Below are 40,634 nucleotides of genomic sequence, written 5' to 3'. Positions count from 1 at the left end.
GACGCGGTGGGGGGCGCCGGGGCCCCGGCGCCACCGACGGGGAGACCACCGGCCAGCGGCCGCCTCTGCCGGGGCGGCGCCCAGCCACGCCCCGCGCGGCAGGCCGGCCCCCGGATCAGGTCACCGGTTCGGGTGCAGAACGACCTTGGTGTAGCCCTCGACACGCTTGTCGAACTTCTCGTACGCCGACGGCGCCTCGTCGATCGACAACTCGTGGGAGACGACGAACCCGGGCCGAGCGCGCCCCTCGATGATCATGTCGCGCAGCTGCCGGTTGTAGCGCTTGACGTTGCACTGGCCGGTTCCCAGGCGCAGTCCCTTCTCGAAGAGCCTGCCGATCGCCACGAGCAGCATGCCCTTCTTGGCCTGCTCGTCGGGCCCGCCGGGGTCGGCCGGAACGTACAGGCCCGGGATGCCCACTGCTCCCGTCGGCCTGACCGTCTCGACGAGCGAGTTCAGGACGGTCGCCGGCTCCTCGCGCTCCTCGCCGCTGGCCTGGGCCTGGGCCTGGTAGCCCACCGCGTCGATGCCCTTGTCGGTGCCTTCTCCCGCGGTCTGCTCCTTGATCTGTTCCACCGGGCTGCCCTTGGTGAAGTCGACCGGGATCGCGCCGATCTCTTCGGCCTTCTGCAGCCGCTCGGCCACCCGGTCGACGACGAACACCTTCTTGGCGCCGCGCAGCAGCGCGGAGTAGGCGGCCATCAGACCGACGGGCCCGCCGCCGTACACCGCCACACTCTCGCCCGGACGGACGTCGGCCAGCTCGTTGCCGTGGTAGCCGGTCGGGAAGATGTCGGCGAGCAGGACGAAGTCGCTCTCGTTGGCGTCGCCCTCCGGCAGCTTCAGGCAGTTGAAGTCGGCGTACGGCACCCGTACGTACTCGGCCTGGCCTCCGCTGTACGGCCCCATCGCGACGTAGCCGTAGGCACCGCCGGCGAATCCGGGGTTCACGGTCACGCAGAAGCCCGTGAAGCCGGCCGTGCAGTTCTTGCAGAATCCGCAGGCGACGTTGAAGGGCATGACCACCCGGTCACCCTGCTTGAGGGACGACACGCCGTCCCCGGTCTCCTCGATGATCCCGAGGTTCTCGTGGCCGAAGACGATGCCCGGCTCCGCGGCCGTGCGGCCCTCGTACATGTGCAGGTCGGAACCGCAGATGGCTGTCGATGTGACGCGGACGATCACGTCGTTCGGGTGTTGGATCCCCGGCTTCTCCACTTGCTCGACCGCTACTTCGAACGGTCCCTTGTAGACGACGGCCTTCATGCTCACGCACCTCCGCTCGGCACTGCTGCTTCCGTGCCTCTTGTGCATTCGTGCATTCGTGTTCCACCTCATGGTCCGCCCGGTGTTCGGGGAGGGACAAATTGGCTACTGTCGTCTCGTATGCATGTATGCGTCGGCCGCGCAAGCCGTGGACGAAGTAACGGGAAACCCGCGAACCCGTAGAAACCTCGCAGAACACCCGCAGAAGCCCCGAAGAAGCCCCGCAGAAAGAGAACGCGAACAGTGATACGACGCCTCGGAACCCTGCTCGTCCCCGTGTCCGGACTGTCCGGTACCACCTACCCGCCGGGAACCGCTGTGTCGATCAACGGCCGCGGGTCGGCCGTCGACGGTTTCGTCGACGGGGACTGGCTTCCCCTCGCCTGGTGGGAATTCGCCGAGAACCGCGGTGAGGACGCCGTCGAAGGCTGACCCGCCCTTCCGCCTCCCCGCCGCCTCCTCCCAGCTGCCGGTTCCCCGGTGAGCCGCTCCCGAAATGCCGACTGCGCCCGTGCGGGAGAGCATGGCCGGGACGCGGCCACAATCGGCCCGACCATCTGGGCGGGAGGCGCAGAACATGCCGGAACCGACGTCCAAATCACGTCTCATCGCCGAACTCTCAGCCGAGTTCGCAGGCACCATGATCCTCATTCTCATCGGATGCGGTGTCGTCGCACAGGTCGTCGCGGGCGGTGAGCTGACCGACGGGGCGCTGGGCGACCACGACAGCATCGCCTGGGCCTGGGGGCTCGGCGTCGTCCTCGGCGTCTACGTGGCGGCGCGGATCAGCGGCGCCCACATCAATCCCGCGGTCACCCTCGCACTGGCGGCCTTCAAAGGCTTCCCGTGGCGCAAGGTACTGCCGTACGCCCTGGCCCAGACGGCGGGAGCCTTCGTGGCTGCCCTGCTGGTGCGCTGGAACTACAGCGAGGTGCTGGCCAAGGCCGACCCGGGCCACACCGACAAGACGGAGATCGTCTTCTCCACCCTGCCGGGCAACGGCGGGCTCCCGATCAGCCAGTTCGGCGCCTTCCGTGACCAGATCATCGGTACCGCCCTGCTGATGCTGCTCATCTTCGCGGTCACCGACCTGCTCAACACGCCGCCGGGCGCGAATCTCGCGCCCTTCATCATCGGCCTGATCGTCGTCGCCATCGGCATGGCCTGGGGAACCAACGCCGGCTACGCGATCAACCCCGCCCGTGACCTCGGGCCCCGGCTGGCGGCGTTCCTGACCGGCTACGGAGGCGCTTGGCGAGATCAGTACGGCGATCTCTACTTCTGGGTGCCGATCGTCGGCCCCCTGATCGGTGGCCTGATCGGTGCGTTCCTCTACCGCCTGCTGATCAGCCGTTTCCTGCCCGTCGCCGAGCCGGAGCCCGGCCGGGTGCCCACGCCGGACAAGTAACCGGACGACTGAGAGGCCAGCCATGCCCGAGTTCGTCGGGGCGGTGGACCAAGGCACCACCAGCACCCGCTTCATGATCTTCGACCACGACGGCAACGAGGTCGCACGCCACCAGCTCGAACACGAGCAGATCCTCCCGCGCTCCGGCTGGGTCGAACACGACCCGGTGGAGATCTGGGAACGAACCAACTCCACGATGCAGAACGCCGTCCGGCAAGGCTCCCTGTCCGCCGCCGACCTGGCGGCCATCGGGATCACCAACCAGCGGGAGACCACGGTCATCTGGGATCCCACCACCGGCCAGCCGCACTACAACGCGATCGTCTGGCAGGACACCCGCACCGACTCCATAGCCGCGACGCTGGAGCGCGAACACGGCGACCTCATCCGGCGCAAGACGGGGCTGCCGCCGGCGACCTACTTCTCCGGCGGCAAGATCAAGTGGATCCTGGAGAACGTCGACGGTGTCCGGCAGGCCGCCGAGAACGGCCGGGCCGTCTTCGGCAACACCGACGCCTGGGTCCTGTGGAACCTCACCGGCGGTCCCAACGGCGGCATCCACGCCACGGACGTCACCAACGCCAGCCGAACCATGCTGATGAACCTCGAGACCCTCGACTGGGACGACGAACTGCTCGACGTCTTCGGCATCCCGCGAGCCATGCTCCCGGCCATCAACCCGTCCTCGCACCCCGAGGCGTTCGGGACCACCCGCACCACCCGCCCGCTGCGCACCGCCGTACCCATCACCGGCGTCCTGGGGGACCAGCAGGCGGCCACCGTCGGCCAGGTCTGCTTCCGCCCCGGCGAAGCCAAGAACACCTACGGCACCGGGAACTTCCTGGTCCTCAACACGGGCACGGAGATCGTCCGGTCCGGCAGCGGCCTGCTGACCACGCTGGCCTACCAGTTCGGGGACGCACCGGCGGTGTACGCGCTGGAAGGGTCCATCGCCGTCACCGGCTCGGCAGTCCAGTGGCTCCGCGACCAGATGCACATCATCGGCTCCTCGTCCGAGGTGGAGGCCCTGGCCCGGCAGGCGCAGGACAGCGGCGGGATCTACTTCGTACCTGCCTTCTCCGGCCTGTTCGCTCCGTACTGGCGCTCCGATGCCCGCGGCGCCATCGTCGGCCTCGCCCGCTTCCACACCAACGCGCACCTGGCCAGGGCGACCCTGGAAGCCATCTGCTACCAGAGCCGCGACGTCGCCGAGGCGATGGCGCAGGACTCCGGGGTCGCGCTCGACGTACTGCGGGTCGACGGCGGCGTCACGGCCAACGACCTGTGCATGCAGATGCAGGCCGATGTCCTCGGCGTACCGGTCAGCCGCCCCGTCGTGGCGGAGACCACCGCACTCGGCGCCGCCTACGCGGCGGGGCTCGCCACCGGCTTCTGGGAGAGCGAAGACGAACTCCGCTCCCACTGGCACGAGTCGAAGCGGTGGGAGCCGCAGTGGAGCGACGAGGAACGGGAGAAGGGCTACGCGGGCTGGAAGAAGGCCGTGGAACGCAGCCTCGACTGGGTCGAGGTCGAATAGCCGAAACGGCGAAGCGCCCTGGTACGACGTCCTGTCCGCGTCCGCCCGCGCTTCGATGAGCAGCCGGTCGTTCGACGTCAACGGCCGGGCACCGGATCATCGCGGTGCCCGGCCGGGTTCAACGGCCGACCCCCGCCCCGTAAAGACTGAGCGTGCCCATGTCGTTGCAGCTCACATCGCGCAGAGCGCACTCCTCACCCGGGTTCCGCACGCCGTCCGCGCGCAACTGGGCGACCACCAGGTGGGCGGCCCGTCCGGCGGACTCCTCGGTGACCTCGGGGAATCCGGCACTCCACTGCCGGCGTTCGCGGCGCTGCCAGCCGATCTCCCGCATCGCCGCGGCCTTCTCGGCGGAGTCCTCCTCGGCCCGGTCCGAACGGTAGGCCCGCAGTCCCTCCTTGGGATCGAACCCGAGCCGCACGCTGTCACGGCCGTTCTGGCTGATCACGAAGCCCGTCCAGTCCAGACCGACCTGCGGTGGCAGGTGTTCCACGAGCGAACCGAGCAACGCCGTGAGGGCATCATGGAGATGGTCCAGGCTCGGCGCCAGCCGGCCACCCGGGTACACGTCGGGCGCCCAACCCGGGCCGCCGCGGTCCAGTTGCCACAGGTAGGGCAGGTGACGGAAGTCCGACGGCTCGTCCGCGCTCCACGGCCCGCCCCACTTGAACGTGCGGTGCTCCTCCTCTTCCCACTCCTCGGTGTCGTGCACCTCCAGCAACACACCCGCTCGGTCCCCGGTGAGCATCAGCACCCGCCGCTCGTTCCGCCAGCGGACGCCGGGGCCCTCGGCCGATCCACCGTGCAGCGTCGGGAGGCCGATGCGGCCGACGACGGCGTCGTAGAACTCCCCGAACGCCGACCTGCGCTGCGCGAGCGTGTCGCCGGGCCCGTAGGACAGAACCCGCTCCCGCTCGCCGGGCTTTCCTCCGTCGTGCAGCTCCTCGGCGATGTCCGCCGCGGCGCCATGGAGCGGCGAGACCGGGTGCACCGCCAGCCGGCCGGCCCGCCGGTTGCTCTGGAAGATCACGGTGTGGCGCTCCCCGCGCCAGCGCAGCCCGGGGGCGCCACCGCAGTCCTCGTACCGCACCGGGTCGCCGACCGAGGCAAGTGCCTCCGCAAGATCGGCGGTTCGGGCGGCGGCCGCACCACCTGGCGACGGCCGGTAGCCGTGGTCGAGCAGATGTATCCGGCCGTAGGTGTAACGCGTGGACTCGAAACCGAGCTTGCCCGCCTCGAGCACCAGGCGGATGCCGGGCCGGCCGGGAGTGACCACCACCTGCCCGTCGTACACCTTGCCCTGCTCCCACCCCGGCCGGGAGGCCACCAGCTCCCTGACCGTGGCCAGCTCCCAGTCACCGAAGTCTGCCTCCAGCAGCTCGGTCACCGTGTGGACGGCGTCGTCGTGGTTGTCGTGATGGTCGCGCGACGTGCTGTCAGTCATGGGCAGATGGTGGCATGCGGCACCGACACCGGCGGCGGCGGACCCGACCCGGGCCGGTGCGGGCCCGGGGCGGGCCGGGACCCGCACCCGGACCCGCCTCCGGCCGGGTCACCGGCGTTCGCGCACCCGCACCACCTTCAGCTCCGGCGAGCGCATGATGTCCCGTTCGCAGAACCGCGACGTCACCCACCGCTCGCCGGAGAACAGTGCCGTCTGGTCCCGGTAGTGCGGCGAGGCCGGGTTGGACGACTGCGAGTACGTCAGGAGCGTTCGGGCCACCGGGCAGCGGCCGCCGTCCCAGCCGACGGCCTGGATGTGGCTCGACCCGTGGGCGACCTCGGTGTAGCCGCCGCCTGCGGCGTTCCACACCGCCTCGATCTTGTTCCACACGCCGAGCGACTCCGTCCCACCGTGGACCGGATGCCGCCTGCCGTCCCGCAGGACGGACTGGTGCTGCCCGAGCGGCGCGTCCAACGCGATGCCGGCCGCACGCAGCTCGTTCACCGCGGCGGTGAGCGCCTTGGCGAAGGCGGGTGATCCGGTGTCGAGGGAGCGGGGCGTGGCGACGGGGTCGGCCGCGGAGAACGGCACCTGCCACAGTTGCCCGGACGGCACCGACGACGTCAGGGCCCGCCAGAACCGGTCGAAGAGCAACGCACCCCGGCTGCCGGTGTCCATGGACCGGTCCCAACGCTCCAGCACACCGCACGCCTCCGCCAGGTCCGCGGACAGCTCCTCGCACGCGCGCACGGTGTCGGCGACGGCGAGGTCCGCGGCCGGTACCCGGTCGGCGAACTGCTGCCGCTGGAGGTCGGCGACGGTCAGCCCGCCCTTGTCCGCCATCGCGGCGACGTCCTCGATCGCACCCCGGGTACGCAGCGACCGCGGCGTCCCGACCGTGCCGAAGACCCGCTCGTACCCCGTCAGGGGCCGGTCGGCGTTGCTGAGCCACGCGCTGTCGTTGGAGTTCTCCGCGTACGCCGCGTCCTTCAGCGTGGGCATCCGGGACGGCCCGAAGACGCCCGGCTGGACGGCGTCCTGGTCCCGGCCGAGCCCGCAGTCGCCGCGCGAACCGTCCAGCACGGCGACGCCGGAGGCCGGGTACGTCACCCGGCCCAGCGGCGTCGAGCAGCGCTGCGTCAGTTCGTCGGTGATCCGCGGCAGGACCTGCGACTGGGTGAAGAGCGTGCGGCCGGCGGAGTCCGCCGCGATCGTGTTCACCCACGGCAGCCCCTGGGTGCGCCGCAGGCCCGCCAGCATGTCGTCCGTCGACCGTGCCTTGCCGAAGGCCAGCGCCGTGTCGGAGGCGCGCATGTTGGCCGCGTTGGGGTCGTTGAGCGCGTACGCCGTCGAAGCGGACCAGGGCAGCGGCAGCGACGCGCCGAGGGAGGTCACGACCGGTCCGTAGCGGGTCCAGTACTGCGTGCGGGTGACGGAAGTGCCGTCCTTCAGCGGGACGGTGACGGACCGTTCGGTCATCCGCTCGCGCTTGCCGTCGACGAGATACACGGTCGGATCCGCCGGGTCGAGCGTGAGCTGGTGCAGGTTCAGCGTGACACCGGTCGCGACGGTGTGGCTCCAGGCCACCTTGTCGTTGAAGCCGATGTTGACCAGCGTCGTGCCGAGGAGTGAGGCTCCGGAGACGTTCAGCTCGCCCGGGATCGTCTGCTGCGACTGCCAGAAGCGGCGGCCGCCGTGCCAGGGGTAGTGGGGATTGCCCAGCAGCAGTCCGCGCCCGTTCGCCGTCACGTCACCGCTGAACGCGACGGCGTTCGACCCCATGTCGGCGCTCTCGGCGGCGAACAGTTCGCGGGCCGCCCGCGCTGTCGCCCGGGCGTCCGGTGCCGGCACGTGCGCGGCGCCGGGCGGCTGCGCGGCGGTGATGCCGTCGATACCGCGGCCCTGGCCGCCGAGGACGGAGACGGCGAAGCCGCGGCGGGCCACGTCGAGGGCGGTCACGGGTCGCACCCAGTCGGCGCCCCGGCAGGCGGGGTCGGTGACGCGGTTCTGCTTCAGCCAGGCGTTGTAGCCGGCGGCCCACCCGCGCATCAGCTCCTTCACCTCCCGGCCGGGACCGGCCGGCGCGGGGACGGCGAGCAGCTTCTCGACGGTGCGGGCCTCGCGTATCCCGCGGAAGTACAGGTCGCTGGAGAGGTTCTTCGTCGCGGAGGAGAGGGAACCGTCGGGCGCGGCGTCCGCGCCGAAATGGCGCGAGCGCTCGCCGCGTACGGTGAGGAAACCGTCGGCCAGGACGCACACCTGGTCGGCGGCCTGCGCCCAGCCGGTGCCGAAGCCCAGACCGGCGTAGTCGCGCGCCACGATGTGCGGAATGCCGTGCTCGGTGTACCGGATCACGGCGGACAGAACGCCGCCCGAAGGATGCCGGCCGGGATCGTGCGCGGCCGCCTGCGGTGTCACGGCGGTCGCGACCGTCACCAGTGCGACACCGGTGAGAGCGAGCCTTGCAAAGCGCGTACGGAAGAGCAACGTGCCTCCCAACGGGGCTGCGGACCTTACTGGTTGGTACATGCAGTCAGCCAACGCCCCCGCTGTCAACATCCCGTTCGGTATCCGCCTGGTGCCGCGGTACTTGACCCCGCGTCGGCCGCCGCCGAGGATCACGCCATGACAGGCGCACACAGCAGCACCGTCGACTCCCTCGTCCGCCGCAGTGCCCGGCGCACCCCGGACCGCACCGCCGTCCGGTACGCCGACCGGTCATGGACCTACGCCCGGCTCGACGAGGCCGTCAGTACCGCGGCGGCCGTCCTCACCGGTCACGGGCTGCGCCACGGCGACCGGGTCGCGTCGTACGGCCACAACTCCGACGCCTACCTGATCGCCTTCCTGGCCTGCGCACGGGCCGGACTCGTCCACGTCCCGGTCAACCAGAGCCTGACGGGCGACGATCTCGCCTACATCCTCGGCCAGTCGGGCAGCACGCTCGTCCTCGCCGACCCGGCGCTCGCGCCACGCCTGCCCGCCGGGACGTCCGTACGGGCGCTGCGCGACACCGACGACTCGCTGCTCGCCGCCCTGTCCGAGCCGCGGCCGTTCACCCCCGCGCACGAACCGCGCGACGAGGACCTGGTCCAGCTTCTCTACACCTCGGGCACCACCGCCCTGCCCAAGGGCGCGATGATGACCCACCGCGCCCTCGTCCACGAGTACGTCAGCGCCGTCACCGCCCTCGATCTCGCGCCCGGTGACCGGCCCGTCCACTCACTGCCGCTGTACCACTCCGCCCAGATGCATGTCTTTCTGCTGCCGTACCTCGCGGTCGGCGCGGAGAACACCATCCTCGACGCGCCCGACGCCGGGCGGATCTTCGACCTCGTCGAAGCGGGCCGCGCCGACAGCCTGTTCGCGCCGCCCACCGTATGGATCGGCCTCACCAACCACCCCGAGTTCGCCACCCGTGACCTCGGGGGGCTGCGCAAGGCCTACTACGGTGCGTCGATCATGCCCGTGCCCGTGCTGGAGCGGCTGCGCGAACGTCTCCCCGGTCTCGGTTTCTACAACTGCTTCGGCCAGTCGGAGATCGGGCCGCTCGCCACCGTCCTCGGCCCCGACGAGCACGAGGGGCGGATGGAGTCGTGCGGCCGGCCCGTCCTCTTCGTGGAGGCGAAGGTCGTCGACGAGGACGGCAAGGAGGTGACCGACGGCACCGCGGGCGAGGTGGTCTACCGCTCACCGCAGCTGTGCGAGGGCTACTGAGACAAGCCGGAGGAGACACAAGAGGCGTTCCGCGGCGGCTGGTTCCACTCCGGTGACCTCGCCGTGCGCGACGGCGAGGGCTACTTCACGGTCGTCGACCGGGTCAAGGACGTCATCAACTCCGGTGGCGTGCTGGTGGCTTCCCGGCAGGTCGAGGACGCCCTCTACACCCACCCGGCCGTCGCGGAGGCGGCCGTGATCGGCCTGCCCGACGAGCGGTGGATCGAGGCGGTCACCGCCGTCGTCGTGGCACGCGACGATGTGACGGAGGCGGAACTGATCGCCCACGCACGGGACGAGCTCGCGCATTTCAAGGCGCCCAAGCGGGTCCTCTTCGTGGACGCGCTGCCCCGCAACGCCAGTGGCAAGATCCTCAAGCGCGAGCTCCGGGACCGGTTCGCTCCATCGGCACCGCGGACCTGAGGCCGGGTCCGCAGGGTCCGACAGCGGCCGGTTTCAGAACGGCGGCTGCCCGCTGCCTTCGATCATCAAGTGCGCGGTACCGATGTATCGGTGGGCCACGGTGAAGTCGCCGACGCGGCCGTCGGGCAGCCGCAGCCGCGGCGCGTCCGCGTCCATGATGCCCTCCACGACCTCGTCGTCCGCGACCTCGAGCGTTCCGTTCCAGTCGGCCGGCAGCGCCGCGGCGACGTCCTCGCTCGTGCCGGGCACGGCGTCCGGCGCGGCGTCCTCAGGCTGCCCCGTCCATGAACGGAGCACCGCTCTCGCCGCGTACTCGGCATCGCCCGCGACCACCGTCACGTCGCCTTCGAAGACGCCCATGCTTCCAGTGTGCGTCCACGCGGTCCGTCCCGCTCGCTGTGACCGCGCGCCCCGCCCGGTGCCGTCGGCGTGGCGCGTCCTCGGTTCATCAGCGCCTCCCGCCGAACTCCCAGTCGTGGACCTCGATGTCGGCATACCGGTCCGTGGTCAGCACGGCGCGTGCCGCTTCCGCATCGGGGGCCCTGAGCAGCACCGCCGTACCCAGCCAGGTGGCGCCGTCGTCGGAGAGAAGCGGCCCGTACGCGATCAGTTCATCCCGGTCGGGCGGCACGTCGACGTCGACGGCCGGCCCGGAGCCCAGGCCGAGCACGAGGTACCGGTTGCCACCGCTCGGGCCGCCGGCGAAATCCCACATGGTGCGCCCCAGCAGGTTGTGCCACCGACGCAGCAGCACATCCCGGTACGTGCCGGCCTGGTAGTTGGGCTCGTCGAAGGCGAACGCGCGGGCGGCGGCCGGATCCGGCAAGTCGATGATGTGCACGCTCCCGGTGGGCGTTTCGCCGTCACTGGCGAAGGTCGGGCCGCGAGCGATCAGTTCCTTCGCGTACCGGTCCATGTAGGACCAGTGCTCTTCCACCAGCTCGTTGCGCAACGTGAGGGATCCGGGCCGGTCGCGGTGGTAGCAGAAGTACTCCATGTCCCAGACCCTCACCCACATGCGGCAGCATCTCAACAGGCTTTCGCAATGATGACCACACGCGCCGAACGCGGCGGCGTTCCCTCGGGCGGCGCCCGTGGAAACGGACGCGACCCAGCAGCCTGCTCGGACACATCGAATCGCTCTCCTGGGCCAGGGCGGGATGATTGACTGTCATCGAAGGTCGATGATCACCAGGTTCGTGCCGGTGAAGTGAGTGGCACGGAGTGCGGGCGCGCCAGGGTCAGTGGGACTCCCAGGCGCGTACAAGAATCACGACCGTGGATCGGCCTGGGGCGGGAGCGGTGACAGTGGCGATGCGGGCGGTTCCGTTGGTGGGCGGGCCGGTGGAGTTACGGGGTGCGCTGGATCTGGAGATCACTCCGACGGGGGTGATGCCGCGCCGGCTGCCCGCATGGACCAAGGAGCAGTACCAGGACCCGTCGGTCCACGGCGCGACCGTGATGCCTTCGGGCGTGCGGCTGGTGTTCCGCACCGATGCGCGTGAGCTGGAATTCGACGTGCTCACCTCCACCGGGCAGCTCGACACCGACCCTCGACCCCGCCCGACGGGCATGCTGGACCTCCTGGTGAACGGCGCCCTGGCCGGGCGTCACCAGGCGCCGGTCGGCAACGTGGTGCGGATGGCGGGCCCCGGGGCCGTGCAGCGGCTGATTCCGGGCGAGCCAGGGACCGTCCGGTTCACCGGGTTACCGACCGGCATGAAGAAGGTCGAGCTGTGGCTGCCGCAGCAGACACCCACGGAACTGGTGGCCCTGCGCGCCGACGGCGACGTGCTGCCGCCGCTGCCGGACGGTCGGCGCCGCTGGGTGCACCACGGCAGTTCCATCAGCCACTGCCTCGAGGCCGACGGTCCGACCGACACCTGGCCGGTGGTGGCGGCGGCACTCGGGGAAGTGGAGGTGATCAACCTCAGCCAGGCGGGCAACGCGCTGCTGGACCCCTATGTCGCCCGGACGATCCGCGATATGCCGGCCGACCTGGTCAGTCTCAAGGTGGGCATCAATATCGTGAGCCTGGCCGCCTTTCGGCTGCGGACGTTCGGCCCGGCGGTACACGGCTTCTTGGACACGATCCGGGACGGGCACCCGGACACCCCGCTCCTGCTGATGTCCCCGGTGAGCTGTCCGGCACTCGAGGAGACTCCCGGCCCGACCGCGATGGGCCCGGACGGGAAGATCACAGCCGTGGGTGACCCGGCAGAAGTAGCTCGTGGGGCATTGTCGCTGGCGGTGGTCCGTGCCGAGCTGGAACGGATCGTGACGGCCCGCCGCACACGCGATCCCCACCTCCACTACCTCGACGGCCGCGAGCTGATCGGCCCGGACGAGGTGGGCGACCTGGCCGACGGCCTGCACCCCACCGCCGCCGCGTACCGCCGGATGGGCAAACACTTCGCCGCCCACGCCTTCGCGAGCGGGGGCCCCTTCCGCTGAATGACCATGTCTTCATTTGGAGGCGACCAGCCCCCACCGCCCCTCGCGGTGGGGGGCGCAACTCTGACCCTGGCCTCCTATTCGGTGCGCAGGGCCGTGGCGGTTCGGGCCGAGGCGGCCCAGCCCGCCGGCAGGAGCGCACCCAGGGTGGCGATGAGCAGCCCGCCGAGAGCGAGCGGGAGGAGTTCGGCCCCGTGGTAGACGGCGATGACGGAACCGGGGAGGCGGAGCCCGACGCTGTCGCCCATCGCGGGAATGACCCAGCCGTGCAGGGCCACGCCGAGCGGCACGCCCAGAGCACCCGCGACCAGTCCGGTCACGACGACCGAGGTGAGGACCATCACGACCGTCTGCCGAGGGGTCATGCCGAGCGCCTTGTGGACACCGATCTCCCTGACGCGCTCGCGGGTGTCGAGCAGCACGCCGTTCAGCACGCCGAGCGCGGCGACGGCGACGAGCATCAGCGTGAGGATCGCGGACAGCGCGTTGAGCGTGACGACCATGTCGCCGCCGGCGTCGAGCCCGCCGGCCCGAGCGGTGACCCCAAGTGGCGCCAAGTCCTTGTTCAGCGTGTCGGCGTAGCCGGTCACGTCGGTGCCTGACGTGACCGCGATGTGATGGCTCGTCTCCGTCAGGTCGGGGCGTGCGGCGGTGAGGGTCGAGGCGTCGGTGAAGACCTGCCTGCCGTCGTTCCGGGGGTCGAGGACCTCGCCGACGATCCGGACCCTGACCGGCTCGGCCAGGCCGTTCACGGTGACGGTGTCGCCGATACGGGTGCCCGTGGCGGCCAGGAAGGGGGACGGGACCACGGCCTCGCCGGGCCTGTCGATCCAGCGGCCCGAGACCATCGAGTAGCCGCCCCAGGAAGCGTCACCGGTGAAGGCGATCACGTCGATGGTGCCGGTCAGGCCGGGCACGGTCGCACGTACCGTCGCGGCGCTGTAGTACCTCCCGGTTCCGGCGGCGGCCTCGATGGCCGCGGCGACCGCAACGGGATCGGCCTCGGGCTGCTTCTCGGGGCCAGGGCCGCCGGGTCCGAAGTCCGGCAAGGGCGCGGTTACCACGACATCGGCGACGTCGTGTGCCTTGGCCTTCATCACCTGGCCGAGCGAGGCGCCCATCCCCACGGTGAACGTGACGGCGACGGTGCCGAACAGGATCGCCGTGCCCATGGCCAGCGCGCGTGCGGGCCGGGCGAAGGGCCGGGCCAGGCCCAGGGCGACCGGCTGCGGCAACGGCAGCCGTCCGGCCAGGCGGGCCGCCCAACGGCCGCGCCCCGCCGAAGCGGTGCGACCGACGGTGAGCGCGTCGGCCGTACGCAACCGGCCCGCCCGCCAGGCACTCGCCCACGCGGTCGCCGCCACCAGACCGAGCACCCCGGCGATCACCGCCAGGTCGACCCAGGGGGCGATGCCCAGGGACGAGGTGCCGTAGACCTCCTCGGTCTCGGCCAGCACGGGGACGGCGAGCAGGTGGCCCGCGAGGACACCGAGGACCGTGCCGGCGGCGGCGGGGATCAGCGCCTGGTTCACGTAGGCCCGCACGACCTGGGCCGGGGTGAAGCCGACGGCCTTGAGGACGCCGATGCGGCGCGTTCCCGAGCCGACGGCCGACGCGACGACATTGCCGACGACGAGCACCGACATGATCAGGCCCAGGGCGCCGAACGCCAGGAGATACGGCACGTACACGGCGGTGTCGCGCTCGGCGGTCTTCTTGACGGTGAGCCACGACTGTTCGCCGACCGCCGTTCCCGGCGGCAGGGATCCTGTCACGGCCTTGCCGCCCGCCGTGACCTGCGCGGCGGTGCCCGCTTCGCTGAAGCGGTAGAGCATCTGGTAGCCGCCGCTGCCGGGCGCGGTGAGCGCCGGCATCTGCGACGGAACCACCCAGGCGTCAGCGGTGTGCGTGACCGAGCGGGCCACACCCACCACCGTCAGCGTCGGACCGCCGGACAGATCGGGGAAGGCGATCTTCATGCCGATGGTCGTCAGGAGCGAGGAGTCGGCGGAGAGCACGATCTCGCCGGAGTGCGCGGGCCACCGCCCGTCGAGCAGTGCCACCTCGTCCACATCCCGGCCGGGGTCGCCCCGGCCGACCACGGTCAGCGGCCACCCGGAGCCCGCCCCGTCCGACCGCGGGGTGATCGTCGCCGTACGGAACGGCCCGGCCGCACTGCTCACCCCTTCGGCATCCTTGGACTTCGACAGCTGCCCGGCCCTCACCTTGCCCGCGTCGAACTGCACGGACAGATGCGCGCCGTGCTGCCTGGCGAAGGCGTCGTCGAAGGGCGCGCCGGACACCACGAGCAGCGATCCGCCGAGGACGGAGGCGGCCACCGCCATCATCGTCGCGAGCCCGATCACCAGCGTCTGCACGCGGCGTCGCGCTACCCCCGAGCGCACCACCTTGCCGAGCGCGCTCATCGGACGGCCTCCGAGGCGACGGCCTGCGAGGCGACGGTCTCCGACCGCACGTCTTGCGACCGGACGTCTTGCGACCGGACGTCTTCAGTGATCCGGCCGTCGGCGATCCGGACCGTACGGTTCGTGCAGGACCGGGCCAGAGCCAGGTCGTGGGTGACCACGACGATGGTCTGGCCCTCGGCGTTGAGGCCGGTGAGCAGCCTGCTGACGTCCTCTCCGGCGGCCGTGTCCAGGGCCCCGGTCGGCTCGTCGGCCAGGAGCAGCGCCGGCCGGTTCATCAACGCCCGGGCCACCGCGACGCGTTGCCGCTCGCCGCCGGACAGCCGCCCCGGGTAGGCGCGGGCGTGCCGGTCGATGCCCAGCAGTTCCAGGAGTTCCGCCGCCCGGCGGTCCGCCTCGCCTCGTGCCGTACCCGCGAGGCGCGCGGGCAGGACGACGTTGTCGGTGACGGTCAGATCGTCGAGCAGGTTGAAGAACTGGAAGACCATGCCGATCTTCGACCGCCGGTAGAGCGCCGACCCGGCTTCGCCCAGCCGGTCCACCCGCACCCCGTCCACGGTGACGGTCCCCGTATCGGGCCGGTCCAGGCCCGCGACCAGATTGAGCAGCGTGGACTTGCCGCTGCCGGAAGGGCCGAGGATCGCGACGGCCTCGCCGGGCTGCACGGTCAGCGACACCTCGTGCAGCGCGGGCGGGCCGTCGTCGTACCGGCGGCTCACCTCGCTCAGGTCGATCACCGGCATGGTCATGAGGAGCTCCTTCGGGTACGGGCGGTCGGCTGCCTGAACGCTAGGAGCAGGCCCGGCCCGCACGCGTCGCCCGCCCGAACCCATTGCGGTACCGCGCTGGGACGAGCCCCGGAAACGTCATCCCTGCGATGTAGGCGACAGATGTATCCGGCGCGGTGGGAATGACCACCGGGACGGAGTCCCACGGCCCGCACGGCGGCGACAATGAACCGGTGACGGACGTACGCACGACGCTGGAGATGCTGCGGGAAGCCGCCTGCCGTTCGGTCCGCGACGCCGGGCTTCCGAGCGGTCCGCCGCTGCGGCCCACCCGGCGCGCATGGCGGTTCGACGCGCTGGTGGCACTGGCGCTCGGCATCGCCACCGTCTACTACGGGATCGACAACGTGAACAACGTCGTGGTGCGTGAGATCGCACCCGGCGTGGAGTACGTCGTGCCGCGCCCGTCCGGCCCCGGCGGCCTGGCCTTGATGGTGACCCTCGCGACCATCGCCTCGAGCGCCCTGGCGCTGCGCCGCCGCTACCCGCTCGCCGTGCTGTGCGTCGTGACGGCCGCGACACTGGCGACACCGCAGAGTGTCATGCGGCTGACCTTCTACGCGTTCGTCATCGCCGTCTACAGCGCCGCCGTGTACAGCCCGTACAGGACGGCGACCCTGGCGGCGCTGCCGGTGTCGGTCGTCGTGGTCGGCACCACGGGGAACTCGGTGACACCGATCGTTCCCAACGAGTACATCGCCCTGCTGATCCTGGCCCCGATGGCCGTGGCCGCCGTCGGCCTGCGGACCTGGAAACTACGAACCGACGAGGGCCGCACCCGGCTCACCGCGCTGGAACGCGAACAGGCCGAGGCACTGCGCCGGGCCGTCGAGCACGAACGGGCCAGGATCGCCCGCGAACTGCACGACGTCGTCACACACAACGTCAGCGTGATGATCATTCAGGCGGGCGCCGCCCGCAAGATCATGCAAACCTCCCCCGAACAGGCCGGCGAGGCGCTGCTCGCCGTCGAGGCCGGCGGGCGGGCGGCCATGACCGAGCTGCGCCACGTCATGGGACTCCTCACCATGGCCGACGAGGGCGAGGGGACGGACGCTGTCGCCGACATGGCCGACGCGACGGCGGTGCCGGCCCCACAACCCGGCCTGGACCAGCTGGAAACGCTGGTCGGACGGGTCCGCGACACCGGACTGCCCGTCGAGCTGCTCATGACCGGGCCGCCCCGTCCCCTCCCGCCCGGCCTCGAACTCGCCGCCTACCGCGTGGTCCAGGAAGCCCTGACCAACACCGTGAAACACGCGTCCGGCGCCACCGCCGCCGTGACCGTCGAATACGGCCCGGAACTGCTCCGGGTGGAAGTCACCGACACCGGCGGACACCCGGGCGCGGCTGCCGGAAGCGGCCGGGGCCTGATCGGCCTGCGCGAACGCCTCGCCGTCTACGACGGAACACTGAACACCGGCCGACGCCTGACCGGCGGCTACCGTGTGGAGGCCCTGATCCCCTTGGAGACACCGTGACCGAGCCGCTGCGTGTGCTCCTCGCCGACGACCAGACCCTGGTCCGCACCGGATTCCGCCTGATCCTCGGCGCCGACGGCATCGACGTCGTCGCCGAGGCGGCCAACGGAGCCGAAGCGGTCGAAGCGGCCCGCCGCACACGTCCCGACGTGGTCCTGATGGACGTCCGGATGCCCGAGATGGACGGCCTGGAGGCCACCCGCCGCATCCTCACCGGCGCCACCGACGAACCCCGCGTCATCATCCTGACCACCTTCGACCTCGACCGGTACGTCTACGCGGCGCTGTCCGCCGGGGCCAGCGGCTTCCTCCTCAAGGACGTCACCCCGGAACATCTGACCGCGGCCGTCCGCACGGTCCGTACCGGCGACGCTCTCCTCGCGCCCGCCATCACCCGCCGCCTCGTGCAGCGGTTCACGCAGCGCGGCAGCGACACCGCCGCCCTCCACCGCGACCTCGCCTCGCTGACGCCGCGCGAGCTGGAGGTCCTCGGCCTGTTGGCCCGAGGACTGAGCAACGCCGAACTCGCCACCCGCCTCCACCTGGCCGAGGCGACCGTCAAGACCCACGTCGCCCGCATCCTCGCCAAGCTCGGACTCCGTGACCGTGTCCAGGCCGTCATCGTCGCCTACGAGACCGGGCTGGTCAGCGCCGGCGCGGGCGAGCCCGCCGGGCAGCCCACCGAGCAGACGTAGACCGAGGGCAGGATGGGGGATCAGCAGCCGGGGCCTGCGTCTGTCCCACCGGTTCCCGCCTCCGAACCGGCGTTCAACGGTCGCCCGATGTCCGCGTTCGCCGCGGTGCGGTCGCCGGGCACGGTCGCCGGTGCGCTGCCGGGCCGCGACGGCTGAACTCGCGCCACCGCGTGACGCCTTCGGCCGACGGCTGAGCACCCGAGCCGGGCTGCCGATGGAACGCTCACGGGCCGCCCCCGCGCACGGCGGCGGCATTGCGCCGAGTCTCCGCGAGGTGGACATCGACGAACCGCGCGAGGCACAGCGCGTCCTGGGAGTCGGCCTGGAAGGCGATGCGGCGGAGCAGACCGACCTCGTCGAGCGCGACGCCTTCGCGGGCGAGGACGAAGACGAGGGACAGGAAGGCGGACCGGGCGTTGCCGTCGTCGAAGGGGTGGAAGAAGCAGACGTCGAGGTAGGCGCGTGCGGCGCGAGCGGTCAGGGGGAGCGACGTGCCGTCGTCCTTGGCGCTCTCGGCCAGGCAGGCGTCGAGGCGGGCACGGGTGTCCGGGGCCGTGCCGTAACGTTCCCTGCCGCCCTTGGCGAAGGCCGGGAGGGCCCGGAACGCGAGTGGCCGCTCAGTGCCGAGCACATGCTGCTGCCAGCTCCGGATCAGTTCGAAATCGAGTACGGCACCGCGCGCCGCGTCCGCCCGAAGCCGTTCGAGCGCGGCAAGCAGGCCCTCGGCGCGAGCGGCGTCCAACGCGCCGTCGAAGGCGCGGATGTCCTCGGCCGCCCCGTCGCGCGACGGTGTCACCGGCCCGTCCCCGCCTTCGCCGTGGGATTCCTGCCAGGACACGGTCCCGCGTACGGCGAGCCACTGCTGCAGATGGTCCCGCGCCGGCTCGACGGACCCTTGCCCGCCGTCCGTGCGCAGCGTCTGTGCAAGCCGCTCTGCGACGTCATCGACCAGCACGGTGTCAGGATCGGTCCAGCTGTGGAACCGCCCGCCGACCGCCTGGTGGACCAGGTCCCGGGCGACCTCGGGGGCGACTCCCCAGCGGCTGAGGAACCAGGTGAGCACCTGTTGGCAATGCCCGTACCAGCCGCTGCCGCAGCCGGTGCGGTCCACAATCTGCAGGATCAGGTTGCGGGCGGCGCTCTCCCACAAGATCCGCTGGGCCTCGATGTCTGCCGGGTCCAGCGGGTACGCCTCGAACCGCTCGGCGAGGCTCTCCAGCCATGCCCGCCACTCGCACAGCGCCGTGACGACACGCTCCAGCGTCTCCTCCGGGGTGGTGATCGAGTCCCGGGGACAGCACCAACTTCCGACAGGTCCGCCGTCGAAGTCTCCTTCGTCGTGCGCCCAGCGCCAGCCCACCGCCCAGCGGCCGTAGCGGTTCATCAGGGCGTACGACACGGCGTCGGCCCAGAGCTTGGCCTCACCCCAGCTCCACGCATGCATCGCCGGGTCGCCGAAGGGGACATCCGGACGGCTCGGTACGTGCCGGGCCGGGCCGAGTGAGCGCACCACCCGCGCTGCCGCCGCACTGTCGAACGGACGCCGGGCGGGATTCACCTCGTCCCAGGTCAGGTTGCCAGGGGACAGCTCATGTATCACCGCGCCAGCCTGCCATCTCACCCCGGCGCCCAGGCAAGCGGATTACCGCAGAGCTCCGCCGAGGAAGGAGCTGTCCCACCCGCGTCGCCGACCCCGAACGCCGGCCGGACACTCACACGTTCCTGAGGTCCACGATCCGCTTGATCTTGCCCACCGAACGCTCGAGCGTCTCCGGGTCCACCACCTGTACGGAGACGGACACCCCGATGCCGTCCTTGACCGCGGCCGCCACGCACTGCGCGGCCGCCGCCCGCTGGTCGGAGGTCGTCCCCGGCCGTGCCTCCGCGAGCACGGTCAGCGCGTCGAGGCGGCCCTCCCGGGTGAGCCGGAGCTGGAAGTGCGGGGCGACATGCGGCGTCCGCAGGACGATCTCCTCGATCTGGGTGGGGAAGAGGTTCACCCCGCGCAGGATCACCATGTCGTCGCTGCGCCCGGTGACCTTCTCCATGCGCCGGAAGACACGTGCCGTGCCCGGCAGCAGACGTGTCAGGTCCCGCGTGCGGTAACGGATCACCGGCATCGCCTCCTTGGTGAGGGAGGTGAACACCAACTCGCCCTCCTCCCCGTCCGGCAGCACCTCGCCGGTGAACGGGTCGACGACCTCCGGGAAGAAGTGGTCCTCCCAGATGTGCAGGCCGTCCTTGGTCTCCACACACTCCTGCGCCACTCCGGGACCCATGACCTCCGACAGCCCGTATATGTCGACCGCGTCAATCGCGAACCGCTCCTCGATCTCCCGGCGCATCTCCTCGGTCCACGGCTCCGCGCCGAAGACCCCCACCTTCAGCGACGTCGACCGCGGATCGACGCCCTGGCGCTCGAACTCGTCGAGGAGGGTCAGCATGTACGACGGGGTGACCATGATGATCTCGGGCCGGAAGTCGTTGATCAGCTGGACCTGGCGGGCCGTCATGCCGCCGGAGGCGGGGATGACCGTGCAGCCGAGCCGCTCCGCGCCGTAGTGCGCGCCGAGCCCGCCGGTGAACAGGCCGTACCCGTAGGCCACATGGACCTTGTGGCCCGGGCGGGCGCCGGCGGCGCGCAGCGAGCGCGCCACCACGTCGGCCCAGGTGTCCAGGTCCCGTTGGGTGTAGCCGACGACGGTGGGCCGGCCCGTCGTACCGCTGGAGGCGTGGATCCGGCGCACCTGCGACTCGTCGACCGCGAACATCCCGAAGGGGTAGTGGTCGCGAAGATCGATCTTTGTCGTGAACGGGAAGCGGGCGAGGTCGGCGAGCGTACGGCAGTCCTCCGGGCGGATCCCCGCCTTGTCGAAGGCCTGGCGGTAGAAGGCGACGTTCTCGTAGGCGTGGCGCAGGGTGGAGCGCAGTCGCTCCAGTTGCAGGGCCTCGAGCTCCTCGCGACCGAGCCGCTCCGCCGCGTCCAGCAGGTCCGTCATCCGCGCACTCCCGTCCCAGATCGGGCTACCGACCATTCGGTCGTCGTGTTCGGGATCAGTAATTCAGGCCCTGACGCCGCCCGTCAAGGCTCGACCGAAGGGCCTCGCAGCCGGGCAAGCGGCGCGACGCCGCGCCGCTCCGCCCGACCGCCTGCGGCGCGGGGCGAGGAGCCGCCCGGGATCCCGGTGCACGAGAGCCGCCCGGACGACTTCGTGACCGCGCTGAAGGAGTTCGGTATCCGATCGGCCGCCGACCGCGGTACGTCGCACTGGTGCATCCGGACGATCGTGGCCGCTGCCCACGTCAGCGCGAGCGCTTCACGGGGGTTGCGGGGAAGATTGCGGTAACGGGAAGTTGAATCCCGCAATCAAACCCAGATGAAGGAGTCCGCGATGCCTCAGCCAGAGGGAGCCGAACTGGAGGCCGTGCGCGCCCGTCGCGAAGAGGTGCGACGGCGCTACCTGCGCGAAGCGGGCGACCGGCCCGCGACCACGGCGAACGGCGTGCACCATGTGGCCTTCATCTGCCGTGACGTGGAGGAGACCGTCCGCTTCTACCAGGAGTTCCTCGGGTTCCCGCTCGTGGAGATCGTGGAGAACCGCGACTACCGCGGCTCCACCCACTTCTTCTTCGACATCGGCAACAACAACCTGCTGGGCTTCTTCGACTTCCCCGGCCACGACCATCCGCCGGCCACCGAGACGGTCGGCGGGGTGCAGCATCTGGCGCTCTCGGTCGACGCGCGGCAGTTCTCCGCCGCCCGTAAGGCGCTGGACGCGGCGGGCATCGACTACCTGGGCCCCGACCGCGGCGTCGAGGACAGCCTCTACTTCCGCGACCCCAACGGCGTACCGCTGGAGCTGTACCAGGAGCGGCTCGGCGTCTTCAACGGCGAGCGCATCCTGCCGGGCGCTGAAGGCTGACCCCGACCCGCTCCACCTCGCGAGGAGCCGCACGCGCCTCGGGGACGGCGTGAATCCTGCCGGTCCCGAGGCCGGAGCCTCCGTCACCGAGCCGGACGCAAAACGTCACCGAGCCGGACCCAGAACGTCACCGAGCCTGACGCAGAACGACGTGACCCGGCCGGTCAGGACATGATCGGGTGACGGGCGAAGAACCGGGACAGGGCACGCGGCTCAGCCGCGGATCATCGACATCAGCAGCTCGTGGGTGTCACCGTCGGCAGCCACGACGAGCCCGCGTCCCGCCGGTCCGATCGGGGCGCCGTCGATCCCGGTGACCACACAGCCGGCGGCCCGGCAAAGCGCGATGCCGGCGGCGAAGTGCACGCTCCGGGACAGGTCGCCGCCGTCGGTGACGTATGCGGCGCGCTTGCCGGCGGTGACCCAGGCCAACGCCAGGGTCGTGGAGACCACCCGTGGCCGGAACGATGCGCCGAACCTGGGATCGGCCAGCAGGTCGACGGCGCGGAAGCCGGGCGCGCTGGGGAACGGCGGGTCCAGATTGACATCGACGAGTCGGGTGGCGGGCGTGGGCGCCAGAGGGGCATCGGCACCGTCGTACCGCACCCGGGCGGTCGCACCGTCGGTGGAGAAGACCTCTCCGGTGAACGGGTCGGCCACCGCCGCCGCCCCGTTGCGCAGCGCCACGTTGACGGCGACCGCCATGTTGCCGACGGCGTAGTTCAGCGTGCCGCACAGGGGATCCACCAGCCACTGGCGCGTGGCCTCCACGGCCCCCTGCTGTCCGCCCTCTTCGCCGAGGACGGCGTCCTCCGGCCGGGCGGCACGGATGACGCCGAGGATGGCCTTCTCGGCCTCCACGTCGGCGGCGGTGGCGAAGTCCCCGGCACCCTTGTCGATGCGGGCGAGACGCCGGCCGTACATGCGGCGGACGACCTCCGCGCCGGCCTGGGCCGCTGCCGTCGCGACCCCTGCGTCGTCAAGGTCCGCATATGAGTTGATCATTCGCGCATCGTATCGGCGGCGAAACGGCTCGTTCCACGGGCCGGATCGACCGCCGAGATGGCCAGGTGCGACGGGCGGTCAGGCCCCGGTCCCCGCGGGCTCCGCCCCGTCCGTGTCCGCCGCGTCGGTGGCGACCGCACGGGCCCAGCGGTAGTCCGCCTTGCCGCTCGGCGAGCGCTGGATCTCCGGCGCTATCACCAGGCGCCTCGGGATCTTGTAGCCGGCCAGCCGGGTACGGCAGTGGGACTGGATGTCGGCCAGCGTCGGTGCCGGCGCACCCGCACGGAGCTGGACCACGGCCGTCACCTGGTTGCCCCACCGGTGGTCGGGCACGCCGGCGACCAGGGCGTCGTACACGTCCGGATGGGACTTGAGAGCCTGCTCGACCTCCTCGGGGTACACCTTCTCCCCGCCCGTGTTGATGCACTGCGAGCCGCGGCCCAGGACCGTGACGATGCCGTCCTCGTCCACGGTGGCCATGTCGCCGAGGAGCACCCAGCGTTCGCCGCCGCGCCGGAAGAAGGTCTCCTTGGACTTGACCGGATCCTTGTAGTAGCCGAGCGGTACGTGTCCGCGCTGGGCGACCCGGCCCGTCCCGCCGGGCGGCACCGGCTCGTAGGTGGCCGGATCGACCACCGCCGTACGGGCGTTGACGCGCAGCCGGAACCCGGTCGCGGGACCCGAGTCGTCCGTCGCGGTGCCGTTGAAGCCGGATTCGGAGGAGCCGAAGTTGTTCAGCAGCAGGACGTTCGGGACCAGCGCGGTGAACTGCTCGCGCACGGTGTCCGACATGATCGCCCCGGAGCTGGAGACGCTGAACACCGACGACAGGTCGCACCCCTTCAGCGGCCCGTTCAGCGCGTCGATCAGCGGGCGCAGCATCGCGTCGCCGACGAGGGACACGCTGGTGACCCGCTCCCGCTCGATCGTGCGCAGCACCTCGTGCGGCACGAACTTGCGGTGGATGACGATCCGCTGGCCGAAGTTGAAGCCGATGAAGGCGGTGAGCGTCGACGTGCCGTGCATCAGCGGGGGAGTGGGGAAGAAGGTGATCCCGTCTCCGCCTGCGGCGACCCGCTCGGCCAGTTCCTCGGGCCGGGACACGGGCTCACCGGTCGGGGCCCCGCCGCCCAGTCCGGCGAAGAACAGGTCTTCCTGACGCCACATCACCCCCTTGGGCATGCCTGTCGTCCCGCCGGTGTAGATGATGAACAGGTCGTCGGCCGATCGCCGGGCGAACCCACGCAGCGGAGAGGCTGTGGCTTCGGCGTCGGCGAACGCCACGGCGTCGAGGGGCGGCGCTTCTTCCGGTGGTGTGCCGACGCGCACCAGGTGCCGCAGTTTCTCGGTGCGCGGCAGCGCTGCCGCCACCCGTTCGGTGAACTCCGCGTCGAAGACGAGCGCCGCGAGGTCGGCGTCCCGGTAGAGGTGGACCAACTCGTCCGCGACGTACCGGTAGTTGACGTTCACCGGCACGATCCGGGCCTTCAGGCAGCCCAGTACCGTCTGGAGGTACTCGACCCCGTTGTAGAGATGCAGGCCCAGATGCTCACCCGGTGCGATGCCCGCGTCGAGCAGATGGTGGGCGACGCGGTTGGCCGCCGCGTCGAGTTCCGCGTAGGTGAGCCGGCGCTCCTCGCCGGTGCCTGGGTGGTCGACGTACACGAGTGCCTCGCGATCGGGCACGGCGTCGACCACCGATTCGAACAGGTCGGCAAGGTTGTACTCCACCGCTCCTCCTGACCTCGGCGGGACATCGCGACGTGAACCCGGTGCACTGCGGCTCGGCCGTCATTAGAGCGCCGGTCCGCACAACTGGGAAGGGTCACCGGCAGGAAATCTGACTGACTGTCAGAAAACCCTTGAACTGGCGCCCCGCCTACTGCAACCTGTTCCAGATCCGGTGACGGGTCCGGTGACGGGTCCGGTGACCGGTCCGGTGACCGGTCCGACGACGTGTCCGGGAACGGACACCCCGTCACCGATCCGCGACGGGAGGTTGCACATGGCACGGCACAGCGGCCGCACGGGCACCGAACACCTCACCGTGGAACACGAGGGCGCCACGCTGATACTCACCCTGAACCGGCCGGAGGCGAAGAACGCCCTCTCGCTCGCGATGCTCGTCGGCCTGTACGACGCATGGCTCGCGGCGGACGCGGACGACACCGTCCGCTCCGTGGTGATCACCGGAGCCGGCGGCTCCTTCTGCGCCGGCATGGACCTCAAAGCCCTCGCGGCGGGCGGCGGCATGGCGGGGGAGCACTACCGCGACCGGATGAAGGCCGACCCCGACCTGCACTGGAAGGCGATGCTCCGCCACCACCGGCCGAGGAAGCCGGTCGTCGCCGCCGTCGAGGGGTACTGCGTCGCCGGCGGCACCGAGATCCTCCAGGGCACCGACATCAGGGTCGCGGGACAGGGCGCCACCTTCGGGCTCTTCGAGGTCCGGCGCGGCCTCTTCCCGATCGGCGGCTCGACCGTCCGGCTGCCGCGCCAGATACCGCACACCCACGCCCTCGAGATGCTGCTCACCGGCCGCCCCTACACCGCCGACGAGGCCGAACGCATCGGCCTCGTCGGCCGCGTCGTCCCCGACGGCACCGCCCTCGACGCGGCGCTCGGCATCGCGGAACGGATCAACGCCTGCGGCCCGCTCGCCGTCGAGGCGGTCAAGGCGGCGGTCTACGAGACGGCGGAGATGACGGAGGCCGAAGGACTCGCCGCCGAACTGGAGCGGGGCCGGCCCGTCTTCGACACGGCCGACGCCAAGGAAGGCGCCCTCGCCTTCGCCGAGAAGCGCGACCCCGTCTACCGGCGCGCCTGAGAGGAGAGCCCGTGCCCCCCGTGCTCCGTGCACCGCTCGTCGTCGAGTTCCCCTTCACCCGGTCCCTGGGCCCAATCCAGAGCGCCTTCCTGACCGGCCTGCGCGAACGAACGGTGCTCGGCGTACGCACCGTCGACGGCCGGGTCCTCGTACCGCCCGTCGAGTACGACCCCGTCACCGCGGACGAGATCCGCGACCTCGTCGAGGTCGGCGCCACCGGCACCGTCACCACCTGGGCGTGGAACGAGCACCCACGGCCCCGCCAGCCCCTCGCCACCCCCTTCGCCTGGGTGCTCGTCCGCCTCGACGGCGCCGACACCTCCCTGCTGCACGTCCTCGACGCACCCGGCCCCGACGCCGTGCGCACCGGGATGCGCGTACGCGTCCGGTGGGCGAGCGAACGCACCGGAGCGATCACCGACATCGCCTGCTTCGAACCGTACGCGGGCGGGCCCGCCGGCCCGCCGCACCCCCACAGCGGCAGCTTCCCCGAACCCGTCACCGGCATCGTCGCCCCGGCCAGGCTCGACTACACCTGCACACCCGGCCGCGCCCAGAGCCGCCACCTCGCCGCCCTCGACGGGCGCAGAACCGTCGGCGAGCGCTGCCCGTCCTGCCGGAAGGTCTACGTCCCGCCCCGCGGCGCCTGCCCCACCTGCGGAGTCGCCACCGACGAGCAGGTCGAGGTCGGCCCCCGCGGCACGGTCACCACCTTCTGCATCGTCAACATCAAAGCGAAGGGCCTGGACATCGAGGTGCCCTACGTCTACGCCCACATCGCCCTCGACGGCGCCGGCCTCGCCCTCCACGGACGCATCGGCGGCATTCCGTACGACGAGGTGCGCATGGGACTGCGCGTGGAGCCGGTGTGGCGCGAAGGCACCCGCCACCCCGACCACTACCGGCCGTCCGGCGAACCGGACGCCGACTACGACACCTACAAGGAGCTGCTGTGACCAGCCCCGCCGGGCACGGGACGACGAGCCGTGCCCGGCACGGCAGGGACATCGCCGTCGTCGCCTTCGCCCAGACCCGCCACAGCCGCCGCACGGACGAGATGTCCGAGGTGGAGATGCTGATGCCGGTCCTCCACCAGGTCCTTTCGCGGACCGGGCTGCGCACCGGCGACATCGGCTTCACCTGCTCCGGATCCAGCGACTACCTCGCGGGGCGCGCGTTCTCCTTCACCATGGCGCTCGACGGCGTCGGCGCCTGGCCCCCGATCAGCGAGTCGCACGTCGAGATGGACGGCGCCTGGGCCCTGTACGAAGCGTGGGTGAAGCTGCTGACCGGCCAGAGCGACACCGCGCTCGTCTACGCGTACGGAAAGTCGTCGCCCGGCGAGCTCCGCGATGTGCTCACCCGCCAGCTCGACCCCTATTACACGGCCCCGCTCTGGCCCGACTCCGTGGCCCTCGCCGCCCTTCAGGCACAGGCACTGATCGACGCCGGCGAGACGGACGAGCCTGAGCTCGCCGGTGTCGCGGCCCGCAGCCGCCGGGACGCCGCGGGCAACCCGCACGCTCAACTCCAGGGAGAGGTCCCGCGCGGCCGCCACCTCGTCCGGCCGCTGAGGGTCTCCGACTGCCCGCCCATCGGCGACGGCGCCGCCGCCGTCGTCCTGGCCGCCGGCGAACGGGCCCGCGAACTGTGCGAACGGCCCGCCTGGATACGCGGCATGGACCACCGCATCGAGGCGCACGGCCTCGGCGTACGGGACCTCACCCGCTCGCCCTCCACCCGGCTCGCCGCGGAACACGCGGGCCTCTTCGAGAGGCCCGTCGACACAGCGGAACTGCACGCGCCCTTCACCTCCCAGGAACTCGTCCTGCGCCGAAGTCTCGACCTCGACACCAGGGTGAGGGTCAACCCGTCCGGAGGAGCGCTCGCCGCCAACCCCGTGATGGCCGCCGGACTCATCAGGATCGGCGAGGCCGCCTCCCGCATCCACAGCGGCGACTCCGACCGGGCCCTCGCCCACGCCACCTCCGGCCCCTGCCTCCAGCACAACCTGGTGGCCGTCCTCGAAGGAGAGCCCCATGCCGGCTGAGCCCGTGGCCGTCGTCGGTATCGGCCAGACCAAACATGTCGCCGCCCGCCGGGACGTGTCCATCGCGGGGCTCGTCCGCGAGGCGGCCCGGCGGGCCCTCGACGACGCCGAGCTGTCCTGGGCCGACATCGACGCCGTCGTCATCGGCAAGGCTCCCGACTTCTTCGAAGGCGTGATGATGCCGGAGCTGTACCTCGCCGACGCCCTCGGCGCGGTGGGCAAGCCGATGCTCCGGGTCCACACCGCGGGCTCCGTCGGCGGCTCCACCGCCCTCGTCGCCGCCAACCTGGTGGCGGCGCGTGTACACGCCACCGTGCTCACCCTGGCGTTCGAGAAGCAGTCCGAGTCGAACGCGATGTGGGGCCTGTCCCTGCCCGTCCCCTTCCAGCAGCCGCTGCTCGCGGGCGCCGGCGGCTTCTTCGCCCCGCACGTCCGCGCCTACATGCGCCGCACCGGCGCTCCCACCACCGTCGGGTCCCTCGTCGCGTACAAGGACCGCCGCAACGCGCTCAAGAACCCGTACGCGCACCTCCACGAGCACGACATCACCCTGGCGAAGGTCCAGGCCTCACCGATGCTGTGGGACCCCATCCGCTACTCCGAGACCTGCCCCTCCTCCGACGGCGCCTGCGCGATGGTCCTCACCGGCCGGGCGGGCGCGGCCCGTTCACCGCGCCCGCCCGCCTGGGTGCACGGCGGGGCGATGCGCAGCGAACCCACCATGTTCGCGGGGAAGGACTTCGTGTCGCCGCAGGCCGGCAAGGACTGCGCCGCGGACGTGTACCGGCAGGCCGGCGTGAGCGACCCGCGCCGCGAGATCGACGCCGTGGAGATGTACGTGCCGTTCTCCTGGTACGAACCCATGTGGCTGGAGAACCTCGGCTTCGCCGCCGAGGGCGAGGGCTGGAAGCTCACCGAGTCCGGCGTGACCGAGCTCGACGGGGACCTGCCGGTCAACCCCTCCGGCGGCGTCCTGTCGACCAACCCCATCGGGGCGTCCGGCATGATCCGCTTCGCGGAGGCCGCGCTCCAGGTGCGCGGACAGGCGGGCGAACACCAGGTCGACGGCGCGCGCAAGGCGCTCGGACACGCCTACGGGGGCGGGGCACAGTTCTTCGCCATGTGGCTGGTCGGCGCGGAGCCGCCCGCCACATGACGACCGGCGGGCCCCCGGCGGACCGTCACGTGCGGCACCCTGTCCGTGACGGGGTGTCGTCGCTAGGCTGGCCCCGGAGACGACGCGGGAGGAGCAGGGACGTGGCCGAGAGCACCACCACTACCACCACGCAGAGGTTTTCCGGGTGGGAGAAGCCGGACCTGGACCTGAGCAACGCGGACTGGCGATCAGGGACGCAGGGCGCCGGGGACGTGCAGATCGCGTTCGTCGAAGGGTTCATCGCGATGCGTCACGGCGGCCGCCCGGAGAACCCGTCGCTGATCTTCACCCCGGCCGAGTGGCGTGCCTTCGTGCTGAACGCACGGGACGGCGAGTTCGACCTCACCTGACGCCGACACCCACCGACGGGTGCCGCACCCCGGCCGGTGCGCAGCGCCGTGCCCCTCCCGCCGGCGTGGGAGGGGGAAGCGACGGCACGGCTCACGCGGGCGTCTGTGTCACGTCACGGCCGAGCCCCGCGGTGCCGTTGATCTTCTCGATGGCCTGCCGCGCATGCTCACCGGGCGTACGGGCGGTGAGCGAGGAGACCGACGTGGCAGGAGGCAGATGCGCCGCGCTCCCGGCCGGCGCTGACCCGGACGCGGACGCCGTCGTGGGCTTGGCATGGACCGCGGAGCGGGTACGCAACCGGTGCCCGGCCGCCTCGTCCAGCGTCACGGGCCGCTGCATCTGGGCGGCCAGCCGCCCCGCCTCCTGCCCGAGCGCGGCGACGTCCTCCCAATGGAGGCGGACCACCAGCCGTAGCTCCGCCTCGCCGTCGGGAAGGGCTTGCAGGGGCGGAGTGATGCGGTCGTTCATGGACTGATCCTCACGTCGGTACGGAATCTCGCGGGACGCTGCTCCTCATAGGCGTCGGTGCGCACGGGCACCGGTGCGCACAGGGATACGGGGGTGGCGCCCGGGGCGTTCAACGCCGCCGCGCCCCGGCTCGGCCGGTTCGGTCCGTACCCGTACCATTGCGGGTATGTCCTTCCTCCGCCGCCGCAGCGCCGCCACACCCGCGGGCCCGGACTTCGATGTCCTGGCCATGGACCCGGGCGACTGGCCCGGCAACCTGGGCGCCGGCCTGCTGCCCGCGCCTGACGGCAGCTGCCAGGGGGTCTTCCTGCGCTACGACCTGTTCGGCGGCCGCGGACCCGCGATGATCATCGGCAATCTGCCCGAGGGATCGCCCGCCCGCGAGGTGGAGGAGGGCGAGATCCCCTTCGAGGTCGGCCAGCTCCTCGTCGCCCTCGAGAACGACGAGCCGGTCCATGTCACCGGGGTCGAGGACACTCCGGTCATGCAGGGGGACAACCTGCTGATCGTGCGCCGTCTGAAGCTGTCGGAAAGCCGCATCTCCTGCGTCCAGTTCGACCGCAGCGACAACGTGCTCGTCACGATCGCCAGCTGGGACCGGCCCATCACCGACGATCTCTACGCGCTGCTCAAGCCGCTGCCCGCGGAGCTGTTCCAGCAGGGCTGACCGCTCGCCGACCGACCTCCTCGACCTACTGCCCGGGCGCGACCCGGGCAGTCTCGTCATCGGTCCCGGCACACCGGCCGTGAGACTCCCTGGTTCTCGCGCTACACACTGACCGCCGACCGCTGGGCCGGCAACGAGATCCGGGCGGCGGACGTGCCGAGCCCCGTGGGCGTACCCAGCCGCCACGGAGCGGCACCGCCCCGCAGATCCTGCTCCTTGTAACGCCTCACCTTCCGGTGCCAGTTGAGGATGCCGGCGAGCCAGTCCTCGACCTCGCGCACATACGAGGCGAGGGCCGCCCTGCCGTTCTCGCCGAGACCGAACTCCTCGCACACCGCAGGCAGTTCATGCTCCTTCACATGGAGGAACTGCTCCAGCCGGGAGTGCATGAGATCGGCCGTCATCGCGAAGGCAGTGGGGTAGTCGCAGTCGAAGAACGTCTGCACCACCAGTACGGCGTTGTGGATCTCGCCCTCGTACTCGATCTCCTTCTGGTACGAGAACAGGTCGTTGAGCAGGCAGGCGTAGTCCATGGCCGCGTTCTCGAGGGCGCGCACCGGGCCGCTCGCGTAGAGCTCGGCCGGCAACTCGCCCTCGTGGCGCAGCCTGCACAGGCTCATGGTCATGTCCGAACCGAACGTGAGACGGCGCATCTCGATGTAGTCGACCGGATCGGGCACCCGGTGCTGCGCCTGGTTGTGCAGTTCCCACAGCCAGCTGTCCAGCATGACGTCCACGGCCGCGCGCAGGGACCCGCGGGCGGCCGCCGACATCGGCCCCGCGGTACGCGCCCACAGGTCGGCGAGGCCGCGCTCCATCGGAGCCACCGCGACGGCGGCGCCCGACTCCGGGGCGTCCACCGGCATACAGGCCTTCAGCCGGTCGTTCAGGAGCCTGGCCCCGGCGAGATCACGGGGCGCGCCGAAGACCACCGGGTAGTAGTCGTCGCCGTACGTCCCCCACGTCAGCCACTCCGCGCTGAGCTCCAGCTCCTCCGGTGTGGCGTCGGGGTCGAGACCCGCCGCGCAGAGCGCCAGGTCGAAGCCCTTGAGCCTGGCCTCGTCCCAGATGTCGTTCAGCAGGCCCATGCGGCCGGCCCAGTCGACCGACTTCCTGCGGGCGTCGTCCAGGTGCGGACTCAGCGTGAGGGGGAACGGCAGGGCGAAGTCGGGGAGCAGGGAAGGCCCCACCTCCCGCGGCCGGTGCGTCAGCGTGCGCAGCCGTGCCGCCGCCGGACGGCCGAACAGTGTGCGGATGTCGAGAGCCGACGTCCCCCACACCCCGGCGACCGACGACGGTCCGACCGCCTCGCCCACGCCGTCGTTCATGTACCGGCTGGAGCGCATGTGCCATTCGTGACCGCCGGACTGCCAGTCCTGAAGGCCCTTGGTGTAGGCGGCGATCGCGGTGCACTCCTGCGGAGTGAGGCCCTTGTCCACGCACAGCGCGGGCACTTCGGTGAGCGCGGTGTTCTCGAACTGCTGGATCCGCGAGGTCAGCAGGTCGTTCACCGCGTCCGCCGCCTCCTGCGTCGTACAGCCGAGGAAGCGCTCCAGTACCAGCACGCCGTTGCTGTTCTCGCCCTCGTCCTCCACCTCGCGCTGGTACGAGAAGAGGTCGTTGCGCAGGTGCACCGCGTCGGAGAAGGAGTCGCGCAGCACCCGCAACGGACGTGTCGCGGCGACCGCTTCCGGCACCTCCGCCTGCGCCGCGTACTCCACCAGGCCGGCCGACCAAGGGGCGCCGCCGACCTTCCGGCGCATCTCGATGTACTCGACCGGGTTGGCGACCCGGCCAGCGTCGATGTTGGCCAGCTCCCACATCGACTCGTCGAGCAGGTTCTTGGTGGATTCGGCGAAACGGGCCCGCCAGGCGCGGGACATGCTCGGCACCGTCCGCCGCCACAGGTCGGCGAGACCCGCCTCGACCGGGTTCGTCGGCTCCGGCGTCCCCCGCGACAGGTCCATCGGCATGAAGGCCGGCAACCGGTCGAGATACGCCTTGCCGCCCGCGAGGTCCTGGCTGCGCTTGAAGACCTCCAGGAAGTGGTCGTCGAAGAAGAAGACCCACACATACCAGTCGGTGACGAGACCGAGGGCCTCCGCGTCGCAGTCGGGATGCGTGTACGCGCACAGCAGGGCGTAGTCGTGGGCCTCGAGGTCGCTCTCCTCCCAGATACCTGACCCCTCCAGCATTCCCGTCCGCCGGGCCCATTTCCTGGTGTGGCGCCGTGCCTCCTCGACATGCGGATTGAGGCGGGCCGGATACGGGACGTAGAAGTCCGGCAGTACGAAGGGTTGTGCCATGTGCGCCAGGGCCTTTCGGAACAGCCGCGCACGAGGGCGCGGACGGTCATGACGGCCCAGGCCTACCCCTCGCCCGTACGGCCCACTCACCCCGGCAAATAGTCACATAAGCGGCCCGATGTGCGGGGTGGTGCCACCGGACCCCACGACCGGTGGCACCACCCCGTTCGGAGCTCTCGACCGGACCGGTCGCGGCCCGGCCGAAGCCCCTAGCCCAGCACCCGCACGTCCGCCGCCTTCACGAAGGCGACCCGGTGTCCGAACTGGATCTCGTAGTACATCTCTTCGCCCCGGACCACCTTGTGGCCCGCCGTGTCGAACGTCGTCGCGTACAGGTACTCCCCAGGGACCCGGTCACCGACCACGTACCTCTGTCCCGCGAGCAGCTTGTACGGCAGCGGCGAGACCGCCTGCACCGGAACCCCCGGCGGATAGGCCGAGGCCTCCGGATACGCCCTGCCGTACACCGGCACTTCGGCGAGACCGTCCTTCGGTGTCAGCACCTGCTCCCGCGCGGCCACCGCCACCGGCTGTGTCCGCGGGTTGTGGAACCAGGCCTTCTGCCCGAGGTACCAGATCGCCGTCCAGTCGCCCCGGCGCTCGGCCACCGCGTACTGCTGACCCGTCGACGCACGCGCCCCCGTGTCGTTCACACCGGTCGTCGAGTCCTGCCCGCCCGGCCGCAGACCGACGTCCTTGACCAGCGGAGCGCTCTCGCTCGGCGCCGTGTGCAGCCGCACCGCACCGGAGCCGTGCGGCGCGCACGCCTCCCCGGCCTTCGCACAGCCGGTGTACAGCGGCTGGTGCCTCGTGTACTCGGGACGGATCGTGACCACGGAACTGTCCGGCCCGGCGGACGGTGTGAACGGCCTGCCGAGCAGCTTGAAGTAGTGCGCCCAGTCCCAGTACGGCCCAGGGTCGGTGTGCATCCCCCGGATCGTCGCCGCCGTGGTGCCCGGGACGTTGTCATGACCCAGGATGTGCTGCCGGTCCAGCGGAATGTCGTACCGCTTGGCCAGGTACCGCACCAGGCGTGCCGACGTGCGGTACATCGCCTCCGTGTACCAGGCGTCGGGGGACACCAGGAAACCCTCGTGCTCCAGACCCACCGACTTGGCGTTGACGAACCAGTTTCCGGCGTGCCAGGCGACGTCCTCGAGCGGCACGTGCTGCGCGATGTGCCCGTCGGACGAGCGCAGCGAGTACTGCCACGACACGTACTGGGGGTTCTGCACCAGCTGCAGGGTGGTGTCCCAGGACGCCTCGGTGTCATGGACGACGATGTAGTCCACCGACTGGGACGCCGGCCGGCCTGCCTGGTCGTGGTTGCCGTAGTCGCCGTCGCCGAACTCCTCGTACGGGGCCGGGATCCATTCGCACGCCACCGTCGGCGGGCATTCCGTACGGCCCGTGTCGGCGGTGCGCAGCCCCAGCCGCCGCACCTGCGTCCGGTCCGGCGACACGGCCGGATCCGGCTCGAGCTCCACTCGCTGACCGCTGTCCGTCGTACGCGACTGGCCCGTGCGGATGACGTCGAAGACATCGTCGGCGTACGTCGTCGCCGTCGCCACGTCGTCCGCGCCCGAGTACCGCGCCACGGCGCCGTACCAGTCCGCGGGGTCCGCGCCGGCGGGTCCGCCCAACTCCCGCTGGGCCTGAGCGAGCAGGGCCGCACCGCCCCGCACGTTCGCCGCGGCGCTGTCACGCAGCTCGTCGGCGCCGATGCCCGACACCTCGGCCGCGCGCTCCAGTGTCCGCAGCCGCGGCGGCAGTTCGGCCGGATCGGGCAGGGCGGCCTCGACGACGGAACGGGCGGGGCGGGACTCGTCCCCGCGGGCGTCCTCGGTGCCGTGCGAGTGGTGGGGCGCCTCGGCGATCGCCGTCCTCGCGTCCGTCAGATGCATCGGACCGTAGCCGCCGGTGACGCTCGCCGCGCCGCCGTGCGCGTCCCAGCGGGACTGGAGGTACGAGACGCCGAGCAGCACGCTCTCCGGCACCCCGTACTCGGCTGCCGCCGCGGCGAACGTCCCTTGCAGGGAATCCGCCGGAGCGCGTTCGGCGGTCGCGGACGGACCGGCCGACAGCAGCGGCAGCAGCAGGGCGGCGCACGCCACCGCGCCACCTGCCGTCAGCGCACGACGGGCACTTCTCGGACGTGCGGAAGCTGATCCTGGCAATGCGGCCTCCAGTGACGGGTGACGCGCGAACGGCCCCGAGGGGCGGGACACGCCCCATGGGTATCGGCTCACGGACGATCCGTCAATCATGCCTCGCACACCGGTATTTGCACGTCAGAGCGCGTGTCGCGGAGTTTCGCGGCGACGGTCCCCCGGCCTGCGACGCGTCAGTGGAGTGGACCAATGGCCGACCGACGGCGGCTCATGCGGACCCGTCCCCACGCCTTTCGTATGCCGGACGCGGCCGGGGGTAGCCGCAGTGCATGACCACCCAGAAGACCAGCGTTCTCGTCCTCGACGCCGCCGAACCGATGGAACTGGCGGAGTTCTACGCAGGGTTGTTCGGCGCGGAGGTACGCGTCGGCAGCGATCCCGACTTCGTGGAGGTCGTCGGCCACGGCGGAGTGCACCTGGCGATGCGCCGCGACCACGGTTACGCGCCGCCCAGCTGGCCGCGGCCGGAGGACTCCCAGCAGTCGCACCTGCGCATCCTGGTCGCCCGCGACGACCTCGACGAGGCGGAGCGGGAGGCGGTCGGCCTGGGGGCCCGGCCGGTCGACACCAACAATCGGCGGGGGCCCCACGAGGAACGCGTCTTCTCCGACCCGGCCGGTCACTCCTTCTCCCTGGCGGTGTCCCCGGTCGTCGAGCCACGAACCACCGGGCAGGGCGCACGGCATGGCGTACCGGTCCCGGGGCGCGAGAAGTTCAGCTAGGGCCTCTCGTTTGGATCAGGCCGGATCAGCGAGCGGGGTCTGGCACGCACGCTCGCCGCGTTGTCGTCAGTCCCTAGGGCGCCCGGCCTGAGCCGGGAGAGCTCACTTTCCCCGGCGCGTCAAACGCGGTTCCGCGGCGAGGCGGGGGCGCGGCGCTCGGGCAAGGTGATCGCCGAGGACGGGCGGAGAAGCACAGTGCGCTGCGCGCCCGGCGTGTCGGCACCGGACGCGCAGCGCGCTTCCCCCTCTGTGGCGGCGGATCGAACGAACCTGCCGCTCGGTGGCGGCCGGTCAGCGTGTGCCGACCGCCGCGCGCACGGCCCTGCGGGCCATTGCGCAGTCATCGTGCAGCCGCCTCAGCAGCAGCCGCTGTTCCTCACCGGCCGTAGGACCACCGGCCTGCCCCTGTGCGCCCACCACCGGCGGCGCCTCCCGCATCGTGCGCTGCACGGCGGTCTCGTAGGTACGGATCTCCCGGGTCAGCACCAGCATCAGGTTGACCAGGAACGCGTCCCGCGCCGCCGTGCCCGCCTGCTGGGCGCGTTGGCTGATCTGCCGGCGCGCCGCCGGGGCATCACCCAGCACCGCCCACAACGTCGCCAGGTCGTAGCCGGGCAGGTACCAGCCCGCGTGCTCCCAGTCGACCAGCACCGGACCGGTGGGCGACAGCAGGATGTTGGAGAGGAGCGCGTCACCGTGACAGAACTGCCCCATCCCGTGCCGGCCACCGGCCTGCGCCAGACCGTGCAGCAGCTTCTGCAGGTCTCCGAGGTCACGGTCGGTGAATAGCCCCAGCTCGTGGTAGCGCGAGATCCGCGAGCCGTAGTCCAGCGGGGCATCGAACATCCCGGCCGGCGGACGCCAGCTGTTGAGCCGCACCACCGCTCCCAGCACGGCGCGCAGATCCGCGCGCGGAGGGGCCTCCACCGGATGGCGGGTCAGCGCCGCGGCCCTTCCGGGCATCCGCTCGATCACCAGTGTGCAGTTCTCCGGGTCCGCGGCGATGAGCCGCGGGACCCGCACCGGTGGGCGGTGCCGCACGAAGGCGCGGTACGAAGCTATTTCGTGCCGGAGCCGCTCGGCCCAGGCCGGCGAGTGATCCAGTAAGCACTTGGCGACCGCCGTCGTACGCCCCGTCGTTCCGACGATCAGCACGGACCGTCCACTTCGGCGGAGCACCTGCACGGGATTGAACTCGGGGCAGATCCGGTGCACCGACGCGACAGCCTTGCGCAGCTGCGCGCCCTGCGGGCCGGACAGGTCGATTCTCCCGCTGAGGGGCGGTCGGCCCGTCGCACCGGCCGTCCTGCGTGCCCGGCCGGGGTCGGCGCGGTCGAGATACGGACCGGCGCCGGCGGGGAACGCGTTGCGCTGCTGCAGCCGGGGCGGAGCGGACACGGAGGACGATGCTGTGTACATGGGAGATACAGATCCCTTCGTGTGCCGACAGGTTGCGTGCGCGCCCCGCCCCATATGCCAGGAGCAACACCCTGGGGAATGTGCCCCGGCAGACGGGGCGAGGTGGCGCTTTCCTACCTGACACCGCATCGCGGGTGGCACACCATCTGGCGAACCCTGGCGAACCCTGGCGAATAGTCGCCTGCCCCATGACAGCGCGTTACTGTCAACTCAGCCGAGAACCTGGGGGCTTGACGTGAGCAGAGAACCCAACACCCGCCTGTGCGACCTGTTCGGCCTGGCCGGCTGGTCCAAGGGTGAGCTGGCAAGGCTCGTGAACCGGCAGGCGGCGGCCATGGGCCATCCGCAGCTGGCGACCGACACCTCGCGGGTCCGGCGTTGGATCGACCTGGGGGAGACCCCGCGCGATCCCGTGCCCAAGGTGCTGGCAGCTCTGTTCACCGAGCGACTCGGTCGTGTCGTGACCATCGAGGACCTCGGGTTCGCACGGAGCGGGCGAGCGGGTAAGCGGCGGGACGTCAAGGGCGCAGAGAACCCTGACGGTCTGCCCTGGGCGCCCGACCGTACGGCGGCGGTCCTCACCGAATTCACGGGAATGGACCTCATGCTCAACCGACGCGGCCTGGTGGGCGCGGGCGCGGCGCTTGCCGCGGGCTCAGCACTCAGCAGCGCCATGCACGACTGGCTCAAGACCGATCCGGCGATCTCCCAGGACGCCGCACGCACCTCCGATGTTCTGCACGCCGACCCCGCTGGGTACGACCGTTACGAGGCCGCCCCCATCGGGTCGCAGGAGATCGAGGCGCTCGAGCGTTCCGTAGAGGTGTTCCGCGCGTGGGACGCCGCCCGTGGCGGCGGCCTTCAGCGCAAGGCGGTGGTGGGACAGCTCAACGAGGTCGGCGGCATGCTCGCCTACCGCCACCCCGACCATCTGCAGCGGCGCCTGTGGGGCGTCGCGGCCAACCTGGCGGTACTGGCGGGCTGGATGTCCCACGACGTCGGCCTCGAACCCACCGCCCAGAAGTACTTCGTCATCGCGGCCCATGCGGCCCGTGAGGGCGGTGACCGTCCGCGCGCAGGAGAGGCTCTGTCGAGGGCGGCCCGCCAGATGGTCCATCTGGGCCGTCCGGACGACGCACTCGACCTGATGAAGCTCGCCAAGTCCGGCTCGGGGGAGCAGACGTTGCCCCGCACCCGCGCGATGCTGCACACCATCGAGGCGTGGGCACAGGCGTCCATGGGCCAGGGGCAGGCCATGCGCCGCACCCTGGGCGAGGCGGAGGAACTGTTCGTCTCCGACAAGGGCGATGTACCGCCGCCGAGTTGGATGCAGATGTTCGACGAGGCCGATCTGCACGGTATGCAGGCCCTGGCGTACCGCACGCTGGCCGACCACGAGCCGTCGGCCGCGGCGATCGCGCAGAACCACGCCAAGCAGGCTCTGCAGCTGCGCGAGGGCGGCCGTCAGCGCTCGAAGATCTTCGACTACATCTCGCTGGCTTCCGCGTGCTTCATCGCCGACGACCCCGAACAGGCGGACCGTTACGCCAGGCTGGCGCTGGTGTCGATGGGGGAGACCTCCTCGCACCGGACATGGGACCGGCTCCGGGAGATGTACCGGCTGACCGGCCAGTACGCCGGCTACGCGAAGATCGAGGACCTCCGCGAGGAGATCGAGATCGCGATGCCGGGCAGCCTGTCGGCGAAGCCGAAGCTCAAGGGGATCTAGCAACGGCACGGGAGCCAGGTACCGGAGCGAGGCTCAAGGGGATCCGCGTACAGGCGCGGGTTCAAAGGGATGCGCGTAAAGGCGCGGGTTCAAGAGGAGCCGACGCCTGGCGAGCGCCGGCAGCAGCGGCGGACATCCCCCTCCGGTGACGGGCCCCTCGGGCCGTCGACCGGCCCGTGCAGCGGGCGCGGTCAGGCGACGACCCTCGCCACCATCACACAGGCGTCCCCTTCTCGTTCCTGCTCACCGAGCTCCTCCACGACCGCACGGACGCACTCCTGGGCGTTCGTGGCCCGGGCGAACCGCGCTGCCAATGCCGTCAGCCGGTCCGCACCGAGCTCGGTCGCCGTGCCCGTGCGGGTCAGCGCGTCGGTGTGCAGCACGAGCACATCGCCCGGCCGGAGGATCACTTCGGCCTGCTCGTACACCGCCCCGCTCGTCGCGCCGAGCAGCACGCCGTCCGGTGCCCTCAGGGCCTCACCCGTCCCTGTCCCCTCGCGGAACAGCAGGGGGGACGGGTGGCCGGCCTGCGCCCACGAGAGGGTCCTGGTCCCCGGGGTGTACGTGCAACACACGGCGCTGCCCAGGGTGGGCTGCGAGGACGTGTCGAGCAGTTGGTTGAGGTGCGTCATGAGCGGTCCCGGCCGGATACCGGCCACCGCCATGCCGCGCAGCCCGCCCAGCAGCATCGCCATGGCGGAGGTGGTGCCCACTCCGTGTCCCGTCAGGTCACCCACGCTCAGCAGCGTGCTGCCGTCGGGGAGTCGGAGGGTGTCGTACCAGTCGCGGCCGATGGGCGCGCCGATCGGGGAAGGGAGGTGGTGGGCCGCGATGTCCAGGGCGCCCCGGCCGTCCTGCGGCGTCCGGAGCGGGCCGCTGCGCGCGGGAAGCACCGCTTCCTGCATCTCGGCCGCGAGCCGGCGCTCGGTCTGCTCCATGTGCTGCTGCCGCTGCACCCAGTCACGCGTCTCGCGGACGGCCCGCTGACTGCGGCGCAGTTCGCTGACGTCCCGCAGCACGGCCCACATGGAGGCGGTGGAGCCGTCGGCGTCGAGGACCGGCTCGCCCATCATGTGCACGGTCCGCACCCGGCCGTCGGGACGCACCAGACGGAACTCGCCGTCGATGGGGCGCCCGTCCACCAGGCAGTCCGTCACCATCGCCGTCAGCATCGGCTGGTCCTCGGCGAAGACGACGGACGGCAACTCGTCCAGCGACATCGGGCCGTTGCGAGGATCGCGTCCAAGGATCCGGTACAGCTCGTCGGACCAACTCACCTCGTCGGTGAGGAGATTCCACTCGGCGCTGCCGACCCGGCTCAGCAGCGAGCCGCCGGCCGCGCTGTCCGCCTCGTACTCGCTCAGATCGTCGGCGAAGGAGTCGGCGGCCTCGGGGGGCAGCCCTTGCTTCAGCTGGTCCAAGTGGGCGCCGAGGTCGTCGAGGTGATGGAGCGCCAGGTCGCACAGGGCGCGCTGCCAGCGCCCGCGCGGATCGTCCTCCGTCACGGCGCCGTCCGGGCGTACGGCGTCGACGTCGCCGCGAAGTCTGCGCGTCCTGCTGATCAGCGCGTCTACGGTTCCACGCTCGGGCGGCTCGGCGGGACGGTCCGCGAACACATGGGACGGCATGTCGTACTCCGATACAGGCGCGGCCACGGCCAGGGTCTGGAACAGGGACCGAATACGAGGGTTGCACAGCAAGGAGGCGGCCGTAAGCCATTTGGCAACACTCGATCCGGTGGTGCCTTTGTCATATGCCATAGGCGTCCGGGGCCGGTGCCCTGCGTCCGCCCTGCGTCCGTCGCGTCACCGTGGCCGGCGACGTGGGGACCCGGAACGGGCGGACCGGCGGGCGGCCGGTGACCGGGCGCCGGGGCGTTGTCAGTGGTGGGGGGCAGGATAGCGCCATGACGACTTCACCTGCCGTTTCCGTCGCGCGCGCCACCGTTCTCGCCGACGCGGCCGCCTATGCCGCGGCGGTCGAGACAGCGACCCGTGCCTCCGCCGCATACTACGAGACCGGCGAGAGCACCCTCGACGACGACGCGTACGACCGCCTGGTGCGCGGGATCGCCGCATACGAGCAGGAACATCCTGACGAGACGTCACCCGCCTCCCCGACCGGGAAGGTCGCGGGCGGGGCGGTGACCGCCGGGGACGTGCCCCACACCGTTCCCATGCTGTCCCTGGACAACGTCTTCT

Annotated in this window: 32 protein-coding genes and 1 pseudogene (1 of these 33 only partly in view); 17 read left to right on the top strand and 16 right to left on the bottom strand. The window is 71.3% G+C overall.

Features of this window, described 5'->3' with window-relative positions; translation table 11 throughout:
• Positions 1-120: 120 nt before the first annotated feature.
• Positions 121-1,266 (bottom strand): glutathione-independent formaldehyde dehydrogenase, encoded by a 1,146-nt coding sequence (locus AB0K36_RS19875; protein WP_364595918.1) that lies wholly within the window; start codon positions 1,264-1,266, stop codon positions 121-123.
• A 243-nt stretch (positions 1,267-1,509) separates the two neighbouring features.
• Between AB0K36_RS19875 and AB0K36_RS19870 the strand changes: the two genes are divergently transcribed.
• The 3 genes from AB0K36_RS19870 (at position 1,510) to glpK (ending at position 4,211) form a co-directional block, all read left to right on the top strand.
• Complete coding sequence (locus tag AB0K36_RS19870; RefSeq protein ID WP_159694699.1) at positions 1,510-1,698, top strand: hypothetical protein; 189 nt, start codon at positions 1,510-1,512, stop codon at positions 1,696-1,698.
• 145 nt (positions 1,699-1,843) lie between these two features.
• Positions 1,844-2,674 (top strand): MIP/aquaporin family protein, encoded by an 831-nt coding sequence (locus tag AB0K36_RS19865; RefSeq protein WP_364595899.1) that lies wholly within the window; start codon positions 1,844-1,846, stop codon positions 2,672-2,674.
• 22 nt (positions 2,675-2,696) lie between these two features.
• Positions 2,697-4,211, top strand: a complete 1,515-nt coding sequence (glpK, locus tag AB0K36_RS19860) for a glycerol kinase GlpK (protein ID WP_364595896.1) — start codon at positions 2,697-2,699, stop codon at positions 4,209-4,211.
• Between the two features lie 118 nt (positions 4,212-4,329).
• On the opposite strand, the gene AB0K36_RS19855 is transcribed toward glpK, so the two are convergent.
• Positions 4,330-5,655 carry a hypothetical protein gene (locus AB0K36_RS19855; RefSeq protein WP_364595893.1) on the bottom strand — a complete coding sequence of 442 codons (1,326 nt, stop codon included), beginning with the start codon at positions 5,653-5,655 and terminating at the stop codon, positions 4,330-4,332.
• A gap of 108 nt (positions 5,656-5,763) precedes the next feature.
• Positions 5,764-8,184: a penicillin acylase family protein gene (locus AB0K36_RS19850; RefSeq protein WP_435877891.1), complete on the bottom strand. Its 2,421-nt coding sequence runs from the start codon at positions 8,182-8,184 to the stop codon at positions 5,764-5,766.
• Positions 8,185-8,280: 96 nt separating this feature from the next.
• Between AB0K36_RS19850 and AB0K36_RS19845 the strand changes: the two are divergent.
• Positions 8,281-9,795, top strand: a pseudogene (locus AB0K36_RS19845) (acyl-CoA synthetase).
• Between the two features lie 33 nt (positions 9,796-9,828).
• On the opposite strand, the gene AB0K36_RS19840 reads toward AB0K36_RS19845, so the two are convergent.
• Together AB0K36_RS19840 and AB0K36_RS19835 are read right to left on the bottom strand one after the other, a co-directional pair.
• Positions 9,829-10,155 (bottom strand): hypothetical protein, encoded by a 327-nt coding sequence (locus AB0K36_RS19840; RefSeq protein ID WP_364595887.1) that lies wholly within the window; start codon positions 10,153-10,155, stop codon positions 9,829-9,831.
• Between the two features lie 88 nt (positions 10,156-10,243).
• Positions 10,244-10,792 (bottom strand): YciI family protein, encoded by a 549-nt coding sequence (locus tag AB0K36_RS19835; RefSeq protein WP_364595915.1) that lies wholly within the window; start codon positions 10,790-10,792, stop codon positions 10,244-10,246.
• Between the two features lie 317 nt (positions 10,793-11,109).
• Here AB0K36_RS19835 and AB0K36_RS19830 point away from each other — a divergent pair, with 317 nt between their 5' ends.
• A complete protein-coding gene (locus AB0K36_RS19830; RefSeq protein ID WP_364595912.1) occupies positions 11,110-12,249 on the top strand; it encodes an SGNH/GDSL hydrolase family protein in 1,140 nt (379 codons plus the stop codon).
• A gap of 77 nt (positions 12,250-12,326) precedes the next feature.
• Here AB0K36_RS19830 and AB0K36_RS19825 read toward each other — a convergent pair whose 3' ends face one another.
• Both AB0K36_RS19825 and AB0K36_RS19820 read right to left on the bottom strand, forming a co-directional pair.
• Positions 12,327-14,675, bottom strand: coding sequence for an ABC transporter permease (locus AB0K36_RS19825; protein WP_364595884.1), 2,349 nt, complete (start codon positions 14,673-14,675; stop codon positions 12,327-12,329).
• Positions 14,672-15,424: an ABC transporter ATP-binding protein gene (locus tag AB0K36_RS19820; protein WP_364595881.1), complete on the bottom strand. Its 753-nt coding sequence runs from the start codon at positions 15,422-15,424 to the stop codon at positions 14,672-14,674. The genes AB0K36_RS19825 and AB0K36_RS19820 overlap by 4 nt, the downstream gene beginning before the upstream one ends.
• A 239-nt stretch (positions 15,425-15,663) precedes the next feature.
• Between AB0K36_RS19820 and AB0K36_RS19815 the strand changes: the two genes are divergently transcribed.
• Together AB0K36_RS19815 and AB0K36_RS19810 are read left to right on the top strand one after the other, a co-directional pair.
• On the top strand, positions 15,664-16,944 hold the full coding sequence (locus tag AB0K36_RS19815) for a sensor histidine kinase (RefSeq protein WP_364595909.1): 1,281 nt from the start codon (positions 15,664-15,666) through the stop codon (positions 16,942-16,944).
• On the top strand, positions 16,941-17,639 hold the full coding sequence (locus AB0K36_RS19810; RefSeq protein ID WP_364595878.1) for a response regulator: 699 nt from the start codon (positions 16,941-16,943) through the stop codon (positions 17,637-17,639). Before AB0K36_RS19815 ends, AB0K36_RS19810 begins: the two co-directional genes overlap by 4 nt.
• Before the next feature lie 223 nt (positions 17,640-17,862).
• On the opposite strand, the gene AB0K36_RS19805 is transcribed toward AB0K36_RS19810, so the two are convergent.
• Positions 17,863-19,239: a Fic family protein gene (locus AB0K36_RS19805; RefSeq protein WP_364595875.1), complete on the bottom strand. Its 1,377-nt coding sequence runs from the start codon at positions 19,237-19,239 to the stop codon at positions 17,863-17,865.
• Between the two features lie 112 nt (positions 19,240-19,351).
• Entirely contained in the window at positions 19,352-20,638 is a 1,287-nt protein-coding gene (gene paaK / locus AB0K36_RS19800; protein ID WP_364595872.1) for a phenylacetate--CoA ligase PaaK, read from the bottom strand.
• A 393-nt stretch (positions 20,639-21,031) separates the two neighbouring features.
• Here paaK and AB0K36_RS19795 point away from each other — a divergent pair, with 393 nt between their 5' ends.
• On the top strand, positions 21,032-21,562 hold the full coding sequence (locus AB0K36_RS19795) for a VOC family protein (protein WP_364595869.1): 531 nt from the start codon (positions 21,032-21,034) through the stop codon (positions 21,560-21,562).
• Positions 21,563-21,775: 213 nt separating this feature from the next.
• Here AB0K36_RS19795 and AB0K36_RS19790 read toward each other — a convergent pair whose 3' ends face one another.
• A complete protein-coding gene (locus tag AB0K36_RS19790; protein WP_364595866.1) occupies positions 21,776-22,567 on the bottom strand; it encodes an inositol monophosphatase family protein in 792 nt (263 codons plus the stop codon).
• 78 nt (positions 22,568-22,645) lie between these two features.
• Positions 22,646-24,298 carry an acyl-CoA synthetase gene (locus AB0K36_RS19785; RefSeq protein ID WP_364595863.1) on the bottom strand — a complete coding sequence of 551 codons (1,653 nt, stop codon included), beginning with the start codon at positions 24,296-24,298 and terminating at the stop codon, positions 22,646-22,648.
• Between the two features lie 274 nt (positions 24,299-24,572).
• On the opposite strand from AB0K36_RS19785, the gene AB0K36_RS19780 reads away from it, so the two are divergent.
• From AB0K36_RS19780 to AB0K36_RS19760, 5 genes are all read left to right on the top strand, one after another.
• Positions 24,573-25,394 carry a crotonase/enoyl-CoA hydratase family protein gene (locus AB0K36_RS19780; protein ID WP_364595860.1) on the top strand — a complete coding sequence of 274 codons (822 nt, stop codon included), beginning with the start codon at positions 24,573-24,575 and terminating at the stop codon, positions 25,392-25,394.
• Positions 25,395-25,405: 11 nt separating this feature from the next.
• The gene (locus AB0K36_RS19775) at positions 25,406-26,350 is read left to right on the top strand and encodes a Zn-ribbon domain-containing OB-fold protein (protein WP_364595857.1); all 945 of its coding nucleotides are present in this window, start codon (positions 25,406-25,408) and stop codon (positions 26,348-26,350) included.
• Positions 26,347-27,444: a thiolase family protein gene (locus AB0K36_RS19770; RefSeq protein WP_364595854.1), complete on the top strand. Its 1,098-nt coding sequence runs from the start codon at positions 26,347-26,349 to the stop codon at positions 27,442-27,444. Before AB0K36_RS19775 ends, AB0K36_RS19770 begins: the two co-directional genes overlap by 4 nt.
• Positions 27,434-28,600 (top strand): thiolase family protein, encoded by a 1,167-nt coding sequence (locus tag AB0K36_RS19765; protein ID WP_364595851.1) that lies wholly within the window; start codon positions 27,434-27,436, stop codon positions 28,598-28,600. The genes AB0K36_RS19770 and AB0K36_RS19765 overlap by 11 nt, the downstream gene beginning before the upstream one ends.
• A 101-nt stretch (positions 28,601-28,701) precedes the next feature.
• Complete coding sequence (locus tag AB0K36_RS19760) at positions 28,702-28,950, top strand: DUF397 domain-containing protein (RefSeq protein WP_364595848.1); 249 nt, start codon at positions 28,702-28,704, stop codon at positions 28,948-28,950.
• Positions 28,951-29,041: 91 nt separating this feature from the next.
• On the opposite strand, the gene AB0K36_RS19755 is transcribed toward AB0K36_RS19760, so the two are convergent.
• The gene (locus tag AB0K36_RS19755; RefSeq protein ID WP_189472807.1) at positions 29,042-29,419 is read right to left on the bottom strand and encodes a hypothetical protein; all 378 of its coding nucleotides are present in this window, start codon (positions 29,417-29,419) and stop codon (positions 29,042-29,044) included.
• A 166-nt stretch (positions 29,420-29,585) separates the two neighbouring features.
• Between AB0K36_RS19755 and AB0K36_RS19750 the strand changes: the two genes are divergently transcribed.
• Complete coding sequence (locus tag AB0K36_RS19750) at positions 29,586-30,086, top strand: hypothetical protein (RefSeq protein ID WP_189472805.1); 501 nt, start codon at positions 29,586-29,588, stop codon at positions 30,084-30,086.
• 101 nt (positions 30,087-30,187) lie between these two features.
• Here the strand turns inward: AB0K36_RS19750 and AB0K36_RS19745 are convergent, their stop codons facing one another.
• A complete protein-coding gene (locus AB0K36_RS19745) occupies positions 30,188-32,392 on the bottom strand; it encodes a terpene synthase family protein (RefSeq protein ID WP_364595844.1) in 2,205 nt (734 codons plus the stop codon).
• A gap of 209 nt (positions 32,393-32,601) precedes the next feature.
• Positions 32,602-34,524: an N-acetylmuramoyl-L-alanine amidase gene (locus tag AB0K36_RS19740; RefSeq protein ID WP_364595906.1), complete on the bottom strand. Its 1,923-nt coding sequence runs from the start codon at positions 34,522-34,524 to the stop codon at positions 32,602-32,604.
• Positions 34,525-34,832: 308 nt separating this feature from the next.
• Here AB0K36_RS19740 and AB0K36_RS19735 point away from each other — a divergent pair, with 308 nt between their 5' ends.
• The gene (locus AB0K36_RS19735) at positions 34,833-35,285 is read left to right on the top strand and encodes a VOC family protein (protein ID WP_364595841.1); all 453 of its coding nucleotides are present in this window, start codon (positions 34,833-34,835) and stop codon (positions 35,283-35,285) included.
• A 291-nt stretch (positions 35,286-35,576) separates the two neighbouring features.
• Here AB0K36_RS19735 and AB0K36_RS19730 read toward each other — a convergent pair whose 3' ends face one another.
• Entirely contained in the window at positions 35,577-36,704 is a 1,128-nt protein-coding gene (locus AB0K36_RS19730; RefSeq protein WP_364595838.1) for an aminoglycoside phosphotransferase family protein, read from the bottom strand.
• Positions 36,705-36,939: 235 nt separating this feature from the next.
• On the opposite strand from AB0K36_RS19730, the gene AB0K36_RS19725 reads away from it, so the two are divergent.
• Positions 36,940-38,433: a DNA-binding protein NsdB gene (locus AB0K36_RS19725; RefSeq protein ID WP_364595835.1), complete on the top strand. Its 1,494-nt coding sequence runs from the start codon at positions 36,940-36,942 to the stop codon at positions 38,431-38,433.
• 191 nt (positions 38,434-38,624) lie between these two features.
• Here the strand turns inward: AB0K36_RS19725 and AB0K36_RS19720 are convergent, their stop codons facing one another.
• On the bottom strand, positions 38,625-40,061 hold the full coding sequence (locus tag AB0K36_RS19720) for a PP2C family protein-serine/threonine phosphatase (RefSeq protein ID WP_364595903.1): 1,437 nt from the start codon (positions 40,059-40,061) through the stop codon (positions 38,625-38,627).
• A 278-nt stretch (positions 40,062-40,339) separates the two neighbouring features.
• On the opposite strand from AB0K36_RS19720, the gene ligA reads away from it, so the two are divergent.
• Positions 40,340-40,634 carry the 5' end (the start) of an NAD-dependent DNA ligase LigA gene (ligA, locus tag AB0K36_RS19715; RefSeq protein WP_364595832.1) on the top strand. Its footprint extends 1,847 nt past the window's final position, so the window shows 295 of its 2,142 coding nt (coding positions 1-295); its start codon is at positions 40,340-40,342; the stop codon falls past the right edge of the window.

Origin of the sequence: Streptomyces kurssanovii (assembly GCF_040677245.1) — a bacterium.
Lineage (GTDB): Bacteria > Actinomycetota > Actinomycetes > Streptomycetales > Streptomycetaceae > Streptomyces > Streptomyces kurssanovii.
The sequence above is the reverse complement of the archived record's forward strand: the minus strand, read 5'-3'. Positions and strand labels throughout refer to the sequence as shown.

Bases quoted from the DNA above. Each gene is read 5' to 3' on its own strand.
- AB0K36_RS19875 (WP_364595918.1), bottom strand. From the start codon at position 1,266: ATGAAGGCCGTCGTCTACAAGGGACCGTTCGAAGTAGCGGTCGAGCAA.
- AB0K36_RS19865 (WP_364595899.1), top strand. From the start codon at position 1,844: ATGCCGGAACCGACGTCCAAATCACGTCTCATCGCCGAACTCTCAGCC.
- glpK (WP_364595896.1), top strand. From the start codon at position 2,697: ATGCCCGAGTTCGTCGGGGCGGTGGACCAAGGCACCACCAGCACCCGC.
- AB0K36_RS19855 (WP_364595893.1), bottom strand. From the start codon at position 5,655: ATGACTGACAGCACGTCGCGCGACCATCACGACAACCACGACGACGCC.
- AB0K36_RS19850 (WP_435877891.1), bottom strand. From the start codon at position 8,184: ATGTACCAACCAGTAAGGTCCGCAGCCCCGTTGGGAGGCACGTTGCTC.
- AB0K36_RS19840 (WP_364595887.1), bottom strand. From the start codon at position 10,155: ATGGGCGTCTTCGAAGGCGACGTGACGGTGGTCGCGGGCGATGCCGAG.
- AB0K36_RS19835 (WP_364595915.1), bottom strand. From the start codon at position 10,792: ATGGAGTACTTCTGCTACCACCGCGACCGGCCCGGATCCCTCACGTTG.
- AB0K36_RS19830 (WP_364595912.1), top strand. From the start codon at position 11,110: ATGCGGGCGGTTCCGTTGGTGGGCGGGCCGGTGGAGTTACGGGGTGCG.
- AB0K36_RS19825 (WP_364595884.1), bottom strand. From the start codon at position 14,675: ATGAGCGCGCTCGGCAAGGTGGTGCGCTCGGGGGTAGCGCGACGCCGC.
- AB0K36_RS19820 (WP_364595881.1), bottom strand. From the start codon at position 15,424: ATGACCATGCCGGTGATCGACCTGAGCGAGGTGAGCCGCCGGTACGAC.
- AB0K36_RS19815 (WP_364595909.1), top strand. From the start codon at position 15,664: ATGCTGCGGGAAGCCGCCTGCCGTTCGGTCCGCGACGCCGGGCTTCCG.
- paaK (WP_364595872.1), bottom strand. From the start codon at position 20,638: ATGACGGACCTGCTGGACGCGGCGGAGCGGCTCGGTCGCGAGGAGCTC.
- AB0K36_RS19795 (WP_364595869.1), top strand. From the start codon at position 21,032: ATGCCTCAGCCAGAGGGAGCCGAACTGGAGGCCGTGCGCGCCCGTCGC.
- AB0K36_RS19790 (WP_364595866.1), bottom strand. From the start codon at position 22,567: ATGATCAACTCATATGCGGACCTTGACGACGCAGGGGTCGCGACGGCA.
- AB0K36_RS19780 (WP_364595860.1), top strand. From the start codon at position 24,573: ATGGCACGGCACAGCGGCCGCACGGGCACCGAACACCTCACCGTGGAA.
- AB0K36_RS19765 (WP_364595851.1), top strand. From the start codon at position 27,434: ATGCCGGCTGAGCCCGTGGCCGTCGTCGGTATCGGCCAGACCAAACAT.
- AB0K36_RS19755 (WP_189472807.1), bottom strand. From the start codon at position 29,419: ATGAACGACCGCATCACTCCGCCCCTGCAAGCCCTTCCCGACGGCGAG.
- AB0K36_RS19750 (WP_189472805.1), top strand. From the start codon at position 29,586: ATGTCCTTCCTCCGCCGCCGCAGCGCCGCCACACCCGCGGGCCCGGAC.
- AB0K36_RS19745 (WP_364595844.1), bottom strand. From the start codon at position 32,392: ATGGCACAACCCTTCGTACTGCCGGACTTCTACGTCCCGTATCCGGCC.
- AB0K36_RS19735 (WP_364595841.1), top strand. From the start codon at position 34,833: ATGACCACCCAGAAGACCAGCGTTCTCGTCCTCGACGCCGCCGAACCG.
- AB0K36_RS19730 (WP_364595838.1), bottom strand. From the start codon at position 36,704: ATGTACACAGCATCGTCCTCCGTGTCCGCTCCGCCCCGGCTGCAGCAG.
- AB0K36_RS19720 (WP_364595903.1), bottom strand. From the start codon at position 40,061: ATGCCGTCCCATGTGTTCGCGGACCGTCCCGCCGAGCCGCCCGAGCGT.